The sequence below is a fragment of the Streptomyces sp. NRRL F-6676 genome, from assembly GCF_000725625.1.
Lineage (GTDB): Bacteria > Actinomycetota > Actinomycetes > Streptomycetales > Streptomycetaceae > Streptomyces.
Genome location: NZ_JOHS01000011.1, coordinates 57,672 through 114,004 on the forward strand (window position 1 = coordinate 57,672; position 56,333 = coordinate 114,004).

Sequence of the window (56,333 nt, forward strand, 5' to 3'; positions counted from 1 at the left end):
CTACCCGAAGCCGGTCGCCGACCTCGTCAACCCGGCGGTCCAGCACACGATGTCCGACGTACACAAGACAGATCCCAAGCCCGACGTGGAGGCGGCACGGTGAGCACAGCAGCCGTCCACAGCCTGTGGACAACCGCGGCGGCCACGGCCGACCCGATCTCCAAGATCGACGCACCCAAGATCGAGTACGGCCAGTTGTCGCCCACCCTGATCGTGCTGGGCGCGGCACTGATCGGGGTGCTCGTCGAGGCGTTCGTCCCGCGCAAGAACCGGTACTACGCGCAGGTGTTCGTGTCCGTGGTGGCGCTGTGCGCCGCCTTCGCCGCGGTGATCGCCCTGGCGGCCGACGGATTCGGCACCACCAAGGCGCATGTCGCCGCCATGGGCGCCATCTCCGTCGACGGACCGTCCCTGTTCCTCCAGGGCACCATCCTGCTCGCCGGACTGCTCGGCGTCTTCACCTTCGCCGAGCGCCGGCTCGACCCGGCCGCGCACGGCAACCGGGTCGACTCCTTCGCCGCGCAGGCGGCCTCCGTGCCCGGCAGCGACAGTGAGAAGGCCGCCGTCAAGGCCGGGTTCACCACGACCGAGGCGTTCCCGCTGCTGCTCTTCGCGATCGGCGGCATGCTGGTCTTCCCCTCCGCCAACGACCTGCTGACGCTGTTCGTGGCCCTGGAGGTCTTCTCGCTGCCGCTGTACCTGCTGTGCGCCCTGGCCCGCCGCAAGCGGCTGATGTCGCAGGAGGCCGCGGTCAAGTACTTCCTGCTCGGCGCGTTCGCCTCGGCGTTCACCCTGTTCGGCATCGCACTGCTGTACGGGTACGCGGGCTCGGTGTCGTACGCGCGGATCGCGCAGGTCGTCGAGGGCACGGTCACCGATGTGGACCCGGCGCTCGCCGGCACCATGGGGAACGACGCGCTGCTGCTGGTCGGCGCCGCGATGATCGTCATGGGGCTGCTGTTCAAGGTGGGCGCGGTGCCGTTCCACATGTGGACCCCGGACGTGTACCAGGGCGCCCCGACCCCGGTCACCGGGTTCATGGCGTCCGCGACCAAGGTGGCCGCGTTCGGCGCGCTGCTGCGGCTGCTGTACGTCGTCCTGCCGGGGATGCGCTGGGACTGGCGGCCGGTGATGTGGGCGGTGGCGATCGTCACCATGCTGGGCGGCGCGATCGTCGCGATCACCCAGACCGACATCAAGCGGCTGCTGGCGTACTCGTCGATCGCGCACGCCGGCTTCATCCTCGCCGGTGTCATCGCGACCACGCCCGACGGCATCTCGTCCGTGCTGTTCTACCTGGCCGCGTACTCCTTCGTGACGATCGGCGCGTTCGCGGTGGTCACCCTGGTCCGCGACGCGGGCGGCGAGGCCACGCACCTGTCCAAGTGGGCCGGTCTCGGCCGCCGCTCGCCCCTGGTGGCGGCGGTGTTCGCGGTCTTCCTGCTGGCCTTCGCGGGCATTCCGCTGACCTCCGGGTTCGCGGGCAAGTTCGCCGTGTTCAAGGCGGCGGCGGAGGGCGGCGCGATGCCGCTCGTCGTCGTCGGCGTGATCTCCTCGGCGGTCGCCGCGTTCTTCTACATCCGGGTGATCGTGCTGATGTTCTTCAGCCGCCCGAACCCGGAGGGCCCGACGGTCGCGGTCGCCTCCCCCATGACGACGATGGCCATCGCCGCGGGCGTCGCCGTCACGGTCGTCCTGGGCGTGGCCCCCCAGTACTTCCTGGACCTGGCGAGCCAGGCGGGGGTGTTCGTGCGCTGACGGCTCGGTTCTCGGCGTGGCTGCGGCCCGGTACCCCGTTCTCCACGGGGTACCGGGCCGCTTGGTGCGTCCGGACGGCGCGCGGCTATTCGCTGGGCTCCCGGCGCATCCTGATGCCGGTGAGATCGAGGTCCACGGGGAAGGGCGCGTCCACCTTCATGCGCTCGCGGAAGATGCCCACACTGGTGTACGCGCCGGTGGTGGGCTCCAGTTCGAAGGCGTGCACCGCGGCCCGGCCCTTCTCGTTCTCCACCCGCCAGTAGTGGGCGATTCCGGCGCGGGCGTACTTCAAGGGCTTGGTCTCCCGGTCACGGGAGACGGAATCCTCCGAGACGACCTCCACGGCCAGCAGGACGGCCTCCGCCGGGAACCGGGTCTGCTCCGGGTCCTGCACCACGTCCGCACGGATCACGATGACGTCCGGCTCCGGGCGGTTCTGGCGGTCGACGTCGATGGTGATCTGCCGGAAGACCTCCAGGTCCGCGGGCGCTCGGGACTGGAGCCGCCACTTGAGGAAGTCGACGACGCGCTCGTGGAACAAGGTCTGCGGAGCGGCGAAGATCAGACTTCCGTCGATCAGCTGTGTGTGCGGAGGCAGATCCGGGAGCCGGTCGAGGTCCTCGGCGGTCCAGCCACCCTCGGGTGGCCTCGGCCAGACGGGCCCGGACTTCTCCGATGCGACGCTCGTCGGTGCTCCCATGGAACGGAGTATCGCCGGGGAGCGCGGACATCGAGGCGGAAACGGATGTGCTCCACACGTACGTGTGAACGACTGCCGCGTTCTTGACCTGCTGTGCGGGGTGGGCCTGTGGATAACTCCGGGGCTGTCGGCGCGGGCGCCTATCGTGGACGCAGTGGTCGAGGGACGACGTACGGGGGACGAGCGATGCACGGGATGGGCGGGACGGCTGTGATGACCGACGTAGGCGTACCGGCGGCGGGCGGTGACGGCGAGGCGCTGGCCACGCTGCACCGGGTCTTCGGGTACGACGCCTTCCGCGGCGAGCAGGAAGCGATCATCGAGCACGTCGTCGCGGGCGGCGATGCCGTGGTGCTCATGCCGACGGGCGCCGGAAAGTCCTTGTGCTACCAGATCCCCGCCCTGGTCAGACCGGGTACGGGCGTCGTGATCTCGCCGCTGATCGCGCTGATGCAGGACCAGGTGGACGCCCTGCGGGCGCTGGGCGTGCGTGCCGGGTTCATGAACTCCACGCAGGACTTCGACGAGCGGCGGATGGTCGAGGCCGAGTTCCTCGCCGGCGAGCTCGACCTGCTCTACCTGGCACCCGAGCGGCTGCGCCTGGAACCGATGCGCGAGCTGCTCTCCCGCGGCAAGATCTCGGTCTTCGCGATCGACGAGGCGCACTGCGTCTCCCAGTGGGGCCACGACTTCCGCCCCGACTACCTCGCCCTGTCCCTGCTCGGCGAGCGCTGGCCCGACGTGCCGCGCCTCGCCCTCACCGCCACGGCGACGCACGCCACGCACCGGGAGATCACCGAGCGGCTCGGCATGCCGGACGCCCGCCACTTCGTGGCGAGCTTCGACCGGCCCAACATCCAGTACCGCATCGTGCCGAAGGCGGAGCCGAAGAAGCAGCTCCTGTCCTTCCTGCGCGAGGAACACCCCGGTGACGCGGGCATCGTGTACTGCCTGTCGCGCAACTCCGTGGAGAAGACCGCCGAGTTCCTCAGCGCCAACGGCATCGAGGCCGTGCCGTACCACGCGGGCCTGGACGCGGGCACGCGCGCCGCCCACCAGTCCCGCTTCCTGCGTGAGGACGGCCTGGTCGTGGTCGCGACCATCGCTTTCGGCATGGGCATCGACAAGCCGGACGTCCGGTTCGTCGCCCATCTGGACCTGCCGAAGTCGGTCGAGGGCTACTACCAGGAGACCGGCCGCGCGGGCCGCGACGGACTGCCCTCCACGGCCTGGATGGCGTACGGCCTGAACGACGTCGTCCAGCAGCGCAAGCTGCTCCAGTCCGGCGAGGGCGACGAGACGTTCCGCAGACGGGCCGCCTCCCACCTCGACGCCATGCTCGCGCTGTGCGAGACCGCCCGCTGCCGCCGGGGCCAGCTGCTCGCCTACTTCGGCCAGGACGCGGCGGCCGAGGCCTGCGGCAACTGCGACACGTGTCTGACTCCGCCGGACACCTGGGACGGCACGGTGGCCGCGCAGAAGGTGCTCTCCACGGTGTGGCGGCTGGAGCGGGAGCGGCGGCAGAAGTTCGGCACCGGCCAGATCATCGACATCCTGCTGGGCAAGCGCACGGCGAAGGTGATCCAGTTCGACCACGACCAGCTCTCGGTGTTCGGCATCGGCGACGAGCTGGCCGAGGGCGAATGGCGGGGCGTGGTGCGGCAGTTGCTGGCCCAGGGGCTGCTCGCGGTCGAGGGCGAGTACGGCACGCTGGTGCTCACCGAGGAGAGCGGGGCGGTGCTGTGGCACGGGCGGGAGGTGCCGCTGCGCAAGGAGCCGAAGAAGCCGGCGGCGCCCCGGTCGTCCGGCGGCGGCCGGGGCGAGCGCAAGGCACGGGCGGCGGCGCCCGAACTCCCGGCCGAGTTGGTCCCCGCGTTCGAGGCGCTGCGCGCCTGGCGCGCCGACCAGGCCCGCGAACAGGGCGTCCCCGCGTACATCATCTTCCACGACGCGACCCTCCGCGAGATCGCGACGGCCCGCCCCACCACGGTGGCGGAACTGGGCGCGATCAGCGGAGTGGGCGAGAAGAAACTGGCGACGTACGGGGAGGGGGTACTGGGGGCGTTGGCGTCCGTGTCGGGAGCGGCGGAGGAGGAGATATAGCCGCGCCGGGCGCGTTCCGCGAGGGGCCGGGGCCCCGTCAGAGGCGCGGGGCTGTATTGGATCCGCGGCTCCGCCGCGGCGGGTGCGAGCAACCACGACGGACCCGCGCTCGCGGGGAGGGCCGAGCCCCGTCAGGGGCGCGGGGAACTGCGCGAGCAACCACTGACCCACCCGCACCCGCGCACGCACCGAGCCCCCCGAGCTCTCAGGCGCCCCCGACCCGTGCCGCATACGCACGGACGTCCGCGTCCGTATCCGTAACGGCCGTGGCCAGCGCCGCCCGCGCGGCCGCCACGGCGCCGGGCCCGCCGGCCGCTTCGGGCGCGCCCGGCACCCCGCGCTCCGTATGCCGGAGCAACGCCAGCACCGCCGCCTTGCGGACGTCCGCGTTGGGGTCGGCCAGGGCCTTGGCCAGCGCGGGGACCGCGACGTCGGGGTCCGCGGCGCCCAGCGCGGTCGCGGCACCCACCCGCACCTGCCACGCACCGTCGGCCAGCGCGGCGACGGCCCGCCCGGCGAACGGCGCCGAGCATCCCGTGGCCGCCAGCGCCTCGAAGGCCGCCCCGCGCACCAGGGCGTCCGGGTCGCCGGTGAGCGGCTCCAGCGCGGCGAGGAGGCCGCCCGCACCGGAGCCGGCGGACGCGGACACTCCGACCGTGCCCAGCGTGGCCAGGGCCTTGGCCACCGCGACCCGGACCTCGCGGGAGGAGTCGGCGGCGGCCCGGGCCAGGGGGCCGGCCGCGTCCACGGACACCAGGGCGCGGACCGCCTCGACGCGGACGGCGATGTCCGCGTCGTCCAACGCCCCGGCGTAGATCCCGGCGTCGCCCAGGCGCAGGGCGCGCAGGACGTCGAGGGCGGCGGCCTTGACGACGGGGTCGGGCCCGGCGAGGGCGTGGACGAGGGGCTCGCGCAGGGCCGGCTCCGCCGGGAGCGTCTCCACGAGCTCCCGCAGCGAGGCGGCGGCGGTGGCGCGCACGTCGGCGTCGGCGTCGGACAGGGCACCGGCGAGCGCCGGCCCGGTACCGGGCGGCACGGTCTCGGTGAGGACGGTGACCGCGACCCGGCGCACCGGGGCGGCCGGGTCGCCGAGGAAGGGCAGCAGGGCGTCGAGATCGGGTTCCTCCTCGGCGAGGGCGAGAAGCCCGAGCAGCCGGGGCGAGGCCAACGCCTCGGCGCCTCCGCCCACGCCGCCCGCACCGGCGTCACCGGCCGCCGCGTCGGCCGGACCGCCGGCCGCGACCGGTGCCGCGTCCCGCGCGCCGGCCGTGGCGACCTGCTCGGGATGGACCTCGCCGAGCAGCCGGGCGGGGCCGCCGGTCGGGGTGAAGCCCTCGACCGGCACCAGGTACGGCTCGACCGGCCGTGCCGTGAAGACCATCGAACCGGAGGGGGACTTGTGCAGATCGAGATGGTGGAACCAGGAGTCGTCGTCGCGCGCGGGGATGTCGACGCGCTCGTGGTAGAGGCCCCAGCGGGACTCCGTACGGGCCAGCGAGGACCGCGCGGCCATCTCCGCGCAGTCGCGGATGAAGGAGACCTCGGCGCAGCGCATCAGCTCGTGCGGGGTGCGCGCGCCCATCGACGCGATGTCACCGCGCATCCGCTCGAACGCCTCCAGCGCCAGCGACAGCCGGGCCCCCGACTTCGGCGGTGCCACGTAGTCGTTGACGAAGCGGCGCAGCTTGTACTCGACCTGGGTCTGCGGCGGACCGTCCGGATGGCGCAGCGGACGGTAGATCAGCTCGTGCGCCTCGCGCACCTGGTCGTCCGGCAACTCGCCCCGGTAGGCCGTGTACTGGGCGGCGTCCGCACCCGCGAGATCGCCGAAGACGAACGCGCCGATCATGTAGTTGTGCGGCACGCACGCCATGTCACCGGCGGCGTACAGCCGGGGCACGGTCGTACGGGCGTGGTCGTCGACGCGGACCCCGGAGGCGGAGTGGCCGCTGCACAGGCCGATCTCGGAGATGTGCATCTCGACGTCGTGGGTGCGGTAGTCGTGGCCGCGCCCGGCGTGAAAGGTGCCGCGGGTGGGGCGCTCGGTGGAGTGCAGGATCGACTCCAGCGCCGAGACCGACTCCTCGGGCAGATGGCTCAGCTTCAGGTACACCGGCCCCCGGTCGCTGGCCACCTCCGCCGCGAACTCGGACATCATCTGTCCCGACCAGTAGTCGGAGTCGACGAAGCGTTCGCCGTGCCGGTTGACCTGGTAGCCGCCGAACGGATTGGCGACGTAGGCGCAGGCGGGGCCGTTGTAGTCCTTGATCAGCGGGTTGATCTGGAAGCACTCGATGCCGGTGAGCTCGGCGCCCGCGTGGTACGCCATGGAGTAGCCGTCACCGGCGTTGGTGGGGTTCTCGTAGGTGCCGTAGAGGTAGCCGGAGGCGGGCAGGCCGAGCCGGCCGGCGGCGCCGGTGGCGAGGATCACCGCCCCCGCGCGGACGGTGACGAACCGCCCGGAGCGGGTGTGGAAGCCCGCCGCGCCCACGGCCCGGCCCCCGGCCGTCAGCACGCGCACCGGCATCACCCGGTTCTCGATGCGGATCCGCTCCCGCATCTCGCGCCGCCGCAACTGCCGGTAGAGGACCTTCTTGACGTCCTTGCCCTCCGGCATCGGCAGCACGTACGAACCCGAGCGGTGCACCTGCCGCACCGCGTACTCGCCGTGCTCGTCCTTCTCGAACTTCACCCCGTACGACTCCAGCCGCCGCACCATGTCGAAGCCGCGGGTGGCGGTCTGGCGGACGGTGGACTGGTCGACGATGCCGTCGTTGGCGCGGGTGATCTCGGCGACGTAGTCGTCCGGCTCGGCACGGCCGGGGATGACCGCGTTGTTGACGCCGTCCATGCCCATGGCGAGCGCGCCGGAGTGCCGGACGTGCGCCTTCTCCAGCAGCAGTACGTCCGCGCCGTGCTCGGCGGCCGTCAGCGCCGCCATCGTGCCGGCCGTGCCGCCGCCGATGACCAGGACGTCGCAGGACAGCTCTTCGGCGTCGGTGAGGGCGGGGATGTCCACGGGGCTGCCTCTCAGTTCTTGGGGGGAGCGGAGGAATCGGCGGGGGCGGAGGAATCCGCTCCGGGCTCCCGGCGGTCCCCCAGCGACTCCAGGACCGTGCGCCGCAGGGCGACGCGGGCCGGGTCGTCGTGGGCGGACCGGTCGCGGGGGCGCGGGACCTCGCGCACGCCGAGCAGCCGGCCCGCGCCGAGCAGCGCCACCCGGTCGCCGAGGAACAGCGCCTCGTCCACGTCGTGGGTGACGAAGACGACCGTGGCGCCGGTGCCGCGGAGCACGTCCACCAGCAGGTCCTGCATCCCCGCGCGGGTCTGGGCGTCCAGCGCGCCGAAGGGCTCGTCCATCAGGACGGCACGCGGGGCCGCCGCCAGCGCGCGGGCGAGCTGGGCGCGCTGGCGCTGCCCGCCGGAGACCCGGTGCGGCAGCTTCCGCGCCTGCTCGGTGAGGCCGACCCGGCCCAGCCAGGCCTCCGCCTGCGTCCGGCGCTCGGCGCGGGTCAGTCCGGCGATGGCGAGCGGGAGTTCGACGTTGGCGCGCAGGGTGCGCCAGGGCAGCAGGGCGTCCTCCTGGAAGACCAGGGCGCGTTCGGCGGCAGGGCCGGTGAGCGGCAGGCCGTCCTGCTCCACCGTTCCGTCGAGTGCCGGGAGCAGCCCGGCGAGGGTGCGCAGCAGCGTCGACTTGCCGCAGCCGGAGGGGCCGACGACGGTGAGGATCTCGCCGGGCGCCACGTCGAGGCCGACGCCGGCGAGCGCGGGCGCGCCGGGCCTGCCGAGGGCGGCGCCCCGGAGCGCGAGCCCCGCACCGCGCGCCGGGGCCGCCGCGACGGCTCCGGGCACGGTGCCGGATGCCCGGCGGACGTCAGATGAGCTGGTCATGCGGGACCGCCTCCTCGGTGGTCGGCTGCTGCGGCAGGGAACCGGAAGCGGTGCGCGTACGGACCGCCCGGGACGCCCGGGAACCGCGCGGCGCCCGGGGCGTCCGTGCGCCGGGTACGTACGACGTACGCGGCAGCCAGCGCGTGAGCCGGCGCCCCAGCAGCTCCACGGCGGTGGACGTGACCCAGCCGAGGACGCCGATGGTGACCATGCCGACGAACACGCCGGGGTAGTCGACGACGGTGTAGTCCTGCCAGGTGCGGTAGCCGACGCCGTACTGGCCGGAGATCATCTCGGCGGAGATCACGCAGATCCAGGACACCCCGATGCCGACCGAGAGCCCGCCGAAGATGCCGGGCAGCGCCCCCGGCAGCACCACCGAGCCCAGCACCCGCCACCGGCCGCCGCCCATGGTCCGCACCGCCTCCTCCCAGACCGGGACCAGCGCGCGCACCGCGTGCCGGGTGGAGACCAGGACCGGGAAGAAGGCGGCGGTGCAGGTGATGAAGACGATGCCCTGCTCGTTGGAGGGGAACAGGAGGATGGCGACGGGGACCAGGGCGATCGCCGGGACCGGGCGGATCACCTCCAGGACCGGGCCGAGCAGATCCTCGGCGAGCCGCGAGCGGGCCACCAGCACGCCCGCCGCGACCCCGAGCACGGCCGCGAGGACGAAGCCGAGGACGATCCGGGTGAGGCTGTCGGTGAGGTCGGTCCAGTAGTCGGGTCCGGACAGCCGGTCGGCGAAGGCGCGGGCCACGTCGGTGACGGTGGGGAACTGCGAGAAGCGCAGCCACACGTCGACGTCGTAGGCGGTCAGCACCTGCCAGAGGCCGAGGGCGGCGGCGAGCGAGGCGATCCGCAGCAGATACCGGGTCATGAGGCCAGCTCCCGCGCCGTCGCGTACGAGACGGTACGGGCGCCCGCGTGCGCGGCGGTGTACGCCTTCGCGGTGTCCGGGGTGACGAACGGCAGCAGCCGGCCGCCGTCGGCCACCCACACCGCCTTGTCGGCGAACCACAGGGTGCCGGTGGCGGTGTCGGGCACGTAGGCCGCGCGGAGGTCCTTGCCGTGCCCGGCCGTGTACTTCAGCAGGGCGTCAGGGGAGCGGAAGCGCTTGGTGGCGTCGGCGCCCTTGGGCCAGGCCTCGCTCGCGGCGGCGGGCGGGCCGGCGGCGAGCCTCTTGGCGTAGGAGGCGCCGAGGGCCTTCTTGACATAGGAGTCGTCGACGAAGGAGTCCACGTCGATGTCGCCGGTCAGCTTGGCGGCCTTCAGGATCGAGACGTCCTGCTTCAGCGCGGAGATCAACCGCGGTTTGACGCTGGGGTCGAAGGTGGCGATGCCGTGGGCGCCGTTGTAGAGGTAGACGACCTCGGCGGGCAGCCCGGTGGCCTTGGCGACCTTCTCGGCGGCGGCCACCGGGTGGTCGTCGAGGTAGTCGGTCGCCTCCGTCTGGGCCTTGAGGAACGCCTGAAGGACGGCGGGGCGCCGCTCGGCGAAATCCTTGACGACGGTGACGCCGTGGAAGGTGGGCAGGTTCAGCTCGGCGCCGTCGTACAGGGCCTTGGCCTTGCCCTGGTAGGCGAGCAGTCCGGGCCAGGCGACGAACTGCGAGAGGGCGTCGACGCTGCCCGAGGAGAGCGCCGAGGCACCCACCGCAGGCTGCTGGTTGAGCTTCTCGACGCCCTTGTCCGGGTCGATCCCGGCGCGTTGCAGGGCGCGGACGAGTGTGCCGTCGGCGGCGGAGCCGATGCTGGTGGAGACCTTCTTGCCCTTGAGGTCCTTCAGGGAGGCGAGCGTCGAGTCCGGGTCGGTGACGATGGTGTTGAGGCCGCCGCGGAGGTTGTAGCCGGTGACGGAGACCAGCCGGGTCGGCTTGTTGAGCTGCGTGCCGCGGGCCGCGTTGATCAGCAGCGGGAAGTCGCCCATCGAGCCGATGTCGATCTTCCCGGCGGTCATCTGCGCGGTGATCGGGGCGCCGGTGGCGTAGTCCTGCCACTGGACCTTGTAGTGCTTGCCGTCGCCGAGGGAGTTCAGCTCCTTCTCAAAGTAGCCGAGGGAGCGCAGCAGTGTGCCGGCGGTGACGGTGTTGATGGTCTTGGACTGGTAGCCGACGGTGACGGTGACCGTGGAGCCGTCCCCGGCCGCCGCGTTGCCGCCGCAGGCGGTGAGCGGCAGCAGGAGCACGGCGGCCGCGGCGGCTGCCTTGGGTTTCATGAGGGTTCGGGCCTCTCGCCGGAGCGGGTCGATGAGTTCAGCGGAGCAGGTAGGGCATGTTGACCGTGACGGCTCCGGTGGGACACCGGGCCGCGCACGGGCCGCAGTACCAGCACTCGTCGACGTGCATGTACGCCTTGCCGTTGCTCTCGTCGATGGCGAGGGAGTCCAGCGGGCACATGTCCACGCAGAGCGTGCAGCCGTCGATGCACTTGGACTCGTCGATGGTCACGGGCACGTCGGCCCGCTGGGGCGCCAAGGCCATGGCTGTCTCCGATGAGGTCGTACGACGGAAGAGGACGAAGAGGATGGAGAGGATGGAGAGGGCAAGGGGGGCGGAGAAGGCGGAGGGGCGGAGGGGGGATTAATGCAGGGAGCGGCGCAGCTGGCCGCTCATGGTGATGCGGTCGCCGCGGAAGCGGATGAACTCCAGGTCGACGGGGCGGCCGTCGGCGAGGTGGGTCAGCCGCTCCAGCATCAGGACGGCGGCGCCGCGCGGCGCCTGGAGCACGGCGGCGGAGTGGGCGTCCGCGTTCACCGCCTCCAGGGTGATGTCGGCGTGGCCGAGCGGCTGCCCGGTCACGGCCTCCAGGAGCCGGAACACGTCGGTGTGCTCCAGGTCGGCGCCGAGCAGGGAGGTGCCGATGTCGAGGGGGACGTAGGTGAGGTCGAGGGAGAGCGGAAGGCCGTTCAGACGGCGCAGGCGCTCGATGCAGAGGACGTCGGCGCCGGCCGGGAGGCGGAGCCGCTCGGCCACCGGGGCGGGCGCCGCGGCGGGGCCCATGGTGCGGACCTCGTTGGTGACGTCGCCGTGTTCGTGCAGGGTTTCCGCGAGGCCCATCAGCCGGTCGAGGCCGTGCGGGTACTTGCGGGCCACGACGACCGTGCCGACGCCGGGGAGCCGGTCCACCAGGCGCTCGGCGCGCAGCAGGTCCAGGGCCTGGCGGACGGTGTTGCGGGAGGCGGCGTACTCGGTGCCGAGGGCGGCCTCGTGGGGGAGGGAGCCGGTGGGGAAGCCGCCGGTCAGGATCTGCCGGCGCAGCAGGTCGGCGAGCTGCCGCGCCCGGTCCGCGCGCAGCCGGCGCCGGCGGGCGGCGACGGTGGTCGCGCCCTGGCCGGCGTGGTCCCGGATGCGGTCGGTGGGTGGCATGCGGGGAACCCTACTGAAACAGTGGGGTATGGGGTGTTGCCGGAGTGTTGCGCCATGTGGGGGAGCGTCAGATCACGGGCTGACCTGGGGTTTCGCGGGGGAGGGGGTGAGATGCGCCACCGGGACGGCCTCTCCTCGCCGCCGTGACGGCCTCTCCCCGCCGCCGTGACGGCCTCTTCCGGCCCTCTCTCCCGCCGCGTTCCGCGCCCTACCGTTCGCCCGGGACGATCCGCCCCGACACCTCACCGAGGCCCACCCGGGCCCCGTCCGGCCCGGGGGCCCATGCCGTGAGCGTGACCTCGTCGCCGTCCTGGAGGAACGTACGGTCGCCCCCGGGCAGTGCCAGCGGGTCCCGGCCGTTCCAGGTCAGTTCGAGCAGCGAGCCCCGTTCACGCGGCCCCGGTCCGCTGACCGTCCCCGACCCGTACAGGTCGCCCGTCCGCAGCGAGGCCCCGTTCACCGTCATGTGGGCGAGCTGCTGCGCGGCCGTCCAGTACATCGTGGCGAACGGCGGTTCGGACACCACGTGGCCGTTGACCGCGACGGACAGCCGCAGGTCGTAGCCGCCGGGCCCCTCGTCGGAGCCGGAGTCGTCCAGGTACGGCAGCAGCGCGTGCGTACGCTCCGGCGGGGCGACCCGCGCCTCCTCCAGGGCGTCGAGCGGGGTGATCCACGCCGACACCGACGTGGCGAAGGACTTGCCGAGAAACGGGCCGAGCGGCACGTACTCCCACGCCTGGACGTCCCGGGCCGACCAGTCGTTGAGCAGGCACAGCCCGAACACGTGGTCGCGGAAGGCGGCCAGCGGCACGGGCCGGCCCAGCGGTGAGGGCGTCCCGACGACGAAGCCGACCTCCGCCTCGATGTCGAGCCGCACCGAGGGACCGAACACCGGTTCGGCGTCGGTCGGCGTCTTGCGCTGCCCGGACGGCCGTACGACCTCCGTGCCGGACACCACGACCGTGCCCGAACGCCCGTGGTAACCGATGGGCAGGTGCTTCCAGTTCGGGGTGAGGGAGTCGGCCGCGTCCGGGCGGAAGATCTGCCCGACGTTCCGCGCGTGGTGCTCGGAGGAGTAGAAGTCGACGTAGTCCGCGACCTCGAAGGGCAGATGGAGCCGCACCCCGGACAGCGGGTGCAGCAGTCCGGCGACCGCCTCCTGGTGGGAGGGGACGGTGACCCACGCGGTCAGCGCGCGCCGGACGTCGGACCAGGCGGTGCGGCCCGCGGCCAGCAGCGGGTTCAGCGTAGGCCGGGCGAGCAGCGAGGCGTACGGCGAGCCGAGGGCGAGGGCCGCCGCGCCCGCGTCGAGCACGTGGTCGCCGAGCCGGACGCCGACCGTCCGCGCGGTGCCGCCGGGCGGGGTGAACACGCCGTAGGGGAGATTGTGCGGGCCGAAGGGGTCGCCCTCGGGGACGTCGAACGGGGGCATGCGGTGCTGCCTCGCTTTCGTGCGCGCCGGGCGGGGACACGGCTCCCGCTGGTGGCGGGCGGACGCGTTCCCGGTGGTCGCGCCACACGTTACGGCCGAGTCGCCCGCCATGGGCAGTGGGCGGGGCGGGTGCGGGCGGGACGGCGCGCAGTGGGCGGGGCGGGTGTGGGCGGGACGGCGCGCAGTGTGCGCGATGGGTGTTGACGGGCCGGCGGGCAGTTCGCGGGAGGTGTGTTGACGGGTCGGCGGGCAGTGCGCGGGACGGATGTTGACGTGAGACGGGCGGTACGCGGGGCGGGTGTTGGCGGACGGCGTAGGCGCCGTGCGCCAACTGTCGTTGTCGGGCCGGTCGTTGCACACGAGAAAGCGGACGTCGTCCGGTTCGGGGCGGGTCGGTGGGGCGTGACATCCGTATTCTCTGATCATGGCCGCACCCACCGCATATGCCCTCATCGCCACTGACCTGGACGGAACGCTGCTGCGCGGCGACGACACGCTCTCCGACCGGTCCCTCGCCGCGCTCGCGCGGGTGGCCGCGGCCGGGGCGACACACCTGGTGGTGACGGGGCGGCCGGCGCCGAGGGTGCGCCCGCTCCTGGAGGACCTGGGCGGTCAGGGGCTCGCGGTGTGCGGGCAGGGCGCGCAGTTGTACGACGCCGGCGCGGACCGGCTGCTGTGGTCCGTCACGCTGGACCGCGAGCTGGCCGAGACCGCGCTCGGCAAGGTGGAGGCCGAGGTCGGCGAGGTGTACGCCGCCGTCGACCAGGACGGCGCGGACGGGCTGACGCTGATCGAGCCCGGCTACCTCATGCCGCACCCCACCCTGCCGGCCGTACGGGTCGGCCGGCGCGACGACCTGTGGGCCGAGCCGATCAGCAAGGTGCTGCTGCGCCACCCCTACCTCTCCGACGACGAACTGGCGGCGGCGGCCCGGGGAGCGGTCGGTTCACTGGCCACGGTCACCATGTCGGGGCCGGGGACCGTCGAACTCCAGCCATGCGGCGTGACGAAGGCGACCGGGCTCGCGCTGGCGGCCGAGCGGCTGGGGCTGTCCCCGGCCGAGACTCTCGCCTTCGGGGACATGCCCAACGACATCCCCATGTTCGACTGGGCGGCCCACGGCGTGGCCATGGCCAACGCCCATCCCGAACTCAAGGCGGTCGCCGACGAGGTCACGGCGTCGAACGAGGACGACGGCATCGCCGTCGTCCTCGAACGCCTCTTCCCGGGCCGGGCCTGAAGCCCGTACGACCCCCGTCCCGGGCGGCCGGGTCCCTGGGGGCAACCGGGCCCCTGGGGGTCGGCCGGCTCAGTACGCGCCGTACACGTTGTCGATCGAGCCGTAGCGCGCGGCCGCGTAGTTGCAGGACGCGGTGATGTTGGCGACCGGGTCGAACGGGTCGAGCGCGGTGCCGGGCACGTGGTAGACGAGGAAGGTGGGGTCGATGATCTGGAGCAGGCCCTTGGACGGGGTGCCCGCCGCGGCGTTGGAGTCCCAGTTGTTCACGGCGAGCGGGTTGCCCGAGGACTCGCGCATGATGTTGCGGTGGATGCCGTCGTAGCTGCCGGGGATGCCGTTCTGGGCCATGATCGCCAGGGACTGCTGGATCCAGCCGTCCAGGTTGTCGGTGTAGGCGGCCGAGGTGGTCGTGGCCGCGGTGGTGGTCGCCGCGGTCGTCGTCGTGGCGGCGGACGCCTGGGTCGCGCCGAACAGCGGCAGGGCGAGGGCGGCGGCACCGGTGCCGGCGGCGATCACGGCGCGGGTGGGCAGGCGGAAGCCGGGCAGGGCGAAGCGGGGCATGGCGGATGTCCTCTCCGTCGCCTGCGAGGTGAGCTGTCGGGTTCGGGCTGGGAGGTGCCCGGCCGGCCCGCACGCGAGCGCGCATCCGGCTTCACCCCTAGCCGGTCCGGGACTTGCCCCGGACCGGCGACTTACCTGGGTCCCCCGCTCCTGCCGTGCGAGATGGGTGAATGGGTGTTCCGGGCGGCGGCAGGACTCGGCGTTCCGTCCGGATCGGGGAGGAAGCTATGCGAGAGAACCTGTGAGGAACAAGTGACGAAAACGTGGTTCTCCCCGGTTGATCTTGTGGTGGGCGTTTTGGGCTGTTGATCCTTTGTGCGGCGTGGAGCTCAACTGGGCACCCTGGTAAGGGGAATGCGTGCTTCCGGTTGTCCGCGGCCGACGGGGGTGGCGCGTGACCCAACTCACTGGCCGGACGAGCCGGGCGTATGGTGCGGAAAGGTTCAATATTCCGCAAGTCGGCCGCGCGAGATGTCCCGGTGTCGTCCGGGTGGCGCCGACGGGATCCGCCGAGGAAGTGCCGTGGTGTGATCATGCGTGTGTCACTAAATAACTGCGCGTATCACCCGATCACGAACATGCCGTCTCTGATCCGATACGTCCCGGCCTGGAACCATGGGCGCTCGTGGTGATCGAAACATGACCGGATACGCTGACTTGAGTGAGGGCAGCGACCTATCGACAAACCGTGTAACCGTCACCAGACACCAGCAGACAGGAGACCCCTCGTGACCGTCGTCGGGCCATTCGGGCTGAGCGTGCGGGACCAGGCTCTGGAAGCCGATGTCCAGGTCGGTCTGACGGCTGTCGAGGAGGGCCTGCTCGGCGCCACCAAGAGCGAGGTCCCCTTCATCACGGAGGCCGCCCAGCACCTCGTCCGCGCGGGCGGGAAGCGGTTCCGGCCGCTGCTGGTGATGCTGGCGGCGCAGTTCGGCGACCCGTACGCGCCGGGGATCGTGCCCTCGGCGGTCGTCGTCGAGCTCACCCACCTCGCCACGCTCTACCACGACGACGTCATGGACGAGGCCGAGGTGCGGCGCGGGGTGGACAGCGCGAACACCCGCTGGGGCAACTCGGTCGCGGTCCTCACCGGCGACTTCCTCTTCTCCCGCGCCTCCCACATGCTGGCCGACCTCGGCCCCGAGGCGGTCCGCATCCAGGCGGAGGCGTTCGAACGGCTGGTCACCGGGCAGATCCTGGAGACCGCCGGGCCGCGCGACGGCCGGGACCCGGTCGACCACTACCTCGACGTGCTGGCCGGCAAGACCGGCTCGCTGGTCGCGGTGGCCTGCCGGTTCGGCGCGATGATGTCCGGCGCCGACGAGACGGTCGTGGACGTGCTGACGCAGTACGGGGAGCGGCTCGGCGTCGCCTTCCAGCTCGCCGACGACGTCCTCGACATCGCCTCCGACTCCCGCGAGTCCGGCAAGACGCCGGGCACCGACCTGCGCGAGGGCATCCCCACGCTGCCGGTGCTGCGGCTGCGCGAGCAGGCCGAGCGGCTCGGGCTGCCGGAGGACGCGGCCCTGTGCGCGCTGCTCGACTCCGACCTGAGCGACGACGCCCGGCTCACCGAGGCGCTGGAGCTGCTGCGCGGGCACCCGGCGCTCGAACAGGCGCGGCGGGACACGGTGCGGTACGCGGAGGAGGCGCGCTCCGCGCTGGCCCCGCTGCCGGACTGCGCGGCGAAGAAGGCGCTCACGGAGATGTGCGAACTCGTGGTGCACCGGGCCGGGTGACGCCGGGCCCTCGCCGCCCTCGTCGACCCCCTCTTTCCCTACGGGTGGGTGGACGCTCTCCACCCTCGCCGCCCTCGTCGACCCCGTCTTCCCCTACGGGTGGGTGGACGTTCTCCACCCTCGCGTCATACCGCAGGAGTACGCGGAGTTGGACCCGGGGGTTGACGCCTCGTCGCGGACTTTTTGGTCATATGGAGAGGACCACCTCCCCGGACTTCGGGTGACAATGGCGGCACGGGGTGGGAAGTCCCGGCTCGAGCGCGAACCGAGAGCCGAGGGGAACGCGCCGAGGGGAGCGCGAGCACGGCACGCCGCCGCCGACGACGGAGGTAAGGCACACATGGCACCGTACGGAACCGACGACATCACTCCCGGTGGGAGCCCGGGCGAGCACCCGGGCGGCAGCGCCGGCGACGCGGGCGGGGCGCGGCGCAGGGCCACGCGGTACGTCGTGCCGGTCGCGGTGGTGGGGGTGGCGGCGGCGACGATCGGGCTCGTCCCGGCGCTCGCCGACTCCGGTGACCCCCACCTGCCGAAGATCAGCGCGCAGAAGCTCCTCGAGAAGATCGCCGCGTCGGACGTGGACCAGCTCTCCGGCACGGTCAAGATCACCACCGACCTGGGCCTGCCGGACCTGGGCGGCCTGGAGAGCGGCCTGCTCTCCGGCGCCTCGCCGCAGGGTGGTGGCTCCACCGCCGACCCCTCCTCGAAGCTGACGGAGCTGGCGAGCGGCACGCACACCCTGCGCGTGGCCGTGGACGGCCCGGACAGGCACAAGCTGTCCATCGTCGAGAAGGCCGCCGAGTACAGCGTCATCCACAACGGCGACGAGGTGTGGGCGTACGACAGCGCCTCCAACCAGGCCTACCACGCCGAGGAGCCGGGCGGCGCGAAGGACGGGAAGAGCGGGAAGAACGGCGGCAAGCACCACCGCGCCGGGTCCGACGACACGTCCGTCACTCCCAAGGACCTCGCCGAGCAGGTCCTCAAGGCCGCCGACGGCACGACGTCCGTCACGGTCGACGGCACCGCCCGGGTCGCCGGCCGGGACGCCTACAAGCTGCTGGTCAAGCCGGAGAAGTCCGGTTCGACGGTGGGCGCGATCAGCATCGCGGTGGACGCGCGGACGGGGCTGCCGCTGAAGTTCACGCTCACCCCCTCCTCGGGCGGCGCGGCCGTGGTGGACGCGGGCTTCACCAAGGTGAGCTTCGACCGGCCGGCCGCCTCGACGTTCGACTTCACCCCGCCCAAGGGCACGAAGGTCACCGAGGAGGACGACGCCGCGAAGCAGGAGTCCCGCAGGGCCCCGGGCGGCGCGATGGGCGGCGCCCTGCCCGGACTCGGCGCCCTCACCAGCACGCAGGGGGCCAGGACGATCGGCGAGGGCTGGACGGCGATAGCCGAGTTCGGCGGCGACGAGAGCATGCCCTCGGACTCCTCGCACGGCTCGGATTCGGCCGACGACAGCACGGTCTCCGGCCTTCTGGGCTCCTTCGGGGACAAGGTGACGGGCAAGTTCGGCTCCGGCACGGTCTTCTCCACCCGCCTGGTCAACGCGCTGATCACCGACGACGGCAGGGTCTACGCGGGCGCGGTCACGAAGGACGCGCTGGTGAAGGCGGCCGACGCCGCCAAGTAGGAACGGGGTCCGCCCGGGCGGACCGTACGGCACGAGTGGGGGGAGCGCATGGAGCAACCGTCCACCGCGGAGGGGCAGCCGGCGGAGGCCGACGACGCGGCGGTCTCCGCCGGTGCGGGCGCGGTCATCGCTACCCGTGCGCTCACCAAGCGGTACCGCGGCGGGCAGCTCGCCGTGGACGGTCTCGACCTGACCGTCCCGGCGGGCAGCGTCTTCGGCTTCCTCGGACCCAACGGCTCCGGCAAGACGACGACGATCCGGATGCTGATGGGCCTCATCGAGCCGACCTCCGGCACGGCGCACGTGCTCGGCCGGCCCATGCCCCGCGCGGGCCGCGCCGTGCTCCCGCACGTCGGCGCGCTCATCGAGGGCCCGGCGCTGTACGGATTCCTCTCCGGGCGCGACAACCTCCTGCGGTACGACGCCGCCGACCCCACCGCCGATCCGCGCACCCGGCGGGCCCGGGTCGGGGCCGCCCTCGACCGGGTCGGGCTGACCGCGGCCGCCGGGAAGAAGGCGAGGGCGTACTCGCTCGGCATGAAGCAGCGGCTGGGCCTCGCCGCGGCCCTGCTCCAGCCGCGCCGGCTGCTCGTCCTGGACGAGCCGACCAACGGCCTCGACCCCCAGGGCATGCGCGAGATCCGCACCCTGGTCAGGGAGTTGGCCTCCGACGGCACCACCGTCTTCCTCTCCTCCCATCTGCTGGACGAGATCGAGCAGGTCTGCACCCACGTGGCCGTGATGGCCCGGGGGCGGCTCCTCACCCAGGGCCCGGTGGCCGAGCTGGCGGCGGGCGCGCGGGGACGGCTGCTGGTGACCACCCCGGACCCGGCGGACGCGGCCCGGGTACTGAAGGAACAGGGCGTGGACGACGTCGTACTGGCCGAGGACCGGGTCACCGGGGAGCCGCCGGAGGGCGAACTCGCCGACCTCAACGCCGCCTTGGTGGCGGCCGGAGTGCGCGTGCGGGGCTTCGCCGTGGAACGGGCCTCGCTGGAGGACGCGTTCGTGGCACTGACGGGGGAGGGCTTCGATGTCGCGGGCTGAGACGACGGACCCGGCGGCGCCGGAGGCCGCGCCGGTACGGGGTGCCGCCGTCTCCGCTCCGATGGGGCGGCCGAGCCCGCTGTGGTCCCTCGGGCTGTTCCGCAGCGAGCTGGGCATCACCTTCCGCCGCTGGCGCACGCGCGCCCTGCTGGGTGTGCTGGTCGCGGTGCCGGTGCTCGTCGGGGTCGCCGTGAAGATCGAGACGAGCGACGGCTCCGGCACGGGCGGGGGCGGCCCGGCGTTCCTCGCGCAGATCACCAACAACGGCCTGTTCCTGGTCTTCACCGCGCTCGCCGCGACGCTCCCCTTCTTCCTGCCGATGGCCGTCGGCGTCGTCGCGGGCGACGCCCTCGCCGGCGAGGCGAACGCCGGCACCCTGCGCTACCTCCTGGTCGCCCCGGCCGGCCGCACCCGGCTGCTGCTCACCAAGTACGCGACGGTCCTGGCGTTCTGCCTGGCCGCCACCCTGGTCGTGGCCCTCTCGGCGCTCGCGGTCGGCGCGCTGCTGTTCCCGCTGGGCGAGCTGACCACCATCTCCGGCACCCGGATAAGTTTCGGCGACGGACTCGTGCGGGCACTGCTCATCGCACTTTTCGTCGCCGCCTCACTGATCGGTGTGGCCGCCCTCGGCCTGTTCGTCTCCACCCTCACCAACAGCGGCATCGCGGCGATGGCGACGACGGTCGGGCTGCTGATCACCGTGCAGATCCTCGACCAGATACCCCAGCTCCACGCGATACAGCCGTACCTCTTCTCCCACTACTGGCTGTCCTTCGCGGACCTGATGCGGGACCCCGTCTACTGGGACGACCTCCTCCACAACCTCGGCCTCCAGGCCCTCTACGGCGCGGTCTTCGGCTCGGCCGCCTGGGCCCGCTTCACGGCGAAGGACATCACGGCCTAGCTGTGCTGTCCCGGGACGTCGGTGACACGCGGGCCGGGTTTCGGGGCGGCCGGGTGGGTCGCGGCGACGGCCACGGCCGTGTAGAGGAGGGCGGCGAGGTGCCGGTCGCTCCGGTCCGCGAGCCAGGCGGCGAGGAGCGTGGTGCGGCGGTTCTCGACGGGCACGCTGATCAGGCCGTGGCCGAGCCGGCGCGCGACCGGCTCCGGCAGCAGGGCGATCATGCGGCCCAGGGCGATCAGCTCGGCGATCTGACCGGTGTCCGTGATGAGCGGCCCCGTGCCGGGCGACCGTGCGGACCACCGCGGGAAGACCTCGCCGACGAGATCGGACATGCGCAGGGAGGAGGCGTCGGAGAGCCGGTGGGTGCGGGGGAGGACAGCCACCTCGCGCTCGGTCAGCAGTTCCTCGGTGTCCAGGCCGGCGAGGTCGTCCCTGGGCAGCCGCAGCAGGGCGAGGTCGGCCGTGCCGTCGCGCAGCAGTGTCGTCTCCTCGCCGATCCCGCAGAGGAGCACCTCGACGTCGACGGCGTCGGGGGAGCCGGCGAAACGGTCGAGGACGGAGGGCAGCAGTCCGCCGTCGCCGCCCGGCTTCAGCGCGACGGTGAGGCGGCGGGAGCCGTGTCCGGCCCGCCGGGCCGCGTTCTCCGCCGCGGTCAGGGCGGCGAGGGCCCGGCGTCCCTCGTCGAGAAGGGCCGCGCCGGGGCGGGTCAGGAGGACGTGACGGCTGGTGCGGTCCAGCAGGCGGACGCCGAGCCGGTGTTCGAGCCGCTGCATCGCGCGGGACAGCGAGGGCTGGGAGATGCCGAGCCGGTCGGCGGCACGGCTGAAGTTCCGTTCCTCGGCCACCGCGACGAAGTAGGCCAGCTCGCGCGAATCCATACCTCGAGGGTATGGGAGCGAGGTCTCAGGGGTGTTGGTCGTGCCTCGGCGGACTGGTTGAGTCGGAGGCGTCAACCGGATGGTCCGCGCCGCGCCTCCGCCGCCGAGACGGCCGCGGGTGAAGGACGCGGGTGACGGACGCGGGCCGAGCAGCCACGGATTCCAGGAGTACCGGCACATGGACAAGGACGAGCGCAACACCGGGCGCATGCGCCGCTTCGTCGAAGAGGTGCAGAACGGGGCACGTCTCGAACTCATCGACGAACTCATCAGTCCGTCCTTCCGCAATCACAGCGCGGAGCCCGGGCAGGGCGACGACCGGGAGGGTGTCCGCACCGCGGTCACGCGGCTGCACGCGGCCTTCTCGGACTTCCGTGTCGAGGTGAGGAGTTGCGTCGGCGAGGGGGACCTGGTGGCGACGCACAAGGTGTTCCGCGGGCGTCACACCGGTGAATGGTCCGGCATCGCGCCCTCGGGCAGACCGTTCGCGTTCGAGGTGATGGACCTCGTCCGGTACCGGGACGGACAGCAGGTCGAGCACTGGTCGGTCGCGGACGCGCTGGGGTTCCTGCGGCAGACCGGGGCATTTCCGGAGCACCCCTGAGCAGCGCACCCCTGGGCAGCTCCCCCCGCTCACGGCCTTCCACCGGCCGTGGGGGTGCGGCCGGTCAGCGGGGGGTGGTGAGCGGGCCGTTGTGGCCGGTGAGGCGGGCGAGGGGGTCGCATTCGCGTGGCGGGCGGCCGGTCAGGTCGTTGGTGCGCCAGGCCGTCACCCACGGCACGCGGTAGACGTCGATCACCGCGTCGATCGCTTTGACCCGCTGGGCGAGCGGGCGCGGGAGCCGGCCCGGCGCGTCGGCGACGAGGACGACGGCGTCGAGGTCGAGACCGGGCGGGGCGTCGCCGCGGCGGAAGATGTCGAGGGTGTTCGTCACGGCGTCCAGCCCCGTGGCGTGCGTACGGCCGACGAGGAGGACGGAGGGGGGTTCGCCGTGGTCGGGGCGGGGCCAGGCGCGGCCGGTGTCGTGACCGCCGAAGACCGCGGCGAGCGTGGTGGTACCGGCTCCGCCGTGCGTCGCCACCCAGCTGAACCGCCGGGGGCCGGCCGTCGCGGGCGGCACGCCGGGCCGCTGCGGGGACGCGGCGGTCACCGGCCCGCGCAGCCAGATGTCCGGCCCGCCGGGTGCCTGCCCGGTGGCTCCCGGACCGCCGGGTCCCTGCCCTGCGTTGGGCTGCATCGACTGCCTCCTCCTCGTCGGGCCGGTGGATCCGCACGGCGGTGCGGGGCGCCCGGAATCGGGCACGAGTTCTTGGGACGAAAATGTCACGTCCCGGTGACGCCAGGCACGGAAAACAAGCGCGAGACTCAACACCGTACGCGAATGAGGATCTTGGAGCCGAGGGAGCGTACGGTTCCCGGCAGTCTTCACGATCCCCCTCCCGCTCCGCCGCCGAACGACCCGAGTGAGGAACGATGTCTCGACTCCACCGCGAACACAAGCGGAGCCGCTCCACAGCGGGGGCCGTGTCCACGGGGCGCAACGGCGCCGCGGTGACCCCGATCGAGGTCCGGGTGCCGACGCAGCGGGAGCCGGTGCCGGGCGGGGGCGCGACGGTCGGCGGCATGCCGGTCGTCGCGGGTACGGGGGAGTCGGTCCAGGAGGCCGTCCTCAACCATCTGCACCGCCTCACCCTCGCCACCGGGCATCCCGTTCTGGCGACGGTCCACGACGAACGCATCGGGTACGTGATCCCGCTGCGGATCCACGTGGACGGTTCGAGCACGTACGCGGGTCAGCCGGAGCGGTTCGCGGCCGTGGTGCCGGCGCCCGCCCCGGCGTCTGCGCCCGCCCCGGCGCCGGTGACCGCGCCGGGACCCCGGCGCGACAAGGCGACGCACGCGCTGCGGGCGGTGGAGGAACGGGCGGTGCGGGATCGGGCGGCGAGTGCGCCGGCCGCCGCGGCGGCGCCCGCGATCGCGCCCGCGATCGCGCCCGCCGAACCGGCGGTGGCGGCCCAGGGGCCGGCCGACGGCGCGCGGCAGGACGAGGACGGGCGCGCCGAGGAGGCCCGGTCGGAGGCGGCGTCCGCCGGGCACACCGTGGCGACCTTCATGCTGCGGGCGGTCCCCGAGCAGGCGCCGCTGATCACGACCACCGCCTCGGGGCTCGCCCAGGACCTGTCCGCGGGGCCCGTCGCCCCCGCGAGCAGCCCGCAGCCCCCGGTGCCGGGCACGGTTCAGCCCCCGCGGGGGGAGTTCGGTCCCCCACCGGTCACGTCGGCCCCGAACCCGGCTCCTGCTCCGGCTCCGGCTCCGGCTCCGGAGCCGACCTCGGCTGCCGCGCCGGCTGCCCCCGCGCCGAAGCCCGCTCCCGTCACCCCCGACCCCGCATCCGACCCGGAGTTCTCCGCCCCGGCCTGGAAGCCCACCCCCGCGCCGCGCACCGTCCCCGTGGAGGAGGTCAAGGAACCGCCCGTGCGGGAGTTCGACTCCGTCGTCGACGTGGTGCTGGAGCCCGATCCCGGAAACCCGCCGAGCGCCTCCGACGGGCCGTTCGCGGCCCCCATGGCGCGGATCGGCGAGGCGGTGCGGCAGGGCCGTGTCGACGAGGCGGCGGCGCTCGCCGAGGAGACGGTCGCGGAGGCCACGGAGACGCACGGCACCGAGCACCCGGAGGTGCTGCGGCTGCGCGAACTCACCGCGTACATCGCCTATCTGGCCGGGGACCCGCTCCGCTCGTTCCACCTCTCCCTCGACCTCGCCCGGCTCCACCACCGCCTGCACGACGCACGCGCCGCGTACGGCAACGTGCAGAGCGCGGCCGCCGCCTGGCGCGCGGTGCGCGACCCGCTCCAGGGACTGCACCTGGGCCGCGACCTGATCGGCACGTGGACCGAACTCGCCGCGCACGAGGGCCCCGCCGCCGACGACCTGGAGCAGCTCGAGTCGGCCCGCAACCGCATGACCCGCCTCGCCGAACGCGCCCGCGCGCTCGACGAGGAGCGCTAGCCGGAGCGCGACGCCCCGGCTCGTGCGGCGAGTGCCGCCCGCTGGGTTGCCGTTCCGGCGAGCGGGGTGAGGCCCGGCGCCCCCGGGCGCGGCGGGCTGGAGGCTGGGAGGTTGCCCGGCCGCTGGCTCGTGCGGCGGAAGACTCGCGCTGGGCTGCCGTTCCGGCGTGCTGGGTGGGGCCCGGCGTCCCCGGGTGCGGCGGGCCGGAGGCCGGGAGGCTGCCCGCTCCCATCTCGTGCGGCGGAAGCCTCGCGCTGGGCCGCCGTTCCGGCGCGCGGGGTGAGACCCGGCGCCCCTGGGCGCGACGGTTGGAGGCTGGGAGGTTGCCCGGCCGCTGGCTCGTGCGGCGGAAGCCTCGGCGTCAGGCGGTCCTTCCGGCGCGCTGGGTGAGATGCGGCGTTCCTGGGTGCGGCGGGCCGGAGGCCGGGAGGCTGCCCGCTCCCGGCTCGTGCGCCGGAAACCTTGCGTCGGGCCGCGGCTCCCGCGCGCTGGGTGAGACCCGGCGTTCCTGGGTGTGGCGGGTCGCAGGCTGGGAGGTTGCCCGGCTCCCGGATCGTGGGGCGGAAACCTCGCGCCGAGCCGCGGCTCCCGCGCGCTGGGTGAGAAGCGGTGGGCCGGGTGCGGCGTGCCCGGGCTGGGAGGTCGTCCCGGGGCCGGAAAAGCAACCCGTACCGGGAAAGCAACCCGTACCGGGAAAGCAACCCGGACCGGGAGGCCGCCCCGGACCGGGAGGCCGCCCCGGATCGGGAGGCCGCCCCGGGCCGGGAGTCCGGCCCGGAGCCGCCTCCCGCCGTAAGCCTCTCGTCGGAAGCCGTTCGCCCGGAAGCCGTTCGCCGGAAGCCGCCCGGCGGAGCCGTGGCCGGCGGTGTCGCTGCCGTTCGCCTTCGCTTCGCCTTCGCTTCGCCTTCGCTTCGCCTCGCCGCGCTCAGCGGCTCGGGGCTCCCTCGGCGTCCTCCGGGTGGGTCGCGGGCTCCGCCCGGAGGGCCGGCTCCGGGGACCCGGGGGCCGTGGGACCGCCGGAGGCAACCCGTGTCGCCCGGTGCCGCAGGGCCGTTCGGCGGGCCGTGCGCAGCGCGTCCCAGGTCAGGACGACCAGGGCCACCCAGACCAGGGCGAACCCCGCCCACCGCTCCGGCGGCATCTCCTCGTGGAAGTAGAGGATGCCCAGCAGGAACTGGAAGACCGGCGTCAGGTACTGCAACAGCCCCAGCGTCGACAGCGGCACGCGGATCGCGGCGGCGCCGAAGCACACCAGCGGCAGCGCGGTCACCAGACCGGCCGCGGCGAGCAGCGCGGCGTGCCCGGGGCCGTGCGAGACGAACGTCGAACCGCCGTGCGCGCCCAGCCACACCAGGTAGGCGAGCGCCGGCAGGAACTGCACGGCGGTCTCCGCGGCCAGCGACTCGATGCCGCCGAGGTTGACCTTCTTCTTCACCAGCCCGTACGTGGCGAACGAGAAGGCGAGGCAGAGCGAGATCCACGGCGGCCGGCCGTAGCCGACGGTGAGGACGACCACCGCGAGGACGCCCGTCCCGACCGCCGCCCACTGCGCGGGCCGCAGCCGCTCCTTCAGCAGCAGCACGCCCATCGCGATGGTGACCAGCGGGTTGATGAAGTAGCCGAGCGAGGCCTCGACGACGTGCCCGGAGTTCACCGCCCAGATGTAGACGCCCCAGTTGACGGTGATGACGGCGGCGGCGACCGTGACGAGACCCAGCCGCTTCGGCGACCGCAGCAGCTCGCCCGCCCACGCCCAGCGGCGCAGCACGAGCAGCGCCACCCCGACGATCCCGAGCGACCAGACCATGCGGTGGGCGAGGATCTCCACCGCGCCGGCCGGCTTCAGCAGCGGCCAGAACAGGGGGACGAGGCCCCACATGCCGTACGCGGCGAAGCCGTTGAGGAGGCCCGCGCGCGATTCGCCGCCGGCCCCCGTCGATCCCTTGGTCGCCTGCCCGGCCACCGGCGCCTCCTCTCGCGCGCTGCTCCGCACGACTGTTCGGTACGGCCGCCTCGTACGACCCTTTCGCAAGGTAACGCCGGAAACCCCCGCCTGTCATGCCCGTATCGGCATACGGTCATGACAGGCGGGGGTCTCCCCGGAAGCAGCGGAGGTCACCGCGGAACCGTCGGCGTCGGAGGCCGTCCCCGAACCGTCGGAGGACACCTCACGGCGCCGCGGTTCAGCCCTTGAGCGCCACCGCGATCGCGTCGGCCAGCGGCGTGGTCGGACGGCCGGCCAGCCGGGACAGATCGCCGGTCGAGACCACCAGCTCGCCCTTGGCGATGGCGGCGTCCACCCCCGCCAGCATCACGGCGAAGGGCTCGGGGACCCCGGCGCCGGTCAGGATGCCCGTGTACTCCTCGGTGGAGACGGGGGTGTAGCGGATCTCCTTGCCGGTCTGCCGGCCCACCTCGGCCGCGAACTCGGCGAAGCCCCACGCCTCGTCGCCGCCCAGCTCGTACGTCTTGTTCTCGTGGCCCTCGCCGGTCAGCACCGCCACCGCGGCGGCCGCGTAGTCGGCGCGCGAGGCCGAGGAGAGCCGGCCGTCGCCCGCCGCCTGGACGACCGCGCCGTGCTCCAGGACGGGGGCGAGCTGCTCGGTGTAGTTCTCGTGGTACCAGCCGTTGCGCAGCAGCGCGTACGGCACACCGGAGGTCAGCAGCACCTGCTCGGTGGCCCGGTGGTCGTCGGCGAGCGAGGCCTTCAGGCTGTCCGGGGCGCTGGTGTAGGCGAGCAGGGCGACCCCGGCGGCGCGGGCGGCCTCGATGACGACCGTGTGCTGCTGGACCCGGCCCTTGGCGAACTCGTTGCCGGAGATCAGCAGCACCTTGTCGCCGGCCGAGAACAGGCCGTCGAAGGTCTCGGGCGCGTTGTAGTCGGCGACGGCCAGGCGTACGCCGCGCGCCGCCAGGTCGGCGGCCCGGGACTCGTCGCGCACGACGGCGGTGACCTGGTCTGCCGGAACCTTCTCCAGCAGCTGCTCCACGACGTGCCGGCCGAGGTGTCCGGTGGCTCCGGTGACGACGATGCTCATGGTGGGGTGCTCTCCTGTGGGGTGTGCGGGTCTTCGCTGGCACCACTCACCCTAGGAGCTGCACTAACCAAAAGACAGTACCCACTTTGAAGTAAGGTACTGGTGTCGGGGTACGGTTGCGGTATGGCAGCGAGCAGGGCAACGGGCGGAACGCACAGGGTGGATGCCGTGGGTGAGGCGATGTGCCCCCACCGCCTCGTCCTGGAACACGTGACCAGTCGCTGGGCCGTCCTCGTGCTCACCGCGCTGCTGGACCGCCCCTACCGCTTCGGCGAGCTGCGCCGCGAGGTGAACGGGGCCGGCGGCCGGGCCGTCAGCGAGAAGATGCTCGCGCAGACGTTGCAGACCCTGGAGCGCGACGGCCTGGTCCACCGGGACGCCAAGCCGGTGATCCCGCCCCGCGTCGACTACTGGCTGACGGACCTGGGCCGCGAGGCGGCGGAGCAGGTACGCGCGCTCGCCCTGTGGTCGAAGCGGCGCATGGACGACGTACAACGCGCCCGCACCACGTACGACGAGGCGCGCGCGGCGCACGACAAGGCGCGCGACGAGCCGCCCGCCGTCCCGTCCGACGAGACCCGAGCCGCACACGACGAAGCCCGGGCCGCGATCGCGGCCCGGGCCTCCTGAGGCAAGTACCGGAAAGGCCGGCGGCCGGCTCAGCCGACCACCGTCCATGTGTCGCCGCCGGCCAGCAGCGCCGCCAGGTCGCCCTTGCCGTGCTGCTCGACGGCCGTGTCGAGCTGCTCGGCCATGAGCGTGTCGTAGACCGGGCGGTCCACCGAGCGGAACACCCCGATCGGGGTCCGGTGCAGCGTCTCCGGGTCGGCGAGCCGCGACAGCGCGAACGCCGTCGTCGGCGAGGCGGAGTGCGCGTCGTGCACCAGCACCCGCGACTCGTTCTCCGGCGTCACCTCGACCACGTGCAGATCCCCGGTCGCGGGATCCCGTACGACACCCTTGCCGCCTCCCCCACTCTCGGCTTCGCTCGAGCGGGAGGTGCCCCCACCCCCGAACCGGATCGGCTGCCCGTGCTCCAGCCGGATCACGGCCTCCTCGGCCTGCTGCTTGTCCTTCAGCGGCTCGAACGCGCCGTCGTTGAAGATGTTGCAGTTCTGGTAGATCTCCACCAGCGCGGTGCCCGGGTGGGCGGCCGCCTGGCGCAGCACCTCGGTGAGGTGCTTGCGGTCGGAGTCCACCGTGCGGGCGACGAAGGACGCCTCCGCGCCGAGCGCGAGCGAGACCGGGTTGAAGGGCACGTCGAGCGAGCCCATCGGCGTCGACTTGGTGATCTTGCCGATCTCGGAGGTCGGCGAGTACTGGCCCTTGGTGAGCCCGTAGATCCGGTTGTTGAACAGCAGGATCTTGAGGTTCACATTGCGGCGCAGCGCGTGGATGAGGTGGTTGCCGCCGATGGACAGGGCGTCGCCGTCACCGGTGACGACCCACACCGACAGGTCCCGCCGCGAGGTCGCGAGCCCGGTGGCGATGGCCGGGGCGCGGCCGTGGATCGAGTGCATCCCGTAGGTGTTCATGTAGTACGGGAAACGGGAGGAGCAGCCGATGCCGGAGACGAAGACGATGTTCTCCTTCGCCACGCCCAGCTCCGGCATGAAGCCCTGCACGGCGGCGAGGATCGCGTAGTCCCCGCACCCCGGGCACCAGCGGACCTCCTGGTCGGACTTGAAGTCCTTCATCGACTGCTTGGCGGCGGCCTTCGGCACCAGGGACAGCGCCTCGAACGCCCCACCCGCGGAACCGCCCGCGGCCCCGCTCACGGAACCACCCGCGGCCCCGCCCCCCGGCCTGGCGGTGCTCTCCGTCGTCGTCTCAGCCATCGATGGCCTCCTTCAGAGCCGTGGCGAGCTGTTCGGCCTTGAACGGCATGCCGTTGACCTGGTTGTACGAGTGGGCGTCCACCAGGTACTTCGCCCGGATCAGGGTGGCGAGCTGGCCGAGGTTCATCTCGGGGATCACCACCTTGTCGTACGCCCCGAGCACCGCGCCCAGGTTTTTCGGGAAGGGGTTGAGGTGGCGCAGATGGGCCTGGGCGATGTGCTCGCCGGCCATGCGCAGCCGCCGTACCGCCGCCGTGATCGGCCCGTACGTCGAGCCCCAGCCGAGCACCAGGGTGCGGGCGGCGCCGCTCGGGTCGTCCACCTCCAGGTCGGCGACCTCGACGCCGTCGACCTTGGCCTGCCGGGTGCGGACCATGAAGTCGTGGTTGGCCGGGTCGTAGGAGATGTTGCCGGTGCCGTCCTGCTTCTCGATGCCGCCGATGCGGTGTTCGAGGCCGGGCGTGCCGGGGACGGCCCAGGGACGGGCGAGGGTCTCCGGGTCGCGCTTGTACGGCCAGAACGCCTCGGTGCCGTCGTCCAGGGTGTGGTTGGGGCCCTGCGCGAACCGCACCCGCAGGTCGGGCAGCTCGTCGGGCTCCGGGATGCGCCACGGCTCGGAGCCGTTGGCGAGGTAGCCGTCGGAGAGCAGGAAGACCGGGGTGCGGTAGGTCAGCGCGATGCGGGCCGCCTCCAGGGCCGCGTCGAAGCAGTCGGCCGGGGTGCACGGGGCGACGACGGGGACCGGTGCCTCGCCGTTGCGGCCGTACATCGCCTGCAACAGGTCCGCCTGCTCGGTCTTGGTGGGCAGACCGGTGGAGGGGCCGCCGCGCTGGATGTCGACGATCAGCAGCGGCAGTTCCAGTGAGACGGCGAGCCCGATCGTCTCCGACTTCAGCGCCACACCCGGACCGGAGGTCGTGGTCACGGCGAGCGAGCCGCCGAAGGCCGCGCCCAGCGCCGCGCCGATGCCCGCGATCTCGTCCTCGGCCTGGAAGGTGCGCACGCCGAAGTTCTTGTGCTTGCTGAGCTCGTGCAGGATGTCGGAGGCCGGGGTGATCGGGTACGAGCCCAGGTACAGCGGCAGATCCGCCTGGCGCGAGGCGGCGACCAGGCCGTAGGACAGGGCGAGGTTGCCGGAGATGTTCCGGTAGGTGCCGGTCGGGAACGCGGCCGCGGCCGGGGCCACCTCGTAGGAGACGGCGAAGTCCTCCGTCGTCTCGCCGAAGTTCCAGCCCGCGCGGAACGCGGCGATGTTCGCCGCCGCGATGTCCGGCTTCTTGGCGAACTTCGTCCGCAGGAACTTCTCCGTGCCCTCGGTCGGCCGGTGGTACATCCACGACAGCAGGCCCAGCGCGAACATGTTCTTGCTGCGCTCGGCCTCCTTGCGGCTGAGGCCGAACTCCTTGAGCGCCTCCACGGTGAGCGTGGTCAGCGGCACCGGGTGGATCTGGTAGCCGTCCAGCGAGCCGTCCTCCAGCGGGGAGACGGCGTAGCCGACCTTCTGCATCGCGCGCTTGGTGAACTCGTCCGTGTTGACGATGATCTCCGCGCCGCGCGGCAGGTCGCCCACGTTCGCCTTCAGCGCCGCCGGGTTCATCGCCACCAGGACGTTCGGCGCGTCGCCCGGGGTGAGGATGTCGTGGTCGGCGAAGTGCAGCTGGAACGACGAGACGCCCGGCAGGGTCCCTGCGGGGGCGCGGATCTCGGCGGGGAAGTTCGGCAGGGTCGACAGGTCGTTGCCGAACGAAGCGGTCTCGGAGGTGAAGCGGTCGCCGGTGAGCTGCATGCCGTCACCGGAGTCGCCCGCGAACCGGATGATCACCCGGTCGAGCCGGCGGACGTCCTTGGTGCCCGCCGGTTTGCGCTGTCCTCCCACGAGGGCCCCGTCGGCCCCGTCGGCCTGTTCCGTTGTGCTGCTGACCTTGCTGGTCACTGAACTGGACCTCCCTCGAGGCGGCTGGCCGGGAGCGGTCGTCCCGCCGACCTTTCCGGCACAACCCTACGTCGGTAAGGGTGGCCTTCCCTCGACCGTTCGCATGATGGACGGGGAAATGAGACCGCATGGCCTCGTGCACACCACCCTTGTTGACAAATTGTCAACGGCGAATGCCCGCGCAGTCTAGGAATTCAAATAGGTCAGCACGGCCAGGACGCGACGGTGATCCCCGTCACTCGGGGACAGCCCCAGCTTCAGGAAGATGTTGCTGACGTGCTTCTCGACGGCGCCGTCGCTCACCACCAGCTGCCGCGCGACCGCGGAGTTGGTCCGCCCCTCCGCCATCAGCCCCAGCACCTCCCGCTCCCTCGGGGTGAGCCCCGCGAGCACGTCCTGCTTGCGGCTGCGGCCCAGCAACTGCGCGACCACCTCGGGGTCCAGGGCGGTACCGCCGCGCGCCACCCGGACCACGGCGTCCACGAACTCGCGGACCTCGGCGACGCGGTCCTTGAGCAGATAGCCGACGCCCCGGCTGGAATCGGCCAGCAGTTCGGTGGCGTAACGCTCCTCGACGTACTGCGACAGCACCAGGACGCCGAGCCCGGGGTGCCTGCGCCGCAGCTCGACGGCGGCGCGCACACCCTCGTCGGTGTGGGTGGGCGGCATCCGCACATCGGCGACGACGACGTCCGGCAGCGCTCCGTCGGCGGACAGCTCGGTGATCGTCTTGATCAGCGCGTCCCCGTCGCCGACCCCGGCGACGACGTCGTGCCCCCGGTCGGTGAGCAGCCGGGTCAGCCCTTCCCGCAACAACACGGAATCCTCCGCGATCACGACCCGCACCCTGTCCTCCACGACGATGTACCCCCTGTGCTGCCTGTGCTGTGGACAGCACAAGCATCGCAGGGGTCGGGGGCGCGCGGGGGCGCCCCGTCAGGGGCGCGGGAAACCGCGCGAGCGACCACCCGCCCACCCGCACGCCCGGGGCCGAAGGGGCGGAGCCCCGACAGGACGGGAAGGGTAAAGGCGGCGGGGGCGAGAAAAACCATCCCGCCCCCGCAGGGGGGAACCCTCAAGCCCGCCAGGGCAACTCCGCCGTCACCCTCGTGGGCCCGCCCACGGGGGAGTCCACCACCAGGATCCCGTCGACCGCGTCCAGCCGCTCCGCCAGCCCCGCGAGCCCCGACCCCGCCCCCGCGTCGGCCCCGCCCACCCCGTCGTCCTCCACCTGCACCATCAACCGGTCCGCCACCCGCCACACATCCACGACCGCCCGCCGGGCCCCACTGTGCTTGCTGACGTTCTGCAACAGCTCGCACACCGTGAAGTACGCGATCCCCTCGATCGCCGGCGCCGGCCGCGCCGGCAGCTCGACCTCCACCCGCACCGGCACCGTGCACCGCGACGCCACCGCCGACAGCGCCGCGTCGAGCCCCCGGTCGGTCAGCACCGCCGGGTGGATGCCGCGCGCCAGGTCCCGCAGCTCCTGCAACGCCGTCTTCACCTCGCCGTGCGCCTCCTCCACCATCCGCGCCGCCGCCCGCGGATCCTCGGTGACCTTCTCCTTCGCCAGCCCCAGGTCCATCGCCAGCGCCACCAGCCGCGCCTGCGCCCCGTCGTGCAGATCGCGCTCGATCCGCCGCAGGTCCGCCGCCGCCGCGTCCACGACGACCCCCCGGTCCGACTCCAGCTCCACCACCCGCGCCGACAGTCGCGAGGGCCCGAGCAGCCCGTGCACCAGCACCCGGTCGACGGTGGTCAGCCCGCGCACGATCCACGGCGTGGCCATCGTGGACAACAGCCCCACCAGCGCCGTCACCGTGATCTCGAACGGGTTGTCGAGGTAGATGCGGTGCGACTCGTCGCCGAACAGCTGGATACCGCCCTGGCCGGCCCACATCGGGAAGACCCAGAACCACAGCGGATACGTCAGCATCGCCCAGCCGTACGCCCAGAAGCTCAGCGCGACGGCGAACGCGAACACCGCCCACGGCAGGTGCAGCAGCGCGTACAGCAGATGCCGCCACGAGGAGCCGCTGCGGAACATCGCCCCCGTCCAGGCCAGCACCCCCCGCTCCCGGGGCCGCAACGGTTCCGGCTCGCCCACGTCGAGGCCCAGCAGGGCCCGCGCCCGCGCCCGCTCCAGCGTGCCGAAGCCGCGACAGGTGGCGAGCGTCGCCGCGAGCAGCGGGACGCCGACGAAGGTGACCAGCAGACCGGCCCCGAGCGACACCATCGTCACGGCCAGCGTGAACATGATGATGCTGAGCGGGAGGCTGAGCATGAGGTACGAGAACTCGCGCAGGCTCCGCCCCTCGAACGGCGCCCGCAGCCCGGCCGGCAGCCGGTGCCGCCGCTCCCGCTCACCGGAGCCCTGCCCGTACCCGGCCCCGTACCCCTGTCCGGGGCCCTGCTCGTACCCCGCCCCGTAGCCCTGCCCGTACTGCGTGGCCATCGCCGCCGTCCGTTCGTGTCGTCGTCGCTCCGTCACTGTGCACAAGCCTCCGCGTCCGGGGGCCGTACGGCCATGGAGCGGGTCGGCGTCCCGATGCGGGGGTTTTCCCCACCTCCGGGCGCCCGCGGGTCACTTCGGGCGCGTCCCGGGACCCCGACCCGCCCCCTGCCGGTGGCCGTCCCGGTCCCACCACGGCAGTTCCGCGGTGACCGTCGTCGGGCCGCCCTCGGGCGAGTCGACGACGAACAGTCCGTCGACCGCGCCGAGCCGGTCCGCGAGCCCCGCCATCCCCGTACCGCCGTCCAGCCGCGCCCCGCCCCGGCCGTCGTCCCACACCTGGATCAGCAGCCGGTTCTCGCTCCGCCACACGTCGACCGCCGCCGACCGCGCCCCGCTGTGCTTGCTGATGTTCTGGAGCAGCTCGGAGACGGTGAAGTAGGCGATGCCCTCGATCGCGGCCGCCGGCCGGACCGCCAGCTCGACGGCGACCTTCACCGGCACCGTGCAGCGCGAGGCGACCGAGGACAGCGCCGCGTCCAGCCCCCGGTCGGTCAGGACCGCCGGGTGGATGCCGCGCGCCAGGTCCCGCAACTCCTGGAGGGCCAGCTTCACCTCGCCGTGCGCCTCGTCGACCATCGCCGCGGCCGCGTCCGGGTCCTCCAGCAGCTTCTCCTTGGCCAGACCGAGCCCCATCGCCAGATTGACCAGCCGGGCCTGCGCCCCGTCGTGCAGATCGCGCTCGATCCGCCGCAGGTCCGCCGCCGCGGTGTCCACCACGAACCCGCGGTCGGACTCCAGTTCGTGGATCCGCCGCTCCAGCTCGTCGGAGGGGGAGAGCAGCGCGCGCACCATCACCCGGTCCACATGGGTCAGCCCACGGGTGAGGAACGGCAGCACGGGCCACAGCAGGAACAGCGACACCAACGTCACGGCGAAGGTGAAGATCCCCCACGGCAGCCGTATGACGTCGTACAGCACCGTCCGCCAGCCCACCGGGTCCGTCAGGGCCAGCCGCAGCCGACGGCTCCAGCGGCCCCCCGCCAGCACGGGCAGCGGCGTCGGCTCCGCCACCCGCACGCCGAGCAGCGCCCGCGCCCTGGCCCGCTCCACCCGGCCGAGCTGCCGGGCACCGCCCAGCCCGAGGGCCAGCAGCGGGAACCCGATCACGGTCACCGCCAGCCCCGACCCCACGGTGACCAGCGTCACCGAGTAGACGAAGCCGACGAGGGCCATCGGCAGGTTCCCCAGCAGATGCGCGATCTCCCGCCAGGTCCGCCCGGTGAGGGCGAGGCGCGGGGGCGGCAGCCGCGCGCCGTCCGCGGCGGGCCCGGCTGTTGTCAGGTGTTCCGTCATGCCGTCAGCGTGCCGGTCGGGCGGCGGGAACGCCATGAGGAGGGCCGCCTCGGACGACCGGGGGAAAACCCCACCACGGCGGGACGCCCCCGGTCTCCCGGCCGTGCGCCGGCGCGCGCGGAGGGTACCCCGCATCTCAAGGTGTGACGGGCTGCTTACCGTCTCTTTAGCAGGGCCTAGACTCCCGTGCGTACGGATCGCCGGACTCACGGGAGTCCGCGAGGTGCACAGAAGTCGCAGAAGTCACGAGGTCAGGGAGCGAGGGGCGGGCGTGCCGGAGCCGGAACAGCCGGGACAGACGGTCGTCGTCGCGGCGGACCACTTGTCCTCCTACGTCGCGGCGGACCACTTGTCCTCCTACGTCGCGGCGGACCACTTCTCCTCCTACGTCGCGGCGGACTACTTCTCCTCCTACTCGGTCGTCGGACTGCTCGCCGTCGTGGGCGTGCTCTTCGTCGCCGTCGCCTTCGGCGCCAACCGGCTGCTGCGTCCGGCCGTGCCCACGCCCGAGAAACTCCTGACGTACGAGTGCGGCGTCGACCCCGTCGGCGAGGGCTGGGCCCACACCCAGGTCCGCTACTACGTCTACGCGTTCCTCTACGTGATCTTCGCGGTCGACTCGATCTTCCTCTTCCCGTGGGCGACGGTGTTCGCCGCACCCGGCTACGGCGCGGCGACCCTCGTCGAGATGTTCCTCTTCCTCGGCTTCCTGGCCGTCGGACTGCTCTACGCGTACAAGAAGGGCGTCCTGACATGGACGTGACCCCCACCGCTTCCGGCGGCTCCCAGCCGGTGTTCCTGCCGGATCCCGCGCCGGCCTCCTCCGGGTCGACGGCCTCTTCCGGGCCGTCGGGCGCGCTCGAGCCCCGGCGGCTCGGCACGCTGGCGCGGCTGGCGCCCGAACCCATGAAGGTGGTCCTGAACTGGGGCCGCCGCTACTCGCTCTGGGTCTTCAACTTCGGACTCGCCTGCTGCGCCATCGAGTTCATCGCCGCGTCGATGTCCCGCCACGACTTCATGCGGCTCGGCGTGATCCCCTTCGCGCCGGGTCCCCGCCAGGCCGACCTGATGGTCGTCTCCGGCACGGTGACGGACAAGATGGCGCCCGCCGTGAAGCGGCTGTACGAGCAGATGCCCGAGCCGAAGTACGTCATCTCCTTCGGCGCCTGCTCCAACTGCGGCGGCCCGTACTGGGACTCGTACGCCGTCACCAAGGGCGTCGACCAGATCATCCCCGTCGACGTCTACGTCCCCGGCTGCCCGCCCCGCCCGGAGGCGCTGCTCCAGGGGATCATCAAGCTCCAGGAGAAGATCGCCCGCGAGTCCCTGGGGGAGCGGTACGGGGAGGGCCCGGGCGCCGGGCCGCGCCCGTCGACGGCCGCGCTGCGGTCGGGACTGGTACGGCCTCCGGCGGCGGCCGGGGGCACGGAGCAGGCCGGGGGTACGGAGCAGGCCGGGGACACGGAGCCGGCCGGGACCGTTGGGGGTGCCGTGAGCGGCGGGGCCGCCGGGGGTGCCGCGAGCGGCGGGGCCGCTGAGGGGTCCGAAGGCGCCGGTCGTTCCGAGGGCGCTGAGGGTTCCGGGGGAGGCGCGCGATGACCGAGGCCGGCTGGCTGCCCGCCCCCGTCGGTGAGCTCTTCGGCCCGGACGCCACGGCCGAGGAGTCGTACGACCTCCTCACCGTCGACGTACCGCCCACCGCGTGGATCACCGCCCTGCGCACCGCCCGTGACACCCTCGGCTGCACCTACTTCGACTGGCTCAGCGCGGTCGACGAACCGGGCACCGGCTTCCGCGTCTCCGCCCACGTGGTGGCCCTCTCCCCGGTGCGGCGCCTGCTCGTCCGTACGACCGTCCCGCACGAGGCCCCCGTCCTGCCCACCGCCGTGGACGTCTACGCGGGCGCCGGCTGGCACGAGCGCGAGACCCACGAGATGTTCGGCGTCGGCTTCGAGGGCCACCCGGCCCTCGACCACCTGCTGCTCCCCGAGACCTTCGAGGGACACCCGCTGCGCAAGGACTTCGTCCTCGCCGCCCGCGTCGCCAAGGCGTGGCCGGGCGCGAAGGAGCCGGGGGAGTCGGAGCACGGCGGGCCCAAGCGCCGCCAGATGCTGCCCCCGGGCGTCCCCGACCCCAACGAGTGGGGCCCGCTGAAGGGGCAGCTCCCGGCCGCCCCGGCCCGCCCGGCACGCGGCGCCCGCGCGGCCGGCGACCGCCCCGCCCGCACCCCGGGCGAACGCCCCCCACGCCGCACCCGCACGGCGAGCCAGGGCTCGGCGAGCCAGGCCCCGGAGGCGACGGCTCCCGGCACGGCGACGCCCGACGCGACGTCGGCACCCGACGCGACGTCGGCGACGGACGTGACGTCGGCACCCGACGCGACGACGACGCCCGACGCGACGACGACACCCGCAGGGCCGACGGAGCCGCAGCCGACGGAGGGCACCGCCCCCGCACGGCCGCCCCGCCGTGCCCGCTCGGCGGGCGAGGGCTCGGCCTCGCAGCGCCCCGGGGCCGGAGAGGAGACCCCGGCCGGCCCGCGCCGTACCCGCACCGCGAGCGGCGGCTCGGCCTCCCGGCGCACGGAGCCGGATGCCACCGGGCCGGCGGCGCTTCCGGACCGGGCGGCCGGAAGCGACAACCCGGGCGACGGCGCGGCCCCGGCCGGGAACGCGAACCCCACCGAGGACACGAACCCCACCGGGGACACGAACCCCGCTCCCCGCAGCTCCGACGCCCCCTGGCACCACGCCCGCCCGGCCTTCGAGGACCCCACCCCCGAACCGCCCGCCGAGCCCACCGCCGAACCGCCCGCCGACACGCGCCCGGAGCAAGCCGCTCCCGGCCCGGAGCAAGCCGCTCCCGGCCCGGAGGACCGGACCTCCGCCCCGGACCGGACCTCCGCCCCGGAGAACCGGACCTCCGCCCCGGACGACGACGACCGCCCCACCCCCGGAGGCACGCAGTGAACGACGCCCTCGACGTCGCCCTGCGACTCCTCGTCGTCTTCGTCGTCTTCCTGACCTTCCCCCTGATCGTCGGCCAGACCGAGCACAAGGTGATGGCCCACATGCAGGGCCGCCTCGGCCCCATGTACGCCGGCGGCTTCCACGGCTGGGCCCAACTCGTCGCCGACGGCGTGAAGTTCGCCCAGAAGGAGAACGTCGTCCCGGCCGACGCCGACCGCCGTGTCTTCCAGCTCGCCCCGGCCGTCGCGCTGCTGCCCTACCTCCTCGTCCTGCTGGTCATCCCGGTCGGCCCCGGCGAGGGGGCCGTCGGCCAGGCCGTCGACGCGGGCATCTTCTTCGTGCTCGCCGTCATGGGCATCGGCGTCCTCGGCTCGCTCATGGCCGGCTGGGCCTCCGCCAACAAGTACTCCCTCCTCGGCGGCCTGCGCACCGCCGCGCAGCTCCTGTCCTACGAACTCCCGATGCTGCTCACCGCGGCCTCCGTGGCGATGGCGGCCGGCACCGTCTCGCTCACCGGCATCCTCGACGCCTTCGAGTGGTGGTGGCTGCCCTGGCAGATCGTCGGCGCGCTGGTCTTCTTCGTCGCCGGACTGGCCGAACTCCAGCGCCCCCCGTTCGACATGCCCGTCGCCGACTCGGAGATCATCTTCGGCGCGTACACCGAGTACACCGGCCTGCGCTTCGCCCTGTTCCTCCTCGCCGAGTACGCCGGCATCGTCGTCCTGTGCGGTCTGACCACCGTCCTCTTCCTGGGCGGCTGGCACGGCCCCTGGGGCGCCGACGGCCTCGGCTGGGTCTGGACCCTGCTCAAGACCGCCGTCCTCGCCTTCGTCGTCATCTGGCTCCGCGTCACCTACCCCCGGCTGCGCGAGGACCAGTTGCAGAAGCTCTCCTGGACCGTCCTCGTCCCCCTCGCCCTCGCCCAGATCGCCCTCACCGGCGTCGTCAAGGTGGTGATCTCCTGATGTCCCCCCTTCCCGGCGCAGGACTGGCCAAGGGGCTGGCCGTCACCCTGCGCACGATGACGAAGAAGACCGTCACCGCGCAGTACCCGGACGCCCAGCCCGAACTCCCGCCCCGCAGCCGCGGCGTGATCGGACTGTTCGAGGAGAACTGCACGGTCTGCATGTTGTGCGCCCGCGAGTGCCCGGACTGGTGCATCTACATCGACTCCCACAAGGAGACGGTCCCGCCGGCCGCCCCCGGGGGCCGCGAACGCAGCCGCAACGTCCTCGACCGCTTCGCCATCGACTTCTCCCTGTGCATGTACTGCGGTATCTGCATCGAGGTCTGTCCTTTCGACGCCCTGTTCTGGTCCCCGGAGTTCGAGTACGCCGAGACCGACATCCGCGACCTCACCCACGAGCGCGACAAGCTCCGCGAGTGGATGTGGACCGTCCCGGCCCCGCCCGCCCTCGACCTCGGCGCGGAGGAGCCAAAGGAGATCGCCGCCGCCCGCAAGACCGCCGACAAACTCGCGACCGCCCTGGCCGAGGCACCCACCCCGCAGGAAGGCGAGTCGTGACCCTCCCCGCAGCCGCCGCCACCGCGGCGCACGCCGCGACGACCGCCGCCACCGCGGAGACCCACGGGTTCCTCTCCCCGACCGGCGTCGAGATCGCCTTCCTCCTCGTCGGCCTGGTCACCCTCGGCGCCGCCCTGGTCACCGTCACCACCCGGCAGCTCGTGCACGCCGCCCTGTGGCTGGTGGTGTCCCTCGGCGGACTCGCCGTCGAGTACCTCCTGCTCACCGCCGAGTTCATCGCCTGGGTGCAGGTCCTCATCTACGTCGGTTCCGTCGTCGTCCTCCTCCTGTTCGGTCTGATGCTCACCCGCGCCCCCATCGGCCGCTCCCCGGACGCCGACTCCGGCAACCGCTGGGCCGCGCTCACCGTGGCCGTCGCCGCCGCGGCCGCCCTCGTCTGGGTGGTCGTCGACGCCTTCCGCACCACCTGGGTCGACCTGGACGGCGCCCCCGCCGGCTCCACCGAGGTCACCGGCGAGGCCCTGTTCCAGAACTGGGTCCTCCCCTTCGAGGCCCTCTCCGTCCTCCTCCTCGCCGCCCTCGTCGGCGCGATCGTCCTGTCCCGCAAGGCCAAGGCCGACGCCGCCACGCCCCCCGCCGTCCCGGGCGCCCGCGACGGCCGGCGGCGGGCCGAGGAAGGTGTCCGCTGATGCACCTCGCCTATCCCGCCGTGCTCTCCGCCCTCCTGTTCTGCACCGGCCTGTACGGCGTCCTCGCCCGGCGCAACGCGATCCTGGTCCTGATGTCGGTCGAGCTGATGCTCAACGCCGTCAACCTCAACCTCGTCGCCTTCGACGTCTGGCTCGACCGCGCCGCCCGCGACCACCTCCACTCCGGCCAGGCCCTGACCCTGTTCACCATCGCCATCGCCGCCGCCGAGATCGGCATCGGCCTGGCGATCGTCCTCGCCGTGCACCGCAACCGCGGCACCTCCGACATCGACAAGCTCCGCGACACCGCCGAACTCCCCGGCCCCGACGACCCGTCCGGCGACGACCGGGGCCCCGGCGGAGCCGGCGGGTCCGACGGCGGCCCCGACGGCGACGATCACGACAGCGACGGCCCGGCAGCCACCGCGGCCCAGAAGGCTGAGGCCACCGCGTGACCACGACCACCCTCGCCGTCCTCGTCCCCCTCCTCCCCTTCCTCGGCGCCGCGGCCGGCCTGCTCCTCGGCCGCACCGCCCCCGCCTTCGTCCGTCCCCTCGCCGTCCTGCCGACCCTCGCGGCGTTCGTCCTGGCCGTACTGGTCGCGGCCCGCCAGGGCGGCGACGGCGCGGTCGACGCCGCCACCGAACTCACCCCCACCGGCTCGGTCCCCATCGAGCTCGCCCTGCACATCGACGGCTTCGCCGCCCTCGTCGCCGTCCTCGTCGGCACCGTCGCCACCTGTGTGCAGCTCTACTCGACCGGCTACCTGCGCCACGACCCGCGCTACCCCTCCTACGCCGCCCTCGTCTCCCTCTTCACCTCCGCGATGCTGCTCGTCGTCTACTCCGGCGACCTGATGGTGCTGCTGGTCGGCTGGGAGATCATGGGCATCTGCTCCTACTTCCTGGTCGGCCACTACTGGGAGACCCCCGAGGCCCGCGCAGCCTCGATCAAGGCCTTCCTGGTGACCAAACTCGGTGACGTCCCCTTCCTCATCGGCCTGCTCGCCCTCGCCTCCGACACCGGCTCCTTCCGCCTGACGAAGATCCTCGGCGCCGTCGCACACGGCGGGCTCGACCACCCGACCCTGATCGCCCTGCTGCTCCTGGCCGGCGTGGCGGGCAAGTCGGCGCAGTTCCCGCTGCACACCTGGCTCCCCGACGCGATGGCCGGTCCCACCCCGGTCTCCGCGCTGATCCACGCCGCGACCATGGTCGCCGCCGGCATCTACTTCGTCGCCCGCCTCCTTCCGGTCTTCGAGGCCTCCCGGGCCGCGATGGTCGTCCTCGCCGTCATGGCCGCCGTCACCATGGCCGGCTCGGCACTCGCCGCGCTCGCCCAGGACGACATCAAACGCGTCCTCGCCTACTCGACGATCGGCCAGCTCGGCTATCTCAGCGGCGCCCTCGCCGTCGGCGACCGCGGCGCCGCCGTCTTCCACCTCCTTGCTCACGGCGCCTTCAAGGCGCTCCTCTTCCTCGCCGCCGGCGTCGTCATCCACGCCGCCGGCACCAACTCGCTGGCCGCCATGTCCCGCATGGGCAACCTGCGCGCCCGCGTCCCCGACGCCTTCTGGACGATGACCGTGGCGCTGCTCGCCCTCGCCGCGATCCCGCCGTTCAGCGGCTTCTTCTCCAAGGAGGCCGTCCTCGGCGCCGCCGAGCACGTGGCCACCGGCCACACCGCGCACGCCCCCGGCGCCGCGGGCTGGATCGTCCTGATCGCCGGCCTGTTCACCGCCCTCCTCACCGGTGCCTACGCCACCCGCCTGTGGCTGCTCGCCTTCCACGGCCGCGGCACCGAGGCCCCGGACCACGGCCGGCAGCCCGTCGTCATGAACGCCGTGCTGTGGGTGCTCGCCGTCCCCTCCCTCGCCTTCGGCCTCGCCTACGGCGTGCTGCCCGACTGGTTCGACGGCCGGGACCTGACGCCCACCCTCCAGACCGCCGTCCTCGGCACCGGCCTCGCCCTGGTCGGCGTGGTCGTCACCTACGGCGCCTGGCGGCACACCAGCGCCCTCGCGGCCCGCACCCCGCTCGGCGCCGTCGCCGCGCACCCCGAGGGCGACGCGGCCGAGGTGGAGGCCGAGGCCATCGCCAGCCACACCCCCGCCTACGGCGACGTGGCCTCCGCGCCCGACCCGGCGGACCCCGGACGGCTGCTGCTCGGTCCACTGCACCGCCCCGCGGCCGCCGGCTTCCGCCTCGACGCCGTCTACACGGCGCTCTTCGTCCGCCCCGTCCAGGCCGGCGCACGGCTCGTCCGGTTCCTCGACCGCGCGGTCGTCGACACCTACGTCCAGGGCGCGGGCGCCCTGCCCCGCCTGCTGGGCGGTGCCGTACGGCGGGCCCAGACCGGCAATGTGCAGACCTATGTGAGCGCGCTGCTCGCCGGCACCGTCGTCCTGACGGTCGCCGCCGTCCTCGTCGCCACGGGAGCGTGAGCAGGCGTGATCGATATCAGCGAGTCCGTGATGCAGTTCCTTCTGGCGTTCCTCGTCGTCGCCCCGCTCCTCGGGGCGCTCGCCGCCCTCCTGCCGGCGCCCCCCGGACTGAAGGGGAAGTCACCCGAGCAGGCCGTGCTGCGGCACGGTGTGACCGTGACCGGCGCCGTCCTCATCGCGGCGATCGTCCTCGCGCTCGGCTTCGACCACGACCAGCCGTCGAAGATGCAGGCCACGACCGACATCAGCTGGATCCCCGCACTCCACGTGCGCCTCCACCTCGGCGTCGACGGCATCTCCCTCCCCCTTCTGGTCCTGACCGCGCTGCTGACCTTCCTCTGCGCGCTCTACTCCTACTTCAAGCTGCCCGCGGGCCCGTCCCCGAAGGCGTTCGTCGCCCTGCTGCTCCTGCTCGAGGGCGGCACCCTTGCCACCTTCGCCGTTCTCGACCTGGTGCTGTTCTTCCTCGCCTTCGAGACCGTGCTCATCCCGATGTATTTCCTCATCGCCCGCTGGGGCGGTGCGGACCGGACCCGGGCCGCCTGGCGCTTCATCCTCTACACCCTGCTCGGATCCGTGATCATGCTGCTCGGCCTGCTCCTGATCGGGCTCAAGGCGGGCACGTTCGACATGATGGCACTCGCCACTGACAACGGCCGGTCACTCTCCGCATCCGTGCAGGTCATCGCCGTTCTGGCGATCGGGATCGGGCTCGCGGTGAAGACGCCAATGTGGCCGCTGCACAGCTGGCTGCCCGACGCGCACACCGCCGCGCCCACCGTCGGCTCGGTCCTGCTGGCCGGTGTCCTGCTGAAGATGGGTACGTACGGGTTCGTCCGCATTCTGCTGCCCATCGCGCCGCACGGATTCCACACCTTCGCGCCCTACCTCGCCGCCCTCGCCGTCGCCGGGATCATCTACGGCTCCCTGGCCTGCCTCGCGCTGGCCCGGCGGGGCGCGAAGGGCGATCTCAAGCGCCTGATCGCCTACTCCTCCGTCGGCCACATGGGCTTCGTGCTGCTCGGCATCGCGACCATGACCCCGACCGGCGTCAACGGCGCCCTCTTCGCCAACATCGCCCACGGCCTCATCACCGGCCTGCTGTTCTTCCTGGTCGGCGGGGTGAAGGACCGCACCGGCACCATCGACCTCGACACCCTCGCCAAGGGCGCCGGAGCCGCGCTCTACGGCCGGGCGCCCCGGCTCGGCGGACTGCTCGCCTTCGCCGCCGTCGCCTCCCTCGGCCTGCCCGGGCTCGCCGGGTTCTGGGGCGAGATGCTCGCGCTGTTCGGGGCGTTCGACCCGGCCGCAGGCCTCAGCCGCCCCGCCTTCCTCACCTTCATGGCGATCGCCGCGTTCGGCACCCTGCTCACCGCCGGATACATGCTCGTCGTGGTCCGCCGCGTCTGCATGGGCGCCGTACCGCAGGAGGCCCCAGCACTCGCCGACGTCCACACGTTCGAGTTCGCGGCCTGGACCCCGCTCGTCGTCCTCACCGTCGTCGCCGGCCTGTGGCCCAAGGCCCTCCTCGGCCTGACCGACCCGGCCGTGCAGCAGCTCCTCGCAGGAGGCACCCGATGAGTCCCCTCGCCGCCTCCGCGGTCCAGTCCGTCGACTGGCTCGCGCTCGCGCCCACCGTGCTCACCGCCGCCGTGGGACTCGTCGTGCTGGTGGCCGACCTCTTCCTCACCGAGTCCAGGAAGCCCCTGCTCGGCTGGGTCTCGGTGGCCGGTCTCGCCGCCGCCGGCCTCCTGCTGCTGCCCCTCCTGGACGGCGACCGCGCCACCTTCTGCATGAAGGGCTCCACGCGCGCGTGCAGCTACACCGTGGACACCTTCACCCTCGTCATCCAGTTCCTCGTCCTCGGCGGCGCCCTCCTCGCGGCGCTGCTCTCGGTCACCGCCCTCAAGGACTCCGACCGCGGCCTGCCCGAGGGCGAGTACTGGTTCCTGCTGCTGTCCTCCGCCGCCGGCGCCGCCCTGCTGCCCGCCTCCCGCGACCTGGCCACCCTCGTCGTCGCCCTGGAGGTCGCCTCCCTGCCCGCGTTCGCCCTCGTCGGCCTGCGCCACGGCGACCGGAAGTCCTCCGAGGCGGCCCTGAAGTTCTTCCTCTCCTCGGTGACCGCGACGGCCGTCACCCTCATGGGCATCAGCTTCCTCTACGCCACCACCGGCACCCTCTACCTCACCGAGCTCGCCGGCCGCGTCCAGCACGTCGACGGCCAGTTCCACACCCTCGCCCAGGCCGGCGTCGTCCTCACCCTGGTCGGCTTCGCCTTCAAGACCGCCGCCGTGCCGTTCCACTTCTGGGTGCCCGACACCTATGTGGGCGCGCCCCTGCCGATCGCCGCCTATCTGTCGGTCGTCGGCAAGGCGGTCGGCTTCACCGGCCTCATCCTGGTCACCGTCGTCGCCCTGCCCTCGTACGCCGACGTCTGGGGCCCCGCGCTCGCCGCCCTCGCCGCGCTCACCATGACCGTCGGCAACGTCGGCGCCCTGCGGCAGAGCGCCACGCGCGCGTACAGCGCGGTACGCCTGCTCGCCTGGTCCTCCGTCGGCCAGGCCGGCTACCTCCTGGTGCCGATCGCCGCGGCCGCCTACTCCAAGGACACCGACCGCGCCGTCGGCTCGACCGTCGCCTACGCCCTCATGTACGCGGCCGTCAACCTCGGCGCCTTCGCCGTCGCCGCCCTCGTCGGCCGCGCCCACGCCCGCAACCGCGTCGCCGACTACCGCGGCCTGTACGCCACCAACCCGCTCACCGCGCTGCTGCTGGCCTTCTTCCTGCTCTGCCTGGCCGGACTGCCCCCGGGCGTCATCGGCTTGTTCGCCAAGGTCACCGTGTTCTCCGCGGCCGTCGACGCGGGCCTCGGCTGGCTCGCCGTCGTCATGGCCGTCAACGTCGTGATCGCCCTCTTCTACTACCTGAAGTGGACGGCGCTGCTCTTCCGCGCCCCCGACGGCGACCCCGTACGGCACCCGCTGCCGGCCCCGCTCACCGCCGCGCTCGCCCTCACCGGCGTCGTCGGCATCGCCCTGTCCGGCGCCCCCCAGCTGGTCCTGCGCTTCTCCGACACCGGGCTGTTCTGACGCGTCACCCGTACGCCACGGGTACGCCCCCGCGCGCACAAGGGAACTCGCCCACCCCGTCTGGCGTTGACCAGACCGGGAGGATCCACTGAGAAGTGGCGTCAACAGCATCCGTCGACAGCATCCCCAGACAAAGGGTTCCCCTGCCGCACGACTTGGAGGGCGTACCGTGCACCGCCGGCACAACGGGATCAGGACCGCAGTTCTCCTCGGGGGGCTGTCCGCACTCATCATCGTCATCGGCTCGCTCTTCGGGCGCACCGGCCTGATCGTGGCGGTCCTGGTCGCCCTCGGCACCAACGCGTACGCGTACTGGAACAGCGACAAGCTCGCCCTGCGCGCGATGCGCGCCCGCCCGGTCAGCGAGTTCGAGGCCCCCGCCCTCTACCGCATGGTGCGCGAACTCTCCACCGAGGCCCGCCAGCCCATGCCCCGCCTGTACATCTCGCCCACCGAGGCCCCCAACGCGTTCGCCACCGGCCGCAACCCGCGCAACGCCGCGGTGTGCTGCACCGACGGCATCCTGCGCCTGCTGGACGCACGGGAGCTGCGCGGCGTGATCGGCCACGAACTGAGCCACGTCTACAACCGCGACATCCTGATCTCCTCCGTCGCGGGCGCCCTCGCCTCCGTGATCATGTTCCTGGTCAACTTCGCCTGGCTGATCCCGATCGGCCGCTCCGAGGACGACGACGGACCCGGCCTCCTCGGCATGCTGATGATCATGCTCCTCGGCCCGCTCGCCGCCACCCTCATCCAGCTCGCCATCAGCCGCTCCCGGGAGTACGAGGCGGACGCCTCCGGCGCCCAGCTCACCGGCGACCCGCTGGCCCTGGCGAGCGCCCTGCGCAAGCTGGAGACGGGCACCAAGCAGCTCCCGCTGCCGCCCGAGCCGCGCATCGAGACGGCCAGCCATATGATGATCGCCAACCCGTTCCGGCCCGGTCAGGGGCTCTCGAAACTGTTCTCCACCCATCCGCCGATGGCGGAGCGCATCACCCGACTCGAACAAATGGCAGGTCGACAGCGGTGAAGACCATTCTGAACGTCATCTGGCTGATACTGAGCGGCTTCTGGCTGTTCCTGGGCTATCTGTTCGCCGGCGTACTGCTCTGCATCACGATCATCGGCATCCCGTTCGGTATAGCGGCGTTCCGTATCGGCGTCTACGCGCTGTGGCCGTTCGGCTATACGACGGTGGAGCGGCGCGACGCGGGCGCCCCGTCCTGCGTCGGCAACGTGCTGTGGCTGGTGCTCGCCGGCTGGTGGCTGGCGCTCGCCCACATCGTCACCGGCGTCATGCTGTGCCTCACGATCATCGGGATCCCGTTCGGCATCGCCAACTTCAAGCTCATACCCGTCTCCCTGGTGCCGCTGGGCCGCGAGATCGTCTGCACGGACCAGCCCTTCGCGACGCGCTGACGGCACCCGCACACCGGACGCCGCCGGCACGGGCGACGGCCGGGCGCCGACTGCAACCGCGGACGCGGCGGAGACCGTCCTCCCCGACAAGAGCACCACGTCGCAGGCACGAGGCGGGAAGACGCAGGGCGGCCCGAGACAACCGCACCCGGCCGGGACGCGACTCCACGGCGCGGGCACAGCACAGGCACAGCGCGGAGAGGCAGGCTGAGGGCATGACCATTGTCGGCTGGATCATTCTGGGGCTGCTGGCGGGAGCCATCGCCAAGTTCCTGCTCCCGGGCAAGGACCCGGGCGGCTTCGTGGGCACCACCCTCATCGGCGTCGCGGGCGCCTTCATCGGCGGCTGGATCTCCGCCCGGTGGCTGGACCACACGATCACCAAGAACTTCTTCGACAGCGCCACCTGGGCGGCGGCGATCGGCGGCTCCCTGGTGCTGCTGATCGTCTACCGCATCCTGTTCGGCGACTCCCGCCGCTGAGCACGCACGGACCACGCCGGAGGGCGGGCACCCCGCGCAGGGGGCGCCCGCCCTCTCCCGGTTCACCGGCGGCCGAAGGCCACCGGCCCTCACCGGCGGCCGAGGATCCGCGTCACCGGTAGTTGACGAACTGAAGTGCGAAGTCGAAGTCCCTGCCCTTGAGGAGGGCGATGACGGCCTGGAGGTCGTCCCGGCTCTTGGAGCTGACGCGCAGCTCGTCACCCTGCACCTGGGCCTTCACGCCCTTGGGCCCCTCGTCACGGATGATCTTCGCCACCTTCTTGGCGTTGTCCTGGGAGATGCCCTCCTCGATGGAGGCGAAGATCTTGTACTCCTTGCCGGAGAGCTGCGGCTCGCCGGCGTCCAGCGCCTTGAGCGAGATCCCGCGCTTGACCAGCTTCGACTGGAAGACGTCGAGGATGGCCTTCACCCGCTCCTCGGAGTTCGCCTGCATCAGGATCTTCTCGCCGGACCAGGCGATCGAGGCGCCGACGTTCTTGAAGTCGTAGCGCTGGGAGATCTCCTTGCCGGCCTGGTTGAGGGCGTTGTCGACCTCCTGCCGCTCGACCTTCGAGACGATGTCGAAACTGGAGTCGGCCATGTCCTGTGGCTCCTTGTATCGGGTGGATCGGGGGCGTACGCGACGGTCCCGGCACGCGCCGCGGACCGGGGCCGCATCCGCATAAGCCTAGTCACCCGAGGCACCCCCGGTACTGATCAACCGAGTGGCGGAGCACCCCCCTGCATCAGGTATCGTTTACGTCGTTGCCACGGAGCACCGCACGAGCGGCCTCCACGGCGATCACCCCGGCGGTGTGCCCGAGCGGCCAAAGGGAGCAGACTGTAAATCTGCCGGCTCAGCCTTCCCAGGTTCGAATCCTGGCGCCGCCACACGACCGAAAGGGTCTGTGACCAGCAGCAATGCTGATCGCAGACCCTTTCGTCGTTCCCGGGGAGCACGCAGCCCTTTTGAGCGGTATTTCCCGGTGTGTCTCACCCTGACTCGCGTGCTGACCAGCCCGTGTGGGGCAGACGTGGGGCAGCGTCCGGGCCCCTAACCGCCGTTCCTCAGCGCCTGCTCGATGCGCGCGTTCGCCGTGGCGGCGGCACCGTCCAGGCACTTCGCGTAGACCCGGAACAGCACGGCCACGCTGTGCCCGGCGCGCGCGGCAACGACCTGCGGCTCAACACCCGAACTCAACCACGTCGACACGGCCGCATGACGAAGATCATAGGGACGCTTGGCCAACTGCGACGCGCGCTGAGCGGGGGTGAGCGCACGGGCGCGAGCCTCTGCCCACACCTCCCCATACCCGGTGTCCTGGACGAGCCCGCCCCGCGCGGTCCGGAACAGCCGGCCGTCGGGAGCCGTGCCGTACGCCGTGACGTGCCAGCGCAACAGGGCCACGAGATCCGGCGGAATCGGCACCGCGCGGACCGCTTTCCGGGGCCGGTGCTTGAGGCCGCGCCGGTCGTGCGCTTCACCGCTGTCCGTCCATGCGGACCCGGACCGCGGGCGGGTCTCTCGGAGCCGAAGCGTCCCCCACCCACGGCGGGGAAGGTCGCAGTCCTGTAGACGCAATCCGATGACTTCCGCCGGCCGCGCCGCCGCGTAGTACATGCAGCCGAAGAACGCCACGAGACGGCGCCCCCGGGCGCTCTGTGTCCGCACGGCATCGAGCAGGGCGAGAGCCTGCCGGGGATCGGGAACAGAGGCGGGGTCCAATTCCTCCGACACCTGTTCAGGAGCTTTCCACTGCACCTGTGGCAATGGATTGTCCGTCAGGCGGCCGGCGTCGACGGCGTAGCCGAGCGCGTTATGGAAGATGGCCCGCTTCCGCCGGATGGTCGACGCGGAAGCGGTCGTGCCGTCCAACTTCCTGGTCAGGGCTTCCAGAGCCGCGCGCACTCGCATGCGGTCGGCCAGGGCGGAGGTGGGCAGGGATTTACGCTCGAACCAGTCGAGTACCTTCGCCACTTCGGCCGGCGGTTCCTCGTTGCGGCGGCTCACGTTGAACGCCCAACTGTAGAGAGCCGTCCGCACCGTCCGGGGGTCGGCCATTCCCTTGGTGTCCTTGACCAGAGCGGGCGTGACCGTGGCCATCGCTTCGGCGAGCGTCCGGCGAGTGGAGCCGGGGGAGTGCGTCCACTTCATCTCGATGTACTCGCGGGCGTGGCGGTACCAACTGACGTCGTCGCGCTCTCGCAGCTCTGCGAGCGGCAACCCCGTCGACTCGTCGAACGGCTCGCCGGCGTGGGCCGCCCGCAGCAACTCGGCCCGTCGGCCATCGGCCAGCGTCTTGGTGCGGAACGTCTGGGAGTGCGGGGTGTCGCCCGTCTTCCAGCGCAGTTCGGCGGAACTCTGCCCCCGGTCCTTCCGCTGCCGGACGGACCAAATCCGAACGTCGTACGTCTTCCCCATCGGGGGCCTTCCTGTGGGAAGGGGCCCGGCATGAGCCGGGCCCCTTGGGTCGTTGCTGAGTTGTTCTTCGCGCTATGCGGCGTCCTGCTCGCAGCGCTCCCACCACGCGTCAAGGTCGCTGCGGCGGCAACGGAGGTGCCCGTTCGGGAGCTTGATGAGCTTGGGTGCCTTGCCACGGGCGCGCATGCGGTAGAAGGCGGCGCGGCTCATCTCGATCTCTTCGAGGACTTCGGGGAGCTTGAGCATCTTGGGGGTGGCCAAGGCAAGGACTCCTTGTCAGGGTTCGCTGGGGAGGGAGAGCGGACTCCGGGGGCGTCCGCGTGTGTCCGAGGTGCGGATTTCTGCGTCACCGCGTCATCTGCGTCATTCACGCTCGTGACCTGCGGGTTTGAGTGACGCAGGGGGTACCGAGGTGCGTCATCGGTGACACAGGCGCGCGTCACCGGGGTGACGCGGGTGACGCGAGGTGACGCAGCCGCCGCCCTTCTGCGTCACCGCACTCTCGGCAGCTCACGGGCCGTTTGCCGTCCGTGGGTGACGCAGGTGACGCAGGGTCTCTTCTCTTCGGACAAGAGAGAGGGTGGTGTCTGTTGTAGTGCGCGGCTCAGAACGTGAAGAAGGAGCCGCTTCGCGGCGCGACCGTTGCAGGGCGGCGCCGCCGCCCGGACAGCAAGAAGAGCACGCCGTGCGCGGGTGCTCTTCTTGCTTGTGTCCGTGGCGGGCGTGCGGGCGGTCAGAACGCCGGTTCCTGCTCGTGCGGGGGCGGCGCCGGGGGCCGCGCCATCTCGATGTACCGCGCCGCCTTGGTGCGCCCCCAGTCAACGAGTACGCCCCGGGCGGCGAGGGTGGGCTGTAGACGCTTGAGGCGGTCCGAGAGCACCTTGCCGGTGGTCGGCCAGCCTTTGGGAAGGGGGCGGCACTCCTCGCCCGCGTAGAGGCCCGTGAGGGCGTGCAGCCACTCGGCAGAGGTCATGCGCTCCTCTGCCCCCGGCGCGAGGCCGGCGGCGTACTTCAGCACCGTCTGCGCCAGCAGGTCACCCTCGATGACGTCGTCGTTGAGGTCATCCAGACTGGCCCGGTAGGCGGCGAGCGCACCGAACCCGGTGGCTGCGTCGAGCTGCGCGCACAGGTGCGCGAAGTCCGCCATCCGCAGGTCGGTCGGGATGTCCGCTTCCGCCGCACGCACCTTGACCGTGAGATCAAGCAGAGAGCCGAGAATCACGGGCAGGGCCTGTGCGTACTCCGCCCACAGCTCCGCTTCCGTGCGCCGGAGCTTGGGCCGCTCCAACCGCAGAGGAAGGAGCCGTTCGGCAAGGTCGGGCCGGATCACGCCCACGTCGATCCCGGTGAGCAACAGGGGGCGGCGGTAGCGGGCGCGGACCACGTCCCCATCGGTGTACAGGGCACGCTTGACGGTCTCGGCCCCGGTGACGATGCAGCACATCGCGTCGGACAGGTCGGGAGCGAGGTGGGAGAGGTTGTCCAGGGCGGTGACCCATCCGGCGGCCACGGCCGCGATCAGGTTCTCTTCGTCCTTGGGGGCCCGTCGCAGGTCCCCGCTCATGCCCTCGATGATCCGTACGAGCATCCGGCCGCCCGTCGACTTGCCCGCGCCCTGGGGGCCGGTGAGGAACGGGGCGGGGACAGGAACGGACGGACCGAGACAGCCGACCAGCCACGCGAGGGCCAGGCACTCGGTCTCGGCGGTGGCGAAGTTGCACAGCCTCAGCAGGAGATCGATGCCCTTGCCGTCGGTGTCCTTGACCGGCGTGGGCAACTCGCCCGTGAGCTGCGTACGGCGCCAGCACACCTCTGCCGGGTCCGGGGTGCGGATGTCCCATCCGGTGGGGTGGATGCGGACGGACTGTCCGTCGTCGCGGCCCAGGTCCAACCACGTCGCCCCGTCGAACCCGGGCGCAACGCGGATGTGCACGGGCTGTACGTCCTGACTCAGGGCCAAGGCTTCGATCAAGTCGAGTGCCTCCTTCAAGGCGGTGCCGTTGAAGACGCCGTGTCCGTCGCGGAACAGTCCGACCATGAGTTCCTGCCGGTGGCTTCCCGTCGTGCCCTGGGAACGGATCGGGCGGGCCACGGGGTGGCCGTTCCTCTGCGCGTACACGGTGCCGTCAGCGGTGCGGAAGTACCGGAAGTGGCTCTGCGCGTAGTCCGCGATGACCTCGCGCGCCGGGTTCTTGTCGTCGTCGGACACGGATCACAACCCCAACCGGGTGCGGGCGTTGACCCACGCGTCGGTGCAGTGCCGGGCCGTCTCGCCCTTGGACTGCGCGGCGGCGAACAGCCGGGCAACGTGGGCGTCGGTGAGGCAGCCGCACCGGCCGTGCGCGGACAGCACCGCGAGGAACGTCCGGTAGACGGTCGCGTGCACCGCAGTGCTGGCTTCGGTGATGCGCTGCTCGGCCATGACGATGCCGCGTTCGAGGTAGGCGGGCGAGCGGTGAGGACAGTCGCCGCCGGCCCCCGCGGGTACGGTGACCGCCGGCGCCGGGCGGGCCGTCGGCAGTTCCTTCACGGCCAGCTGGCGGACGGCGTCCGGCAGGGCGGCCAGAGCGCCCGTGCCGGGTCCGAGGTAGCGGGCGTAGGCCATGGTCGACTTGAGGTCGACGCCGGGGCGCACGGCGTTGTGCGACGGCATGGCGCCCCGGTAGAGCCAGTGCTCACCGCGCGTCGTCGGCACGGTCCGCGTGGCGGGGAGGTTCTGCCGTGCCCAGTCGACGGCCGCCCGGTTGTCCAGGTCCACCACGGTCAGCCCGGCGGCGCCGGGGTGGTAGGCGACGCAGGCGGCCCGCCGCCATGCGGCCGTCCATGTCGGGGACGTGAGGGTGTCCAGGTCGGCGGTCGCGGCGGCCCACCCGTGGCACAGGCCGGGGCAGCGGCACGGGCCCGGCGTCTTCATGTTCGGCCGGCCGCCGCACGCGTTCTGCGCGCACCGGCGGCAGTTGCCGAACGGCACCTTGCCCTCGCGCAACGGCAGCACGGGCACGCCGACGGCGGCCAGTCCGAGTGCGACGGCCAACGGTGGCCGGCCGGGCGCTCGCCGGATGGGGGAGCGTTGAGTCATGCTGGATGCCTCCAACAGGTCTGTTGTGGACTGGTTGGCCGGGGCGACCGCGTGTCTTTGGCGAGAGGTGCGGTCGCCCCGGGCGTGTTCATGCAATGTCCAGCGCGAGCTGGGACGGGCCGCAGTCCATGGCTTCGGCCGTGAGGGTGGCCAGCAGCGCGCGGTAGGCGTGGGCGGCCTGGTGGATGACGACGCCGTTGCCGAGGATCTTGAGCTGGTCGGAGCGGGACAGGTTCAGGTCCGTGCCGGTGACCCAGCCGGTATCGGCGCCCATCATCCATTCGACGAATGCCGGGGACAGGCGGCGGTTGCCTTTGGTGCCGGGCTCGGTCGGCTCCGGGGCGGGGCGTCCGAGGATGGTTTCCCAGCGGCGGATGGCGGGTCCGTAGTCGGTGCCGTTGGTGGCCACCCAACGCCCCTCCGACGCCCTGGGCGTGGGTAGGAGGTTGACCACCACCTCGTTCAGCGGCCGGGAGTTGGTGCCGACCAGGTTGGAGGCGCCGGACTTCCAGTCACGGGCCGCCGGGGTGGGCAGCAGGGTGACGGCGGTGCGCAGGTTCATGCCGCCCTTGCGCTTGGGGGAGGTGCCGGGGCCGCCGGTCCCGTCGGCGGCGGCCGGGGTGGGCAGCAGCCTCAGCCCTCGGTCGGGGGCAGCAAGAAGACCACTTCGTCCTCCAGCGTGGGCCCGTGCCCCCCGGCGCGGCGCTTGTCCGGGTGCTGCGGGCCGCCGTTGCGGCTCAACTGCGAGGTGGGGGTCTTCAGCAGCGGGATACGCGAGGGCGAACCAGCGGTCACGCCGGTGGCAGGCTCCGACTTCGGGATCACCAGCGCGTAGGCACATCCACCGCGCGTCATACCCGATCGCGGCCAGGTCGGCGGCGACGACGTCGAGTCCGCGGCTTCGGATGGCGGCGACGTTTTCCAGGAAGACGAGTCGGGGTCGAAGGTGGCGAATGGCGCGGGCGACGGTTTTCCACAGTCCCGATCGGTCACCGGCGATCCCTTCCCGAGGTCCGGCGTTGGAGATGTCCTGGCAGGGGAAACCGGCGGTCAGCGCCGCCGGGCGCGGCAGGGAGGTGGACAGGGTGGGCCAGTCGACCGCCGTGATGTCTCCCAGGTTGCGGGTGTGGGGCAGGCGGGCGGCCAGCAGCCGGGAGGCGGCCGGGTCCTTCTCCGCGACCACGGTCGCGGGCAGGCCGGTGACGGCTTCCACGGCCAGGTCCAGTGCACCGGAGCCGGTGCACAAGCTGACGCTGCCGCCCTCCGGCGGCACGCCGTGAGCATGGGTCATGCTGGATGCCTCCAACAGGTCTGTTGTGGACTGGTTGGCCGGGGCGACCGCGTGTCTTTGGCGAGAGGTGCGGTCGCCCCGGGCGTGGCTAGTGGTGCGTGGCCCAGTGGGCGTATTCCTGGCGGACGTAGCCGCGGGGGTCGGCGGCCGTGGCCGGGTGTTCGGGCCAGTAGGGGGCGCCGTGGTAGTCGCCGGGGCCGCCTCGGTCGTGCTCGATGAGGCGGCGGGCCGCTTCGGTGGCCACCTCGGACGCGTCGCCGGGGGCGCCATCCTGTTCGTCGCTCAGCGCGATGCGGTCCAACAGCGCGGCCTTGCGAAGCCAGAACTCACGGCCCAGCTCTGTGCCGAACGGCTTGTCGGCGGCCGTCTGCGCGGTCCATCCGATCTCGCGGACCATGCTGGGGGCGAGCGCGTACGCGTCTTCCGGGGTGGGCCACGGTCCCGGCTCGGGGCGGTGGTCGGCGGTGAGGTAGAGGCGGACGCGGTCGCTGCCGCGGGCCGGGTACCGGCGGACGGTTCCGGCCGCGAACGCGCCGCTGAGTGCGGCGGTGACGCGGTCGGTGTCGTCGGACTCGCAGATGATGCGGATTTCGAACATGGCTGCCTTTCAGGCTGCGTCGAGGAGGGGCTGTTGCCAGGGCGGCAGGGTGGCCAGAAGGCGGGTGCGCCAGTGCAGGGCGTAGTCGAGGCAGTTGGCGCAGTTCTTGTGCGGGTGGCCGGGCAGTGGGGGCCGGTAGCGGGCGTGGGAGCTCCACGCGGCGGAGTCGGCAGAGGCGAGCAGGTGCCCCACGCGCTGCAGACCGAGGATTTTGAAGCCGAAGCCGTGCAGTTTGAGCCCGTGGGCGGCCATGGCGGTGACGATGGCGGCGCCCTGGCGGGTGGACTGCAAGCGGCAGACGGAGCCGAGTCCTACGGTCGGCTCGGCGCGTAGGTCGACGCCGGCCCGCTCGTACAGTTCTACGCACTGCTCGTACTCCGGGACTGTGCGGCCTTGCAGGACCGGGGCTATGCGGAGGTCGGGTGCGAGGGAGCGCAGTTCCAGGAAGTTGGCGACGGTACGGCGCTGGTGCTCCGCCACGCTGAGGTGGGTTCCCACGAAGGTGAGCGGGCCGGCGGTGCCGCCGTGGATGATGAGGTCTTCACACATCCAGTCCTGTGGTGCTGCCCAGTCGTAGGGGCCGACGCATTCCCAGATGCGGCGCAGGTCCGCGATGTACTGGCGCGGGCTGCGGGTCCACTGGCCGTGGCGCTGGAGCTCCGAGAAGCCGCCGGAATCGACTGCGTACGGGCCACGGGCGGGATACAGCTTGGCTGCGGCGGCGAAGTGCTCGGACTTCAAGAACAGCGGCACGTCCGTCAGGCGGATCCAATGGCGTTTGTGGGTTGTCAGGTAGAACCGCACGCACGCCCCCTCAGCCGTTGAAGGTGCTGCGCTTGATGACGGCCTTGCGGATGTTGACCGTGCTCCCGTTGCGTCCGCCGGTGATCCCACGCACGGGCAGACGCCAGGCGAGAACCGCGAGCGCGGCCCACATCAGCGCCCCGGAGCCGACCCCGGCGGCGGCGTTGACGATCTCGCCCACGCCGTAGCCAGCGCCGGCGGCCAGGGCGCCGCCGCCGATCCCGGCGCCGACGAAGCGCTGCGCGACGGGGTCGAGCAGGGGCAGCGGGGTGAGGTCGCGCGGCTCGGGGCGGACGATGGGGGCGGGGGCGAGGTGCTTGGGCATGGGGACCATGCGCCCGTACGCGTCGGGCACCCACACCACCAGCTCACGCTCAGCGGCCAGTTCGACCGCCGCCGGGGCGGGTGCGTAGGTTTCGGCCGGCGTGTGGTGGTGGGTGAGGGCGGGCGGTATCGGGTCGTTCACGGCGGTGCTCCTCACAGGTCGGGGAGCGCGGTGACGACGGCGCTCATGAGCTGGTTGACGGTGTCGGCGGCGCCGGTGGAAGCGAGGTAGAAGCCGAACATCACGGCGACGAACGCGGAACCGGCGCTGAGCGAGCGGGTGCGCAGCAGCAGGGCGAGCAGGGCGCCGAAGAGCAGGGCGAGTGAGATGGTCACGGCCATGGCC

Annotated in this window: 51 protein-coding genes, 1 tRNA gene, 1 pseudogene and 1 riboswitch (1 of these 54 only partly in view); of the genes and pseudogenes, 25 read left to right on the forward strand and 28 right to left on the reverse strand. The window is 72.5% G+C overall.

The features are described from left to right. Positions 1 to 103, forward strand: the final stretch of a protein-coding gene (locus tag IO29_RS11040; RefSeq protein WP_030379765.1) for an NADH-quinone oxidoreductase subunit M. The gene continues 1,469 nt to the left of window position 1, outside the view; the window shows 103 of its 1,572 coding nt (coding positions 1,470-1,572); its start codon lies beyond the left edge, outside the window; the stop codon is at positions 101 to 103. Then, the gene (nuoN, locus tag IO29_RS11045) at positions 100 to 1,758 is read left to right on the forward strand and encodes an NADH-quinone oxidoreductase subunit NuoN (RefSeq protein ID WP_030379766.1); all 1,659 of its coding nucleotides are present in this window, start codon (positions 100 to 102) and stop codon (positions 1,756 to 1,758) included. Before IO29_RS11040 ends, nuoN begins: the two co-directional genes overlap by 4 nt. An 85-nt stretch (positions 1,759 to 1,843) precedes the next feature. On the opposite strand, the gene IO29_RS11050 is transcribed toward nuoN, so the two are convergent. Beyond that, entirely contained in the window at positions 1,844 to 2,458 is a 615-nt protein-coding gene (locus tag IO29_RS11050) for a Uma2 family endonuclease (protein ID WP_030379767.1), read from the reverse strand. A 186-nt stretch (positions 2,459 to 2,644) separates the two neighbouring features. Here IO29_RS11050 and recQ point away from each other — a divergent pair, with 186 nt between their 5' ends. Beyond that, positions 2,645 to 4,561: a DNA helicase RecQ gene (recQ, locus tag IO29_RS11055; RefSeq protein WP_051707477.1), complete on the forward strand. Its 1,917-nt coding sequence runs from the start codon at positions 2,645 to 2,647 to the stop codon at positions 4,559 to 4,561. A 205-nt stretch (positions 4,562 to 4,766) separates the two neighbouring features. Here the strand turns inward: recQ and IO29_RS11060 are convergent, their stop codons facing one another. The 7 genes from IO29_RS11060 to fahA form a co-directional block, all read right to left on the reverse strand. Continuing rightward, positions 4,767 to 7,580: a fumarate reductase/succinate dehydrogenase flavoprotein subunit gene (locus tag IO29_RS11060; RefSeq protein WP_030379769.1), complete on the reverse strand. Its 2,814-nt coding sequence runs from the start codon at positions 7,578 to 7,580 to the stop codon at positions 4,767 to 4,769. 11 nt (positions 7,581 to 7,591) lie between these two features. Further along, the gene (locus IO29_RS11065) at positions 7,592 to 8,452 is read right to left on the reverse strand and encodes an ABC transporter ATP-binding protein (RefSeq protein ID WP_078618273.1); all 861 of its coding nucleotides are present in this window, start codon (positions 8,450 to 8,452) and stop codon (positions 7,592 to 7,594) included. Continuing rightward, entirely contained in the window at positions 8,436 to 9,332 is an 897-nt protein-coding gene (locus tag IO29_RS11070; protein ID WP_030379771.1) for an ABC transporter permease, read from the reverse strand. The genes IO29_RS11065 and IO29_RS11070 overlap by 17 nt, the downstream gene beginning before the upstream one ends. Then, entirely contained in the window at positions 9,329 to 10,669 is a 1,341-nt protein-coding gene (locus IO29_RS11075) for an ABC transporter substrate-binding protein (protein WP_030379772.1), read from the reverse strand. The genes IO29_RS11070 and IO29_RS11075 overlap by 4 nt, the downstream gene beginning before the upstream one ends. 37 nt (positions 10,670 to 10,706) lie before the next feature. Beyond that, on the reverse strand, positions 10,707 to 10,934 hold the full coding sequence (locus IO29_RS11080) for a 4Fe-4S dicluster domain-containing protein (protein WP_030379773.1): 228 nt from the start codon (positions 10,932 to 10,934) through the stop codon (positions 10,707 to 10,709). Between the two features lie 99 nt (positions 10,935 to 11,033). Then, positions 11,034 to 11,819 carry a GntR family transcriptional regulator gene (locus IO29_RS11085; RefSeq protein WP_030379774.1) on the reverse strand — a complete coding sequence of 262 codons (786 nt, stop codon included), beginning with the start codon at positions 11,817 to 11,819 and terminating at the stop codon, positions 11,034 to 11,036. A 208-nt stretch (positions 11,820 to 12,027) separates the two neighbouring features. Then, complete coding sequence (gene fahA, locus IO29_RS11090) at positions 12,028 to 13,251, reverse strand: fumarylacetoacetase (protein WP_030379775.1); 1,224 nt, start codon at positions 13,249 to 13,251, stop codon at positions 12,028 to 12,030. A gap of 424 nt (positions 13,252 to 13,675) precedes the next feature. Between fahA and IO29_RS11095 the strand changes: the two genes are divergently transcribed. After that, a complete protein-coding gene (locus tag IO29_RS11095; RefSeq protein WP_030379776.1) occupies positions 13,676 to 14,491 on the forward strand; it encodes a Cof-type HAD-IIB family hydrolase in 816 nt (271 codons plus the stop codon). Between the two features lie 69 nt (positions 14,492 to 14,560). On the opposite strand, the gene IO29_RS11100 is transcribed toward IO29_RS11095, so the two are convergent. Beyond that, positions 14,561 to 15,052 (reverse strand): transglycosylase SLT domain-containing protein, encoded by a 492-nt coding sequence (locus tag IO29_RS11100; RefSeq protein ID WP_030379777.1) that lies wholly within the window; start codon positions 15,050 to 15,052, stop codon positions 14,561 to 14,563. Between the two features lie 5 nt (positions 15,053 to 15,057). Beyond that, positions 15,058 to 15,231: riboswitch (cyclic di-AMP (ydaO/yuaA leader) on the reverse strand. 549 nt (positions 15,232 to 15,780) lie between these two features. Here IO29_RS11100 and IO29_RS11105 point away from each other — a divergent pair. From IO29_RS11105 to IO29_RS11120, 4 genes are all read left to right on the forward strand, one after another. After that, a complete protein-coding gene (locus IO29_RS11105) occupies positions 15,781 to 16,791 on the forward strand; it encodes a polyprenyl synthetase family protein (protein WP_030379778.1) in 1,011 nt (336 codons plus the stop codon). 340 nt (positions 16,792 to 17,131) lie between these two features. Then, positions 17,132 to 18,430, forward strand: a complete 1,299-nt coding sequence (locus IO29_RS11110) for a LolA family protein (protein WP_030379779.1) — start codon at positions 17,132 to 17,134, stop codon at positions 18,428 to 18,430. A gap of 48 nt (positions 18,431 to 18,478) precedes the next feature. After that, positions 18,479 to 19,477 (forward strand): ABC transporter ATP-binding protein, encoded by a 999-nt coding sequence (locus IO29_RS11115; protein ID WP_030379780.1) that lies wholly within the window; start codon positions 18,479 to 18,481, stop codon positions 19,475 to 19,477. Continuing rightward, complete coding sequence (locus IO29_RS11120) at positions 19,464 to 20,381, forward strand: ABC transporter permease (protein WP_030379781.1); 918 nt, start codon at positions 19,464 to 19,466, stop codon at positions 20,379 to 20,381. Before IO29_RS11115 ends, IO29_RS11120 begins: the two co-directional genes overlap by 14 nt. Here the strand turns inward: IO29_RS11120 and IO29_RS11125 are convergent. Further along, on the reverse strand, positions 20,378 to 21,259 hold the full coding sequence (locus IO29_RS11125; protein ID WP_030379782.1) for a LysR family transcriptional regulator: 882 nt from the start codon (positions 21,257 to 21,259) through the stop codon (positions 20,378 to 20,380). The two genes, IO29_RS11120 and IO29_RS11125, sit on opposite strands and share 4 nt — an antisense overlap. A 178-nt stretch (positions 21,260 to 21,437) precedes the next feature. Here IO29_RS11125 and IO29_RS11130 point away from each other — a divergent pair, with 178 nt between their 5' ends. After that, positions 21,438 to 21,863, forward strand: coding sequence for an ester cyclase (locus IO29_RS11130; protein ID WP_030379783.1), 426 nt, complete (start codon positions 21,438 to 21,440; stop codon positions 21,861 to 21,863). Between the two features lie 64 nt (positions 21,864 to 21,927). Here IO29_RS11130 and IO29_RS11135 read toward each other — a convergent pair whose 3' ends face one another. After that, a complete protein-coding gene (locus tag IO29_RS11135) occupies positions 21,928 to 22,497 on the reverse strand; it encodes a DUF6668 family protein (RefSeq protein ID WP_030379784.1) in 570 nt (189 codons plus the stop codon). Between the two features lie 287 nt (positions 22,498 to 22,784). On the opposite strand from IO29_RS11135, the gene IO29_RS11140 reads away from it, so the two are divergent. Next, on the forward strand, positions 22,785 to 24,269 hold the full coding sequence (locus tag IO29_RS11140; protein ID WP_324608163.1) for a tetratricopeptide repeat protein: 1,485 nt from the start codon (positions 22,785 to 22,787) through the stop codon (positions 24,267 to 24,269). A 925-nt stretch (positions 24,270 to 25,194) separates the two neighbouring features. Here the strand turns inward: IO29_RS11140 and rarD are convergent. Both rarD and IO29_RS11150 read right to left on the reverse strand, forming a co-directional pair. Continuing rightward, positions 25,195 to 26,148 (reverse strand): EamA family transporter RarD, encoded by a 954-nt coding sequence (rarD, locus tag IO29_RS11145; RefSeq protein WP_234307510.1) that lies wholly within the window; start codon positions 26,146 to 26,148, stop codon positions 25,195 to 25,197. Positions 26,149 to 26,452: 304 nt separating this feature from the next. Beyond that, positions 26,453 to 27,307: an SDR family oxidoreductase gene (locus tag IO29_RS11150; RefSeq protein ID WP_030379787.1), complete on the reverse strand. Its 855-nt coding sequence runs from the start codon at positions 27,305 to 27,307 to the stop codon at positions 26,453 to 26,455. Positions 27,308 to 27,430: 123 nt separating this feature from the next. Here IO29_RS11150 and IO29_RS11155 point away from each other — a divergent pair. After that, positions 27,431 to 27,850: pseudogene (locus IO29_RS11155) on the forward strand (winged helix-turn-helix transcriptional regulator); the annotation flags it as partial. Positions 27,851 to 27,966: 116 nt separating this feature from the next. Here the strand turns inward: IO29_RS11155 and IO29_RS11160 are convergent. The 5 genes from IO29_RS11160 to IO29_RS11180 all read right to left on the reverse strand — a co-directional run bounded on the left by IO29_RS11160 (position 27,967) and on the right by IO29_RS11180 (position 34,889). After that, positions 27,967 to 29,004, reverse strand: a complete 1,038-nt coding sequence (locus IO29_RS11160; protein ID WP_234307511.1) for a 2-oxoacid:ferredoxin oxidoreductase subunit beta — start codon at positions 29,002 to 29,004, stop codon at positions 27,967 to 27,969. A 133-nt stretch (positions 29,005 to 29,137) separates the two neighbouring features. Continuing rightward, positions 29,138 to 31,078 carry a 2-oxoacid:acceptor oxidoreductase subunit alpha gene (locus tag IO29_RS11165; RefSeq protein WP_030379790.1) on the reverse strand — a complete coding sequence of 647 codons (1,941 nt, stop codon included), beginning with the start codon at positions 31,076 to 31,078 and terminating at the stop codon, positions 29,138 to 29,140. Between the two features lie 186 nt (positions 31,079 to 31,264). Beyond that, positions 31,265 to 31,936 (reverse strand): response regulator transcription factor, encoded by a 672-nt coding sequence (locus IO29_RS11170; protein ID WP_030379791.1) that lies wholly within the window; start codon positions 31,934 to 31,936, stop codon positions 31,265 to 31,267. 217 nt (positions 31,937 to 32,153) lie between these two features. Then, the gene (locus IO29_RS11175) at positions 32,154 to 33,536 is read right to left on the reverse strand and encodes a sensor histidine kinase (protein ID WP_030993913.1); all 1,383 of its coding nucleotides are present in this window, start codon (positions 33,534 to 33,536) and stop codon (positions 32,154 to 32,156) included. A gap of 129 nt (positions 33,537 to 33,665) precedes the next feature. After that, positions 33,666 to 34,889 carry a sensor histidine kinase gene (locus tag IO29_RS11180; protein WP_030382352.1) on the reverse strand — a complete coding sequence of 408 codons (1,224 nt, stop codon included), beginning with the start codon at positions 34,887 to 34,889 and terminating at the stop codon, positions 33,666 to 33,668. A 349-nt stretch (positions 34,890 to 35,238) separates the two neighbouring features. Here IO29_RS11180 and IO29_RS11185 point away from each other — a divergent pair, with 349 nt between their 5' ends. From IO29_RS11185 to IO29_RS11245, 13 genes are all read left to right on the forward strand, one after another. After that, positions 35,239 to 35,652, forward strand: a complete 414-nt coding sequence (locus IO29_RS11185; RefSeq protein ID WP_030382351.1) for an NADH-quinone oxidoreductase subunit A — start codon at positions 35,239 to 35,241, stop codon at positions 35,650 to 35,652. Then, a complete protein-coding gene (locus IO29_RS11190) occupies positions 35,643 to 36,488 on the forward strand; it encodes an NADH-quinone oxidoreductase subunit B (RefSeq protein ID WP_030993914.1) in 846 nt (281 codons plus the stop codon). The genes IO29_RS11185 and IO29_RS11190 overlap by 10 nt, the downstream gene beginning before the upstream one ends. After that, positions 36,485 to 37,858 carry an NADH-quinone oxidoreductase subunit C gene (locus IO29_RS11195; protein ID WP_030382349.1) on the forward strand — a complete coding sequence of 458 codons (1,374 nt, stop codon included), beginning with the start codon at positions 36,485 to 36,487 and terminating at the stop codon, positions 37,856 to 37,858. Before IO29_RS11190 ends, IO29_RS11195 begins: the two co-directional genes overlap by 4 nt. After that, entirely contained in the window at positions 37,855 to 38,823 is a 969-nt protein-coding gene (locus IO29_RS11200; protein ID WP_030382348.1) for a complex I subunit 1/NuoH family protein, read from the forward strand. Before IO29_RS11195 ends, IO29_RS11200 begins: the two co-directional genes overlap by 4 nt. After that, positions 38,823 to 39,383, forward strand: coding sequence for a NuoI/complex I 23 kDa subunit family protein (locus tag IO29_RS11205; protein WP_030382347.1), 561 nt, complete (start codon positions 38,823 to 38,825; stop codon positions 39,381 to 39,383). The genes IO29_RS11200 and IO29_RS11205 overlap by 1 nt, the downstream gene beginning before the upstream one ends. Further along, positions 39,380 to 40,033 carry an NADH-quinone oxidoreductase subunit J family protein gene (locus tag IO29_RS11210; RefSeq protein ID WP_030382346.1) on the forward strand — a complete coding sequence of 218 codons (654 nt, stop codon included), beginning with the start codon at positions 39,380 to 39,382 and terminating at the stop codon, positions 40,031 to 40,033. Before IO29_RS11205 ends, IO29_RS11210 begins: the two co-directional genes overlap by 4 nt. Continuing rightward, on the forward strand, positions 40,033 to 40,488 hold the full coding sequence (gene nuoK, locus IO29_RS11215) for an NADH-quinone oxidoreductase subunit NuoK (RefSeq protein ID WP_030382345.1): 456 nt from the start codon (positions 40,033 to 40,035) through the stop codon (positions 40,486 to 40,488). The genes IO29_RS11210 and nuoK overlap by 1 nt, the downstream gene beginning before the upstream one ends. Further along, positions 40,485 to 42,476, forward strand: coding sequence for an NADH-quinone oxidoreductase subunit 5 family protein (locus IO29_RS11220; RefSeq protein WP_030382344.1), 1,992 nt, complete (start codon positions 40,485 to 40,487; stop codon positions 42,474 to 42,476). Before nuoK ends, IO29_RS11220 begins: the two co-directional genes overlap by 4 nt. Positions 42,477 to 42,482: 6 nt before the next feature. Continuing rightward, positions 42,483 to 44,057 (forward strand): complex I subunit 4 family protein, encoded by a 1,575-nt coding sequence (locus IO29_RS11225; protein WP_030382343.1) that lies wholly within the window; start codon positions 42,483 to 42,485, stop codon positions 44,055 to 44,057. Beyond that, positions 44,054 to 45,565 (forward strand): NADH-quinone oxidoreductase subunit N, encoded by a 1,512-nt coding sequence (locus IO29_RS11230; RefSeq protein WP_030382342.1) that lies wholly within the window; start codon positions 44,054 to 44,056, stop codon positions 45,563 to 45,565. The genes IO29_RS11225 and IO29_RS11230 overlap by 4 nt, the downstream gene beginning before the upstream one ends. Positions 45,566 to 45,734: 169 nt before the next feature. Continuing rightward, entirely contained in the window at positions 45,735 to 46,598 is an 864-nt protein-coding gene (gene htpX, locus IO29_RS11235) for a zinc metalloprotease HtpX (protein ID WP_030382341.1), read from the forward strand. Beyond that, entirely contained in the window at positions 46,595 to 46,987 is a 393-nt protein-coding gene (locus IO29_RS11240) for a YccF domain-containing protein (protein ID WP_030382340.1), read from the forward strand. Before htpX ends, IO29_RS11240 begins: the two co-directional genes overlap by 4 nt. Before the next feature lie 215 nt (positions 46,988 to 47,202). Beyond that, positions 47,203 to 47,469, forward strand: a complete 267-nt coding sequence (locus IO29_RS11245) for a GlsB/YeaQ/YmgE family stress response membrane protein (protein ID WP_030382339.1) — start codon at positions 47,203 to 47,205, stop codon at positions 47,467 to 47,469. A 112-nt stretch (positions 47,470 to 47,581) separates the two neighbouring features. Here IO29_RS11245 and IO29_RS11250 read toward each other — a convergent pair whose 3' ends face one another. Continuing rightward, complete coding sequence (locus IO29_RS11250; protein WP_030382338.1) at positions 47,582 to 48,070, reverse strand: YajQ family cyclic di-GMP-binding protein; 489 nt, start codon at positions 48,068 to 48,070, stop codon at positions 47,582 to 47,584. Positions 48,071 to 48,278: 208 nt separating this feature from the next. On the opposite strand from IO29_RS11250, the gene IO29_RS11255 reads away from it, so the two are divergent. After that, positions 48,279 to 48,360 (forward strand) — tRNA-Tyr (locus IO29_RS11255). A 163-nt stretch (positions 48,361 to 48,523) separates the two neighbouring features. On the opposite strand, the gene IO29_RS11260 is transcribed toward IO29_RS11255, so the two are convergent. The 9 genes from IO29_RS11260 to IO29_RS11300 all read right to left on the reverse strand — a co-directional run bounded on the left by IO29_RS11260 (position 48,524) and on the right by IO29_RS11300 (position 56,329). After that, the gene (locus IO29_RS11260) at positions 48,524 to 49,891 is read right to left on the reverse strand and encodes a tyrosine-type recombinase/integrase (RefSeq protein ID WP_030382337.1); all 1,368 of its coding nucleotides are present in this window, start codon (positions 49,889 to 49,891) and stop codon (positions 48,524 to 48,526) included. Positions 49,892 to 49,963: 72 nt separating this feature from the next. Then, the gene (locus IO29_RS11265) at positions 49,964 to 50,152 is read right to left on the reverse strand and encodes a helix-turn-helix transcriptional regulator (protein ID WP_030382336.1); all 189 of its coding nucleotides are present in this window, start codon (positions 50,150 to 50,152) and stop codon (positions 49,964 to 49,966) included. A gap of 472 nt (positions 50,153 to 50,624) precedes the next feature. Beyond that, positions 50,625 to 52,100, reverse strand: coding sequence for a hypothetical protein (locus IO29_RS11270; protein ID WP_030382335.1), 1,476 nt, complete (start codon positions 52,098 to 52,100; stop codon positions 50,625 to 50,627). A gap of 3 nt (positions 52,101 to 52,103) precedes the next feature. Then, positions 52,104 to 52,970 carry a bifunctional DNA primase/polymerase gene (locus IO29_RS11275; protein WP_051707478.1) on the reverse strand — a complete coding sequence of 289 codons (867 nt, stop codon included), beginning with the start codon at positions 52,968 to 52,970 and terminating at the stop codon, positions 52,104 to 52,106. A gap of 88 nt (positions 52,971 to 53,058) precedes the next feature. Further along, positions 53,059 to 54,261, reverse strand: coding sequence for a DNA cytosine methyltransferase (locus IO29_RS11280; protein WP_030993915.1), 1,203 nt, complete (start codon positions 54,259 to 54,261; stop codon positions 53,059 to 53,061). A gap of 88 nt (positions 54,262 to 54,349) precedes the next feature. After that, on the reverse strand, positions 54,350 to 54,859 hold the full coding sequence (locus IO29_RS11285; RefSeq protein WP_030382332.1) for a hypothetical protein: 510 nt from the start codon (positions 54,857 to 54,859) through the stop codon (positions 54,350 to 54,352). Between the two features lie 9 nt (positions 54,860 to 54,868). Next, the gene (locus IO29_RS11290; protein WP_030382331.1) at positions 54,869 to 55,663 is read right to left on the reverse strand and encodes a deazapurine DNA modification protein DpdA family protein; all 795 of its coding nucleotides are present in this window, start codon (positions 55,661 to 55,663) and stop codon (positions 54,869 to 54,871) included. A 10-nt stretch (positions 55,664 to 55,673) separates the two neighbouring features. Continuing rightward, positions 55,674 to 56,129, reverse strand: coding sequence for a hypothetical protein (locus IO29_RS11295; RefSeq protein ID WP_033225097.1), 456 nt, complete (start codon positions 56,127 to 56,129; stop codon positions 55,674 to 55,676). An 11-nt stretch (positions 56,130 to 56,140) separates the two neighbouring features. Next, positions 56,141 to 56,329: a hypothetical protein gene (locus IO29_RS11300; protein WP_030382329.1), complete on the reverse strand. Its 189-nt coding sequence runs from the start codon at positions 56,327 to 56,329 to the stop codon at positions 56,141 to 56,143. Positions 56,330 to 56,333 lie beyond the last annotated feature (4 nt).

Excerpts from the sequence above, each read along its gene's own strand:
- IO29_RS11050 (WP_030379767.1), bottom strand. The coding sequence starts at position 2,458 with ATGGGAGCACCGACGAGCGTCGCATCGGAGAAGTCCGGGCCCGTCTGG.
- recQ (WP_051707477.1), top strand. The coding sequence starts at position 2,645 with ATGCACGGGATGGGCGGGACGGCTGTGATGACCGACGTAGGCGTACCG.
- IO29_RS11065 (WP_078618273.1), bottom strand. The coding sequence starts at position 8,452 with ATGACCAGCTCATCTGACGTCCGCCGGGCATCCGGCACCGTGCCCGGA.
- IO29_RS11070 (WP_030379771.1), bottom strand. The coding sequence starts at position 9,332 with ATGACCCGGTATCTGCTGCGGATCGCCTCGCTCGCCGCCGCCCTCGGC.
- IO29_RS11075 (WP_030379772.1), bottom strand. The coding sequence starts at position 10,669 with ATGAAACCCAAGGCAGCCGCCGCGGCCGCCGTGCTCCTGCTGCCGCTC.
- IO29_RS11080 (WP_030379773.1), bottom strand. The coding sequence starts at position 10,934 with ATGGCCTTGGCGCCCCAGCGGGCCGACGTGCCCGTGACCATCGACGAG.
- IO29_RS11085 (WP_030379774.1), bottom strand. The coding sequence starts at position 11,819 with ATGCCACCCACCGACCGCATCCGGGACCACGCCGGCCAGGGCGCGACC.
- fahA (WP_030379775.1), bottom strand. The coding sequence starts at position 13,251 with ATGCCCCCGTTCGACGTCCCCGAGGGCGACCCCTTCGGCCCGCACAAT.
- IO29_RS11095 (WP_030379776.1), top strand. The coding sequence starts at position 13,676 with ATGGCCGCACCCACCGCATATGCCCTCATCGCCACTGACCTGGACGGA.
- IO29_RS11100 (WP_030379777.1), bottom strand. The coding sequence starts at position 15,052 with ATGCCCCGCTTCGCCCTGCCCGGCTTCCGCCTGCCCACCCGCGCCGTG.
- IO29_RS11110 (WP_030379779.1), top strand. The coding sequence starts at position 17,132 with ATGGCACCGTACGGAACCGACGACATCACTCCCGGTGGGAGCCCGGGC.
- IO29_RS11115 (WP_030379780.1), top strand. The coding sequence starts at position 18,479 with ATGGAGCAACCGTCCACCGCGGAGGGGCAGCCGGCGGAGGCCGACGAC.
- IO29_RS11120 (WP_030379781.1), top strand. The coding sequence starts at position 19,464 with ATGTCGCGGGCTGAGACGACGGACCCGGCGGCGCCGGAGGCCGCGCCG.
- IO29_RS11125 (WP_030379782.1), bottom strand. The coding sequence starts at position 21,259 with ATGGATTCGCGCGAGCTGGCCTACTTCGTCGCGGTGGCCGAGGAACGG.
- IO29_RS11130 (WP_030379783.1), top strand. The coding sequence starts at position 21,438 with ATGGACAAGGACGAGCGCAACACCGGGCGCATGCGCCGCTTCGTCGAA.
- IO29_RS11135 (WP_030379784.1), bottom strand. The coding sequence starts at position 22,497 with ATGCAGCCCAACGCAGGGCAGGGACCCGGCGGTCCGGGAGCCACCGGG.
- rarD (WP_234307510.1), bottom strand. The coding sequence starts at position 26,148 with ATGTGGGGCCTCGTCCCCCTGTTCTGGCCGCTGCTGAAGCCGGCCGGC.
- IO29_RS11150 (WP_030379787.1), bottom strand. The coding sequence starts at position 27,307 with ATGAGCATCGTCGTCACCGGAGCCACCGGACACCTCGGCCGGCACGTC.
- IO29_RS11160 (WP_234307511.1), bottom strand. The coding sequence starts at position 29,004 with ATGAAGGACTTCAAGTCCGACCAGGAGGTCCGCTGGTGCCCGGGGTGC.
- IO29_RS11175 (WP_030993913.1), bottom strand. The coding sequence starts at position 33,536 with ATGGCCACGCAGTACGGGCAGGGCTACGGGGCGGGGTACGAGCAGGGC.
- IO29_RS11180 (WP_030382352.1), bottom strand. The coding sequence starts at position 34,889 with ATGACGGAACACCTGACAACAGCCGGGCCCGCCGCGGACGGCGCGCGG.
- IO29_RS11190 (WP_030993914.1), top strand. The coding sequence starts at position 35,643 with ATGGACGTGACCCCCACCGCTTCCGGCGGCTCCCAGCCGGTGTTCCTG.
- IO29_RS11195 (WP_030382349.1), top strand. The coding sequence starts at position 36,485 with ATGACCGAGGCCGGCTGGCTGCCCGCCCCCGTCGGTGAGCTCTTCGGC.
- IO29_RS11205 (WP_030382347.1), top strand. The coding sequence starts at position 38,823 with ATGTCCCCCCTTCCCGGCGCAGGACTGGCCAAGGGGCTGGCCGTCACC.
- nuoK (WP_030382345.1), top strand. The coding sequence starts at position 40,033 with ATGCACCTCGCCTATCCCGCCGTGCTCTCCGCCCTCCTGTTCTGCACC.
- IO29_RS11230 (WP_030382342.1), top strand. The coding sequence starts at position 44,054 with ATGAGTCCCCTCGCCGCCTCCGCGGTCCAGTCCGTCGACTGGCTCGCG.
- IO29_RS11245 (WP_030382339.1), top strand. The coding sequence starts at position 47,203 with ATGACCATTGTCGGCTGGATCATTCTGGGGCTGCTGGCGGGAGCCATC.
- IO29_RS11250 (WP_030382338.1), bottom strand. The coding sequence starts at position 48,070 with ATGGCCGACTCCAGTTTCGACATCGTCTCGAAGGTCGAGCGGCAGGAG.
- IO29_RS11260 (WP_030382337.1), bottom strand. The coding sequence starts at position 49,891 with ATGGGGAAGACGTACGACGTTCGGATTTGGTCCGTCCGGCAGCGGAAG.
- IO29_RS11275 (WP_051707478.1), bottom strand. The coding sequence starts at position 52,970 with ATGACTCAACGCTCCCCCATCCGGCGAGCGCCCGGCCGGCCACCGTTG.
- IO29_RS11280 (WP_030993915.1), bottom strand. The coding sequence starts at position 54,261 with ATGACCCATGCTCACGGCGTGCCGCCGGAGGGCGGCAGCGTCAGCTTG.
- IO29_RS11285 (WP_030382332.1), bottom strand. The coding sequence starts at position 54,859 with ATGTTCGAAATCCGCATCATCTGCGAGTCCGACGACACCGACCGCGTC.
- IO29_RS11300 (WP_030382329.1), bottom strand. The coding sequence starts at position 56,329 with ATGGCCGTGACCATCTCACTCGCCCTGCTCTTCGGCGCCCTGCTCGCC.